The sequence below is a fragment of the Microcoleus sp. PH2017_24_DOB_U_A genome, from assembly GCF_020738205.1.
Classification (GTDB): domain Bacteria; phylum Cyanobacteriota; class Cyanobacteriia; order Cyanobacteriales; family Microcoleaceae; genus Microcoleus.
On record NZ_JAEQCT010000083.1, the window covers coordinates 1 to 47,370 of the forward strand.

Annotated in this window: 48 protein-coding genes and 1 pseudogene; 29 read left to right on the forward strand and 20 right to left on the reverse strand. The window is 44.8% G+C overall.

Features of this window, described 5'->3' with window-relative positions:
* The first annotated feature begins 127 nt into the window (after window positions 1-127).
* Entirely contained in the window at window positions 128-355 is a 228-nt protein-coding gene (locus JGK07_RS22685; RefSeq protein ID WP_293177229.1) for a hypothetical protein, read from the forward strand.
* 109 nt (window positions 356-464) lie between these two features.
* Here the strand turns inward: JGK07_RS22685 and JGK07_RS22690 are convergent, their stop codons facing one another.
* The 6 genes from JGK07_RS22690 to JGK07_RS22715 form a co-directional block, all read right to left on the reverse strand.
* Complete coding sequence (locus JGK07_RS22690; protein ID WP_293177231.1) at window positions 465-1,304, reverse strand: DUF3226 domain-containing protein; 840 nt, start codon at window positions 1,302-1,304, stop codon at window positions 465-467.
* Entirely contained in the window at window positions 1,301-2,440 is a 1,140-nt protein-coding gene (locus tag JGK07_RS22695; RefSeq protein WP_293224817.1) for an ATP/GTP-binding protein, read from the reverse strand. Before JGK07_RS22695 ends, JGK07_RS22690 begins: the two co-directional genes overlap by 4 nt.
* Complete coding sequence (locus JGK07_RS22700) at window positions 2,427-2,675, reverse strand: type II toxin-antitoxin system VapB family antitoxin (protein WP_293177235.1); 249 nt, start codon at window positions 2,673-2,675, stop codon at window positions 2,427-2,429. The genes JGK07_RS22695 and JGK07_RS22700 overlap by 14 nt, the downstream gene beginning before the upstream one ends.
* 282 nt (window positions 2,676-2,957) lie before the next feature.
* A complete protein-coding gene (gene aspS / locus JGK07_RS22705) occupies window positions 2,958-4,745 on the reverse strand; it encodes an aspartate--tRNA ligase (protein ID WP_293212116.1) in 1,788 nt (595 codons plus the stop codon).
* A gap of 73 nt (window positions 4,746-4,818) precedes the next feature.
* A complete protein-coding gene (locus tag JGK07_RS22710; RefSeq protein WP_293177239.1) occupies window positions 4,819-4,992 on the reverse strand; it encodes a hypothetical protein in 174 nt (57 codons plus the stop codon).
* A gap of 941 nt (window positions 4,993-5,933) precedes the next feature.
* Entirely contained in the window at window positions 5,934-7,577 is a 1,644-nt protein-coding gene (locus tag JGK07_RS22715) for a trypsin-like peptidase domain-containing protein (RefSeq protein WP_293224819.1), read from the reverse strand.
* Window positions 7,578-8,023: 446 nt separating this feature from the next.
* On the opposite strand from JGK07_RS22715, the gene JGK07_RS22720 reads away from it, so the two are divergent.
* On the forward strand, window positions 8,024-8,371 hold the full coding sequence (locus tag JGK07_RS22720) for a DUF2442 domain-containing protein (protein WP_293177243.1): 348 nt from the start codon (window positions 8,024-8,026) through the stop codon (window positions 8,369-8,371).
* Between the two features lie 107 nt (window positions 8,372-8,478).
* On the opposite strand, the gene JGK07_RS22725 is transcribed toward JGK07_RS22720, so the two are convergent.
* On the reverse strand, window positions 8,479-9,177 hold the full coding sequence (locus JGK07_RS22725; protein ID WP_293205315.1) for a pirin family protein: 699 nt from the start codon (window positions 9,175-9,177) through the stop codon (window positions 8,479-8,481).
* 138 nt (window positions 9,178-9,315) lie between these two features.
* Here JGK07_RS22725 and JGK07_RS22730 point away from each other — a divergent pair, with 138 nt between their 5' ends.
* Window positions 9,316-9,648, forward strand: a complete 333-nt coding sequence (locus tag JGK07_RS22730) for a helix-turn-helix domain-containing protein (RefSeq protein WP_293177247.1) — start codon at window positions 9,316-9,318, stop codon at window positions 9,646-9,648.
* Between the two features lie 271 nt (window positions 9,649-9,919).
* Complete coding sequence (locus JGK07_RS22735) at window positions 9,920-10,318, forward strand: DUF4112 domain-containing protein (protein WP_293190456.1); 399 nt, start codon at window positions 9,920-9,922, stop codon at window positions 10,316-10,318.
* A gap of 378 nt (window positions 10,319-10,696) precedes the next feature.
* Here the strand turns inward: JGK07_RS22735 and JGK07_RS22740 are convergent, their stop codons facing one another.
* Entirely contained in the window at window positions 10,697-11,722 is a 1,026-nt protein-coding gene (locus JGK07_RS22740; RefSeq protein WP_293224821.1) for a low specificity L-threonine aldolase, read from the reverse strand.
* A gap of 79 nt (window positions 11,723-11,801) precedes the next feature.
* On the opposite strand from JGK07_RS22740, the gene JGK07_RS22745 reads away from it, so the two are divergent.
* The 6 genes from JGK07_RS22745 (at window position 11,802) to ilvA (ending at window position 18,112) form a co-directional block, all read left to right on the forward strand.
* On the forward strand, window positions 11,802-12,014 hold the full coding sequence (locus tag JGK07_RS22745; RefSeq protein WP_293177253.1) for a DUF2997 domain-containing protein: 213 nt from the start codon (window positions 11,802-11,804) through the stop codon (window positions 12,012-12,014).
* Window positions 12,015-12,025: 11 nt separating this feature from the next.
* Window positions 12,026-12,808, forward strand: a complete 783-nt coding sequence (locus JGK07_RS22750; protein ID WP_293177255.1) for an XRE family transcriptional regulator — start codon at window positions 12,026-12,028, stop codon at window positions 12,806-12,808.
* 20 nt (window positions 12,809-12,828) lie between these two features.
* Complete coding sequence (locus JGK07_RS22755) at window positions 12,829-14,625, forward strand: Hsp70 family protein (RefSeq protein ID WP_293177257.1); 1,797 nt, start codon at window positions 12,829-12,831, stop codon at window positions 14,623-14,625.
* 109 nt (window positions 14,626-14,734) lie between these two features.
* Complete coding sequence (locus JGK07_RS22760; protein ID WP_293224823.1) at window positions 14,735-15,598, forward strand: bifunctional class I SAM-dependent methyltransferase/HIT family protein; 864 nt, start codon at window positions 14,735-14,737, stop codon at window positions 15,596-15,598.
* A 173-nt stretch (window positions 15,599-15,771) separates the two neighbouring features.
* Window positions 15,772-16,341, forward strand: coding sequence for a hypothetical protein (locus JGK07_RS22765; protein ID WP_293217370.1), 570 nt, complete (start codon window positions 15,772-15,774; stop codon window positions 16,339-16,341).
* A gap of 223 nt (window positions 16,342-16,564) precedes the next feature.
* A complete protein-coding gene (gene ilvA / locus JGK07_RS22770) occupies window positions 16,565-18,112 on the forward strand; it encodes a threonine ammonia-lyase, biosynthetic (RefSeq protein WP_293212142.1) in 1,548 nt (515 codons plus the stop codon).
* A 100-nt stretch (window positions 18,113-18,212) separates the two neighbouring features.
* Here ilvA and JGK07_RS22775 read toward each other — a convergent pair whose 3' ends face one another.
* Entirely contained in the window at window positions 18,213-19,061 is an 849-nt protein-coding gene (locus JGK07_RS22775) for an Rpn family recombination-promoting nuclease/putative transposase (protein ID WP_293190450.1), read from the reverse strand.
* 211 nt (window positions 19,062-19,272) lie between these two features.
* Here JGK07_RS22775 and JGK07_RS22780 point away from each other — a divergent pair.
* Together JGK07_RS22780 and JGK07_RS22785 are read left to right on the forward strand one after the other, a co-directional pair.
* Window positions 19,273-19,689 (forward strand): annotated as a pseudogene (locus JGK07_RS22780) (XisH family protein).
* Window positions 19,677-20,012, forward strand: coding sequence for a XisI protein (locus tag JGK07_RS22785; RefSeq protein WP_293177271.1), 336 nt, complete (start codon window positions 19,677-19,679; stop codon window positions 20,010-20,012). The pseudogene JGK07_RS22780 and the gene JGK07_RS22785 overlap by 13 nt, the downstream one beginning before the upstream one ends.
* Here the strand turns inward: JGK07_RS22785 and JGK07_RS22790 are convergent.
* A complete protein-coding gene (locus JGK07_RS22790) occupies window positions 20,009-20,221 on the reverse strand; it encodes a hypothetical protein (RefSeq protein ID WP_293190449.1) in 213 nt (70 codons plus the stop codon). The genes JGK07_RS22785 and JGK07_RS22790 overlap by 4 nt on opposite strands.
* Window positions 20,222-20,367: 146 nt before the next feature.
* Between JGK07_RS22790 and JGK07_RS22795 the strand changes: the two genes are divergently transcribed.
* Window positions 20,368-20,667, forward strand: a complete 300-nt coding sequence (locus tag JGK07_RS22795; protein WP_293190448.1) for a hypothetical protein — start codon at window positions 20,368-20,370, stop codon at window positions 20,665-20,667.
* On the forward strand, window positions 20,667-21,113 hold the full coding sequence (locus tag JGK07_RS22800) for a PIN domain-containing protein (RefSeq protein ID WP_293196856.1): 447 nt from the start codon (window positions 20,667-20,669) through the stop codon (window positions 21,111-21,113). The genes JGK07_RS22795 and JGK07_RS22800 overlap by 1 nt, the downstream gene beginning before the upstream one ends.
* 84 nt (window positions 21,114-21,197) lie before the next feature.
* Here JGK07_RS22800 and JGK07_RS22805 read toward each other — a convergent pair whose 3' ends face one another.
* The gene (locus JGK07_RS22805; protein WP_293242054.1) at window positions 21,198-21,587 is read right to left on the reverse strand and encodes a hypothetical protein; all 390 of its coding nucleotides are present in this window, start codon (window positions 21,585-21,587) and stop codon (window positions 21,198-21,200) included.
* Window positions 21,588-21,621: 34 nt separating this feature from the next.
* Complete coding sequence (locus JGK07_RS22810) at window positions 21,622-22,506, reverse strand: hypothetical protein (RefSeq protein WP_293242057.1); 885 nt, start codon at window positions 22,504-22,506, stop codon at window positions 21,622-21,624.
* 283 nt (window positions 22,507-22,789) lie between these two features.
* Here JGK07_RS22810 and JGK07_RS22815 point away from each other — a divergent pair, with 283 nt between their 5' ends.
* The 4 genes from JGK07_RS22815 to JGK07_RS22830 are packed head-to-tail and all read left to right on the forward strand — an operon-like array spanning window position 22,790 to window position 24,094.
* On the forward strand, window positions 22,790-23,308 hold the full coding sequence (locus tag JGK07_RS22815; protein ID WP_366934324.1) for a hypothetical protein: 519 nt from the start codon (window positions 22,790-22,792) through the stop codon (window positions 23,306-23,308).
* A gap of 53 nt (window positions 23,309-23,361) precedes the next feature.
* A complete protein-coding gene (locus JGK07_RS22820; RefSeq protein WP_293242060.1) occupies window positions 23,362-23,517 on the forward strand; it encodes a type II toxin-antitoxin system HicB family antitoxin in 156 nt (51 codons plus the stop codon).
* Between the two features lie 23 nt (window positions 23,518-23,540).
* Window positions 23,541-23,747, forward strand: coding sequence for a hypothetical protein (locus tag JGK07_RS22825; protein ID WP_293242063.1), 207 nt, complete (start codon window positions 23,541-23,543; stop codon window positions 23,745-23,747).
* The gene (locus JGK07_RS22830) at window positions 23,747-24,094 is read left to right on the forward strand and encodes a type II toxin-antitoxin system PemK/MazF family toxin (protein WP_293242066.1); all 348 of its coding nucleotides are present in this window, start codon (window positions 23,747-23,749) and stop codon (window positions 24,092-24,094) included. The genes JGK07_RS22825 and JGK07_RS22830 overlap by 1 nt, the downstream gene beginning before the upstream one ends.
* Window positions 24,095-24,162: 68 nt before the next feature.
* Here JGK07_RS22830 and JGK07_RS22835 read toward each other — a convergent pair whose 3' ends face one another.
* The 5 genes from JGK07_RS22835 to JGK07_RS22855 form a co-directional block, all read right to left on the reverse strand.
* Complete coding sequence (locus tag JGK07_RS22835) at window positions 24,163-24,480, reverse strand: RNA-binding protein (protein ID WP_293242069.1); 318 nt, start codon at window positions 24,478-24,480, stop codon at window positions 24,163-24,165.
* Window positions 24,481-24,563: 83 nt separating this feature from the next.
* The gene (locus JGK07_RS22840) at window positions 24,564-24,887 is read right to left on the reverse strand and encodes a hypothetical protein (protein WP_293242072.1); all 324 of its coding nucleotides are present in this window, start codon (window positions 24,885-24,887) and stop codon (window positions 24,564-24,566) included.
* Entirely contained in the window at window positions 24,862-25,059 is a 198-nt protein-coding gene (locus JGK07_RS22845; protein ID WP_293242075.1) for a hypothetical protein, read from the reverse strand. The genes JGK07_RS22840 and JGK07_RS22845 overlap by 26 nt, the downstream gene beginning before the upstream one ends.
* 294 nt (window positions 25,060-25,353) lie before the next feature.
* Window positions 25,354-26,040, reverse strand: a complete 687-nt coding sequence (locus JGK07_RS22850; RefSeq protein ID WP_293242078.1) for a class I SAM-dependent methyltransferase — start codon at window positions 26,038-26,040, stop codon at window positions 25,354-25,356.
* A 103-nt stretch (window positions 26,041-26,143) separates the two neighbouring features.
* The gene (locus JGK07_RS22855; RefSeq protein WP_293177300.1) at window positions 26,144-26,518 is read right to left on the reverse strand and encodes a DUF1257 domain-containing protein; all 375 of its coding nucleotides are present in this window, start codon (window positions 26,516-26,518) and stop codon (window positions 26,144-26,146) included.
* Window positions 26,519-26,813: 295 nt separating this feature from the next.
* On the opposite strand from JGK07_RS22855, the gene JGK07_RS22860 reads away from it, so the two are divergent.
* The 5 genes from JGK07_RS22860 to JGK07_RS22880 all read left to right on the forward strand — a co-directional run bounded on the left by JGK07_RS22860 (window position 26,814) and on the right by JGK07_RS22880 (window position 32,731).
* Entirely contained in the window at window positions 26,814-27,128 is a 315-nt protein-coding gene (locus JGK07_RS22860; protein ID WP_293291055.1) for a hypothetical protein, read from the forward strand.
* The gene (locus JGK07_RS22865; protein ID WP_293291057.1) at window positions 27,085-27,636 is read left to right on the forward strand and encodes a hypothetical protein; all 552 of its coding nucleotides are present in this window, start codon (window positions 27,085-27,087) and stop codon (window positions 27,634-27,636) included. The genes JGK07_RS22860 and JGK07_RS22865 overlap by 44 nt, the downstream gene beginning before the upstream one ends.
* Before the next feature lie 23 nt (window positions 27,637-27,659).
* Complete coding sequence (locus JGK07_RS22870; RefSeq protein ID WP_293177306.1) at window positions 27,660-27,962, forward strand: hypothetical protein; 303 nt, start codon at window positions 27,660-27,662, stop codon at window positions 27,960-27,962.
* 739 nt (window positions 27,963-28,701) lie between these two features.
* Complete coding sequence (locus JGK07_RS22875) at window positions 28,702-31,080, forward strand: PAS domain S-box protein (RefSeq protein WP_293177309.1); 2,379 nt, start codon at window positions 28,702-28,704, stop codon at window positions 31,078-31,080.
* Window positions 31,070-32,731, forward strand: a complete 1,662-nt coding sequence (locus tag JGK07_RS22880; protein WP_293207806.1) for an EAL domain-containing protein — start codon at window positions 31,070-31,072, stop codon at window positions 32,729-32,731. Before JGK07_RS22875 ends, JGK07_RS22880 begins: the two co-directional genes overlap by 11 nt.
* Before the next feature lie 362 nt (window positions 32,732-33,093).
* On the opposite strand, the gene JGK07_RS22885 is transcribed toward JGK07_RS22880, so the two are convergent.
* Window positions 33,094-34,410, reverse strand: coding sequence for a J domain-containing protein (locus JGK07_RS22885; protein ID WP_293224825.1), 1,317 nt, complete (start codon window positions 34,408-34,410; stop codon window positions 33,094-33,096).
* A 656-nt stretch (window positions 34,411-35,066) separates the two neighbouring features.
* Between JGK07_RS22885 and polA the strand changes: the two genes are divergently transcribed.
* The 5 genes from polA to JGK07_RS22910 all read left to right on the forward strand — a co-directional run bounded on the left by polA (window position 35,067) and on the right by JGK07_RS22910 (window position 43,369).
* On the forward strand, window positions 35,067-38,219 hold the full coding sequence (gene polA / locus JGK07_RS22890; protein WP_293224827.1) for a DNA polymerase I: 3,153 nt from the start codon (window positions 35,067-35,069) through the stop codon (window positions 38,217-38,219).
* A gap of 13 nt (window positions 38,220-38,232) precedes the next feature.
* Complete coding sequence (locus tag JGK07_RS22895) at window positions 38,233-38,805, forward strand: thermonuclease family protein (RefSeq protein ID WP_293190440.1); 573 nt, start codon at window positions 38,233-38,235, stop codon at window positions 38,803-38,805.
* Between the two features lie 1,008 nt (window positions 38,806-39,813).
* Entirely contained in the window at window positions 39,814-40,338 is a 525-nt protein-coding gene (locus tag JGK07_RS22900) for a hypothetical protein (RefSeq protein ID WP_293177321.1), read from the forward strand.
* 684 nt (window positions 40,339-41,022) lie between these two features.
* Window positions 41,023-42,738, forward strand: a complete 1,716-nt coding sequence (locus JGK07_RS22905) for an ATP-binding protein (protein WP_293242081.1) — start codon at window positions 41,023-41,025, stop codon at window positions 42,736-42,738.
* Between the two features lie 367 nt (window positions 42,739-43,105).
* Window positions 43,106-43,369, forward strand: a complete 264-nt coding sequence (locus JGK07_RS22910) for a hypothetical protein (RefSeq protein ID WP_293242084.1) — start codon at window positions 43,106-43,108, stop codon at window positions 43,367-43,369.
* 5 nt (window positions 43,370-43,374) lie between these two features.
* Here the strand turns inward: JGK07_RS22910 and JGK07_RS22915 are convergent, their stop codons facing one another.
* Complete coding sequence (locus tag JGK07_RS22915; protein WP_293242088.1) at window positions 43,375-43,581, reverse strand: type II toxin-antitoxin system prevent-host-death family antitoxin; 207 nt, start codon at window positions 43,579-43,581, stop codon at window positions 43,375-43,377.
* Window positions 43,582-43,918: 337 nt separating this feature from the next.
* Here JGK07_RS22915 and clpB point away from each other — a divergent pair, with 337 nt between their 5' ends.
* Window positions 43,919-46,534 carry an ATP-dependent chaperone ClpB gene (clpB, locus tag JGK07_RS22920; RefSeq protein ID WP_293242091.1) on the forward strand — a complete coding sequence of 872 codons (2,616 nt, stop codon included), beginning with the start codon at window positions 43,919-43,921 and terminating at the stop codon, window positions 46,532-46,534.
* 345 nt (window positions 46,535-46,879) lie between these two features.
* On the opposite strand, the gene JGK07_RS22925 is transcribed toward clpB, so the two are convergent.
* The gene (locus JGK07_RS22925) at window positions 46,880-47,044 is read right to left on the reverse strand and encodes a hypothetical protein (protein WP_293177333.1); all 165 of its coding nucleotides are present in this window, start codon (window positions 47,042-47,044) and stop codon (window positions 46,880-46,882) included.
* Window positions 47,045-47,370 lie beyond the last annotated feature (326 nt).

Here is a 47,370-nt window from a genome sequence, read left to right on the forward strand (position 1 = left end):
GGTGTCATCACCCTCAAAACGTAGTTGTAACTGAGGCTGGCTATCTCTTCACCTTTAGGTACTGGTTGTCCTGTTATGTCCGGTGATTGGTGGATAGCAATTCCACTATTCGTGTAATTCAAACCCTATGATATCACAGCCCAAGTCCGTTCCCGAACTGCTCCGGGAAGAAATTCCTGATGTACCTCAAGGCAAAAAACCGATTCGTTTGTTGTTGTGTGGCGTTCCCAAAGGGGTAGACAGCATTGTTAATCTGCTGCACGTTTTGGGTTTTGCACAAGTTGGAGAGTGGAGTCCGCCTGTACCGTCGCCTCTAGCGGGTGAGGTGATTCGGATTTTAACTCGTTACTGGTAAGAATGATTGTGGAGGTCGATCGCACTTTTCAAAAGTTCCCCAGTAGGGACACAGCATTGCTGTGTCCTTACAGATATTGCGTACAATGTACCAGATTCGATCGTGTTTATCAACTCAACTCCAAAAGTTGCCTCAAAAACTCAATAAAATTTGCCAAAGCAGGAACCTGCTGCTGTGTCTCTTTACTCACCCAATTATTATCAGCAATACTTGTTGTATTAGTCTTCCCCGGTTTGAGAACACTGACAACAGTAGCAACTAAAGCTTTTTCGCGATCGAAATTTTTCCAGTTTAAAGATCTTATCTCTTTTTGAGAAAATTCATCGAGATCGGAAAACTCATCTAGATAAGAATCTAGATAAGAATTAGCTCTTTTCATGTACGCGGGATAAGCTATCTGTCCGCACTCACACAGCAAAGTATCCAACACACCGGGCGAAGCGTTATCTGGCAAAATATAAATTCCTGTACGCGGGCTATTAGAATTGACAACACCCGCTCGATCGGGCAAATCAGGAAAGTAGTTGCGGAATTTATTAGTATATTCTGAAACAATTTTATTGGGATTTGACTTATTATCACAATCGGTAACTATGCCAAATGCCGACAAGTTTGTTTGATACTCAGAATTATTAGATAATATATCATCTAGATTAGTAACAAGGTTGCTTCCTTCACCAGCATAAATTACTACGGAGACAGTATCATTAAACAAAATAGATGGCATATCAAGACGTTTGTACAAATCTCCTTGTTTGGGATAACGGGGAATAAACTTATGCCAAAATTTGTCAAATTTACTTTCCAATTCTTTTGACATATCCAATCTTGTCAACTTATCCAATTTGTTCCACTCTTCTCTAAAATCTTTAAAACCCAAAAGCTTCAGAACCTTCCCTGTAAATGCCTGGTCATGAGGCCCTTCTACTCCAATAATGGCGTATTTCACACGCGCACCTCCTGACCCAAATCCTCCCGCAATCTTTGCAATTTTTCCCGTTCAATTCTAACTGCTTTAGTTTGTGAATCCCGTTTTTCTAAACGATAAAGAACTACATCAGTCTCCGAATCGCTAGCATCCAACATCGCATCAATTGCTTCTAAACTGTGGGTAGTTGCAAATAACTGAACATTCATCTGCTTGCACCACTGCACAATCCAAGCAAAGGAACTGCGAAGTGCTTCAGTATGAATTGCTGTTTCTATTTCGTCAATTAGCAACACTCCACCTCTGACTTTTGCCAATGTTAAAGAAATAAATAGCAAGCGACGTACTCCATCACCAAAAGAGCTTAATGGTGAAAATCCTAATACTTTATGGTTGATATAGATACTTGGACTAAACTCTCCAAGTGATAAAATTTCCAAGTCTACTATTTCCGCATCTACAATCTGAAGTAATTTAATTACCTCGTCTTTCAATCCCCGTAGTATTGCCTGCGATAGAAGATGAGACTCTAATTTTTCCATCCTGTGAGAAACAGGTGTGACCATATTAATTGGCAATCTTGGGTATAAATGATTAGACTGACTTATCAGCCTTTGACGTGGCCATATTTCAAAATTTTCTGATACTTCATTCCCTAAGAAAAGTACGATACCTTCTGGCGGATCGCGAAGTATTGCTTTGAGTTCTATGTTGGCACCACGTATACTCTTATATTCAAGATCTTCATAAGATTCTAGCCAATCTTCAGTGCTATCTTCGATATCTTTTTCTGATTGAAATAGCATTTCTATCTCATTATAGACTGCCCTAGATTCTACAACTTGGAAGCTACCATTCCCAGAAATATAGGTTTCCCCTAGGTAAAGAATGGGTTTAGGTACTTCATTCTTTTGAGGAAATAACCACTTGAAAGCATCTAATGGAATTTTGGGAGAGGCCTTGATTTCTCGGCGCCCTGCTGTTTTCAACCATTCTCCGATATCCAACGGCTGACAATAGGTTGATATCGCCTCTAAAACACTGGTTTTACCTGAGTTATTCCCGCCAACCAAAATGTTGATCTGGCCCAAGCCCTGCAAGGTTAAATCTCGCAGGCCTCGGAACCGATGGATGGTTAAATTGTCAATGTGTTTCATAATTATGACTTACGCATTTCAACGGAGATGCTTCGCTTCGGTTTTCCCGCAAGGCTTTGTAATCGTAGTCGCTCGAAAATTGAATTTGTCCGCTTAAATCCAGTAGGTTTCGCTTTTTACGGGTGCGAATTAATTCTTGCAAAGCAAAGTCAATCAGTTCTTGTTCTGTCTTGAAATTGGTTAAGCGAAAGGCTTCTTTAACCAACTCTTCGTTAAGTTCAACGGGGGTTTTCATGGTTAATCTTTCATCTCATTGTAATGATACTTACCAGCCACGATCGCAATTTGTCGATCCGTAACTTGGGAAACGAATAGTTTTTACCTATTTTTGATTATGATAATTATAACGTTTTTAGTTTAATGACAACGAAGTATTCTCGGAAAAAACCCGATTTCTGACTACCCACAAATCAAAGAAACCGGGTTTTTCGCAGTTTCTGGGAGGTGTGACGAGTATTCTGGAAAAAACCCGGTTTCTCGCCACCCATCCACTATTCATTGAAGGTGTTTTACATACCTATGTCTTCGGTACATAAGTCGATCGCACTTGCAACTCCTTCATCTGCTTCTCATCCACACCAGACGGCGCATTCGCCAAAATACAACGCGCTTGCTGCGTCTTCGGAAACGCAATCACATCCCGAATCGACTCCTCGCCAGCCAACAACATTACCAGGCGATCGACACCATAGGCAATTCCGCCGTGGGGAGGAGTTCCATACTCAAACGCATCCAACAAAAAGCCAAACTTATTGTAAGCTTCCTCAGTCGATAAGCCGATCGCCTCAAACACCCTTTCCTGAACATCCCGCTGGTAAATCCGCAGAGAACCACCACCGACTTCTGTGCCGTTTAACACCAAATCGTAAGCTTGAGCTCTCGCAGTCTTCAGATCGTCAATATCATCGGGATGCGGGGCTGTAAATGGGTGGTGCAATGCTTCCAAACGCTTCTCATCAGCGTTCCATTCAAACATCGGAAACTCTGTCACCCACAGCAAATTCATCTTGTCTTTGTCAATCAATCCCAATTCGTTACCGATGCACAAACGCAATCTATCCAAAGTCTTATTGACAGTTGTGACATCGGCTGCTGCAAATAACAACAAATGACCTGGTTGTGCGCCAGTGCGATCGAGCAACTCCTGTTTTTGAGCTTCTGTTAAATTATCCTTAATTGCGCCGATCGTATCAATTTCGCCATTCTCCCGCACCCGGATATAAGCTAATCCCTTAGCCCCGGCTTCGCTGGCTTCCTTAAACAAATCGCCACCCGGCTTAATTCGCACATTAGAAATCGCATCATTCCCGCCCGGAATTGGCAAAATTTTCACAATTCCGCCCGCAGCAACCGCACCGGAAAACACCTTAAATCCCGAATCTTTCATCAAATCGGAAACATCGACTAATTCCATACCGAAGCGAGTATCTGGTTTATCGCTACCATAACGATCCATCGCTTCGGCGTAAGTCAAACGCGGGAAAGGACGAGGCAATTCCACGCCTTTCACACTTTGGAAAATATTGCAGACTAAACCTTCATTTAATTCGAGGATTTCTTCCACAGACATGAAACTCATTTCCATGTCCAATTGCGTAAATTCCGGCTGTCTGTCAGCGCGCAAATCTTCATCGCGGAAGCAGCGGGCAATTTGATAATATCTGTCTAAACCCGAAACCATCAGCAATTGTTTGAACAATTGTGGCGACTGCGGCAAAGCATACCATTCGCCCAAATTGACGCGACTGGGAACCAAATAATCTCTCGCACCTTCGGGAGTCGATCGCGTTAAAATCGGTGTTTCAACTTCAATAAAACCGCCAACGTCTTCGAGGTGGCGACGCATAGCTTTGATCACCTGGTGACGAAGCTGCAAATTTCGACTCATGCGATCGCGCCGCAAGTCCAAATAGCGATACTTCAAGCGCAAATCTTCCCGCACGCTTTCATTATCCGCCGTCGAAACCTGAAATGGTAACTGTTTGCGAACCGCATTCAACAATTCAATCTCGTCAGCATAAATTTCTACTTCACCCGTAGGCAATTTAGGGTTGAGGGAATCTGCGGGGCGGCTGGTGACTCTACCTGTAATTCTCACCACGTATTCGCCGCGCAAAGCCTCAGCCCCGTGATAGGAATCTGGGGTGCGTTGGGGATCGCTGACAATTTGCACTAAGCCCGATCGATCGCGCAAATCGAGAAAAATCACCCCGCCATGATCGCGGCGGCGATCCACCCATCCGTAGAGGGTGACAGTTTGTCCGATGTGTTCGCTTCGCAGTTCGCCGCAGTAGTAAGTTCTCATGGTTGGGGGTTATGGACTAAAAATAAAGCTTTTTAATTATGCAGTATGCCTGAACATTGTGCTGAATGCAAATTCAAGGGCGATCGCGATCGTGGTTTTGGTGTTGAGTGCAGTAGAGTGCAAGTGTCCGCCCAACCATAGCATTCTTGAAAGCTCTTCTGTTGTATTGGCTGAACCCTGAAAGCTTTAAGCCGTAACGCTTAATCCCAGTCGCACCGAAACTGCGCGCGCGATCGGCTATTGACATTATCCCTGTCCAGTTGACAGTAATATTGAGTTTGATATATTGTAACGGATTCAGGTTTATATGAAGCTATCGTAGCATTAGAGTCAGAAGGATTGCTGTGTTCAGAGCCGTTGAAAGTAAATAAACAAGCCTTATCCAAATATTTACTGCTTCTTTTGATCGGTTTACTGACCACCCATAATTTCTTAAATTCCTTGTGAGTCACGTGGGTAATTCAAAGTATTGTCGTTTTACCAACCTATGTAACGTATTATGAGAAACTTTGATTCCAAGGAAAGTTTCTCGGGAGCATCTCAGTTTGGCATTTATAGTGCTGTCCCCGCTCGCGTATTCTACTCGCGAGCGGGGACAGCACTATAATAAAAAAATGCTTTTTGCCAAACTGAGATGCTCCCAGTTTCTCGCATCTTTTTCTGCCATTTGATAAGATTCATTGGCACTGATTAATAGATCGCATTTTTCCATGCTCGGGCTAAGGAATTAGAATTAAATAACTTACAATCTTTATTGCTCTTGTGGGATGGGCGTCCCGCCCGTCCGTCCTTTCTGGACGGGCGGAAGAGGCCATCCCACAAACTTGTGTAAATTATTTATTTAATTTGCGCTCCTTAATTTCTGATTCTGCTGAAAAGAAAACTTGCCTATTACTGGTCTCACTTTTATAATATTGCCTGCTGTACAGATTTTTCTAGACTTTCAAAACTTTTTAGTTCCATTGCATCTATATTTAGGTGAATAATTTCTGCCACCGCTTTTAAGTGGGATTATATTGATTGCTGGTGTGCTGGTGTGATTTTAATTACCTCATGCTTTTTTTTGATTTTTACTACAAGGTTTTTCATTTGAGACATTTTTGAAGAGATTTGCATTCATTGAGATGCCTCCATTACCTCGCTTGAATAGCCGATTCACTCCCCACTGTGCGGTTAATTAAAAAAATCTTAACTTCTTTTCCAAATCTTAATTTCCCCCAACCAACCCGCACTCACAATAGTCTTAGCATCTGCGCTAATTCCTACAGCAGTAACATAGCCAGAATGTCCGCTCAAATTACCTCTCAATTGACCCGATCGCACATCCCACAGTTTTACACTCTTATCCCAACTCCCAGTAACCAGTATACTCCCATCCCGACTGATTGCCAGCGACCAAACTCCATCGGTATGTCCGCTCAAACGCCGAATTAATTGACCGTTTCCGACATTCCACAAACCAACAGTACCGTTGCTGTTACCGGCGGCCAAAGTTTTGCCATCGGGAGTAAAAGCGAGGGACAAAACAGACAAGTTCTTGCCGCCAATCGTGCGAATTGCTGCACCTGTAGTTAAATTCCACAACCTAATTGAACCATCTTTGCTGCCACTAGCTAAAGTTTGGCGATCGGGACTAATTGCAACAGCATTCACTAATCCAGAATGCCCGGTTAAAGTCCGCAGCAATGCCCCTGTTTTCGCATTCCAAATCTTAATCGTTTTGTCCCAACTGCCGCTCGCGACAAATTGAGCGTCTGGACTGACGGCAACACTCGAAACAGCGCCAGAATGCCCGCTCAAAGTGCGGACAACCGCGCCTGTTTCTAAATTCCAAATTTTTACAGTTTTGTCGTCACTGCCGCTAGCTAACACGTTTCCATCCGCACTCGATGCCAGGGCGTTTACCGCTTCCGCGTGTCCTTGCAGCGTAGTTTTTAATTGCCCGCTGGGGAAGTTCCAAACAGAGATTGTGCCGTTACTATTTCCTGTGGTAAAAGCAGTGGAAGCTAGAGCAAGGGAACTGACAACTTCTGAAGGCCCTTTGAGGGTATTTGTGGCTGCAAAGGCGATCGCACTTCCGGGCTTCTGAGGCGGATTATTGACAGGAGTTTTCGGATTTGCGGCTGTTGGCGATTGGGGAAGGACTGGTAGCGAAATAGTCGATCGCCATTTCATGATATTACTGATTTCTACTCCCGCTGCCACGATTTTATCCGAATTGTCCTCTAACCTGACAATGCCGTTAATTGCGACAACTTTTCCCGCATCGTCAAGCACTGGGCCGCCGCTCATTCCCGCCCTAACTAAGTTGTTGTATACCAAAGTATAGCCATTTAATGGAGTTTGGCGGCCGGTAAATTGACCTTCGGTAGCGATGAAAATCGGTTGTCTCAGGGAACCGCCGGATATTGGCCAGCCAGCCACATAGGCCTTTTTTCCGGGAGTTGCTGGGGAATTAGCTAATTGAGCGAGGGGGTAGCTTTGAGGGCTGCTGATGGGGACGATCGCGATATCCGCACCGGGCATTCGCCGCACCAGGCCGTATGATACAGAGTGAGCTTGACCGTCGGGAGTTACAACCTCGTAATCGCCAGGTTTATCGACTACGTGCCAGTTGGTGAGTATATAGTACGTGCTACCTTGTTTTTCTAAAATTACTCCGGAACCGCCTTTTGTGCCTTGGATCCGTACCGTGATTTGTTTGGCGACGGTTTTAACTGCGTCGGCGGTTAAGGCTAGGGCGATTGGAGGTGAGGTGAGTGGGATGAGGGCGATCGTGCTTAGGGCGATCGAAGCACTCAAAATAGCCGGAATTGTTCTGCTGTAGTTCATGATTGTGTCAATTTAACATACCCACATATCAACAGACGGATTAGTTTTCCGGTTTGTGGCGCGTTGGTGGTTGGGAATGGAAGGGTGTTTGCAAGTAAGGGTTAGTAGGGTGCGTCAGCTAGAGTTTTTAGTGGATAATTGAGAGTTTAAGAACTGACGCACCTTACAGCTAGGGGGTGCGTCAGTTTATGCAATTTCAAACAAGCCTCTCAACTTCGTACTGACGCACCCTACAACTATCAACGGACGGATGGGTTTTCCGCTTTGTAACATATTTTTACACAAAATGAGAATGTAAGGTTAGTAGGGTGCGTCAGTTAGAGTTTTTAGTGGATAATTGAGAGTTTAAGAACTGACGCACCTTACAGCTAGCAGGTGCGTCAGTTTATGCAATTTCAAACAAGCCTCTCAACTTCGTACTGACGCACCCTACAACTTGACTTATAATGGTATATAGAAACTGGAACAAAGAGTTAACAGAGGAAAATCTCCGAGATCGAATAGCCCAAGCCAAGCAAACATGGAAAACCGCTGAGGCTATAAAGCCGCGTGCCGAATCCGTGCATTACAATCAGTCGGAAGATTTAATTGTTATCAAACTCAAAAACGGTGCTATTTTCTGTTTTCCTCCGAGGCTTGCACAAGGCTTAGAAAGTGCTTCACCAGAACAACTTGCTGATCTTTGGCTACCTCCTTCCGGTAGCAGCGTACACTGGGAAAGCTTAGATGTTGATTTTGGCATTCCCGAACTTATCGCAGGTATTTTTGGGACAAAATCTTGGATGGCTAATTAATTTCTTAGTCTCTTAGAGAGGGACTTTGTTTGTGTAGGATCGGTTTGAACCGCCGAGTGGCTCAAATCCCCGATTTTTCTAATAATTCGGGGATTTCGCCTTAAATTTTATGCGAGATCGAACAGCAAAAACTCCGCATCTTCTGCCGCTTCAATAACCAACTCAGCCTCATCACTAACCGCCGCACCGTCACCCTTTTCTAAAGTCAAGCCGTTGAGCAAAACAGCACCGCGAGCAACTTGTATCCAAGCATGGCGATTTGGCTGCAAAACATGAGAAACCCGGGAGTTTTTATCCAAAACTGCTGCATACAAATCGACATCTTGATGCACTTTTACTGCACCATCTCTCGCATCTCGCGCCGCAACTAAGCGCAGTTTCCCGCGCCTTTCTGTTAGGGGAAAATCCCGCTGTTCGTAACTCGGCTCTAAGCCATTGGTATCGGGCAACAGCCAGATTTGCAGCAAATGAACTCGGTCAGTTTGCGAGGGATTGAACTCGCTGTGTTGGATGCCCGTACCTGCACTCATCCGCTGTACTTCACCGGGTTTGATTACTGCGCCGGTACCTAAACTGTCTTTGTGTTCTAACGCTCCTTCCAGTACATAGGTAATGATTTCCATGTCGCTGTGCCCGTGAGTGCCGAAACCTTTGCCGGGGTTAACGACATCCTCATTGATTACCCGCAACGACCGAAAATTCATATAATTGCGATCGTAATAATTGGCAAAAGAAAATGTGTGGTAACTGTCCAGCCAACCATGATTAGCGTGTCCTCTTGCTTCACTTTTTCTGACTGCAATCATTTTCTCAATCCTCCTTCGATTTTAGATTTTAGATTTGGCAATGACTTCGGGTATTGATCGGATGTTTTTACTTTAAACCAAGTCAAGCTATTATGGGAAGTACGCACTTAAAAGTGCGGTAGTTACCAAAAAGATACTATGCAAGCTAAAGCAGGAACTATTGAGCGCGCAAATTGCCCGGTAGAAAGAACTTTAGAGGTGATTGGCGGGCGCTGGAAAGTCTTAATTCTGCGGGAGCTATTTCAAGGAGTGAAGCGTTTTAATGAGCTGCAACGAGCTGTCAACGGCATTACTCAGAAGATGCTGACGCAGCAGTTGCGGGAGATGGAGTCAGATGGGATTGTTCATCGGGAAATTTACCTGCAAGTTCCGCCGAAAGTTGAATATTCGCTCACACCTTTGGGCGAAAGTCTTAAACCGATTATTGATTCGATGCACGAATGGGGAATTAAGCATCTTAACTATAGTTAAGTTTATTGAAGCGTAGCTAATTCCCAATTTGCGATCGTCGCCGACTATATCATAAAATAACCCTTATAAAGTTTGTAGTGAGGACTTCAGTCCTCTCTGATTTGAAGAGGACTGAAGTCCTCACTACGAACCTGTTATAAAGTTCGTAGTGAGGACTTCAGTCCTCTCTGATTTGAAGAGGACTGAAGTCCTCACTACGAACCTGTCAGGGCGATATTTTTTCCGTCTTCCGACTGATGGCAATTTTTCCAGCTAGTCCAACAATAATAATATGAACAAAATAGAGCGTCTTGCCACTCTCAACCGCATCCGCAAACTCAGCCGCCTGATGGATACCGCCATTGGCATCCCCGGTACTAAATTTCGCATTGGTTTAGATCCCATTATCGGTTTAGTTCCCGGTGCTGGGGATATAGTAGATACTGCGTTTTCTGCTTACCTAATTTACTTAGCAACTCAATTCAATCTCCCCCCGAAAACTCTAGGCAAAATGATTTACAATATTAGTTTGGAAGCTGTTATTGGCTCAGTGCCTTTAGTCGGAGATATTTTCGATGCTTTTTATAAGTCAAACATGAGAAATCTGGCGCTTTTGGAAGCGCACCTCGAAGCAGAGGAACCCGAATTAGCAGCAGTTGCAGAACCTATTCATGAATCGATTAAACTCTAGGCGTCTACTTCACCAAAAATCCCAGCCAAAAACCGAAAATCTCAAAAACCTGCCCCACCCAGCGGTAAATTTACATCTACATTTTCTGCATCAAACCGTAGGGGCGGGTTCGCCAAAAATCTCATCCAACAAACAACAATCTCAAAAACCCGCCCCCACCCAACGATAAATCTAAATCTACATTTTTAGTATTTGATACAAATTAACGTTGATGTGGGTTATTGGTTGTGTGGGGGCGGGTTTACCTAAATTTTTTGTGGGTATTAAAGATGTTTGCGAACCCGCCCCTACCGAATTATAAAAATCTGTAAGGGCGTATTCACAGAAAGATTTATCATCACGAAAAGGTTCAATAAACCCGCTCTTACAATTTAAAATTTATACAGAATAGCGTTTAACAGCTTCCACGAAAGCATTAACATCTTCTTCTTTAGTATTAAAAGCTGTTACCAGTCTAATAGTAGAGTTATCCCACCGATAAAACAGAAAACCCTCAGCTAAAACCGCTGCAATTACAGATTCGGGAAGCTGCACAAAAATCTCGTTAGCTTCGACGGGATGGCAAAACTTGACTTTCTCAACTCCGGCCAAACCTTCGGCTAATTTAGCTGCCATCTTATTGGCGTGAGTCGCATTTTTTAGCCACAAATCATCCGTTATATATGCTTCCAACTGCGCCGACAAAAACCGCATCTTTGAGAACAGATGCCCGCTGCGCTTGCGGTAAAATGGGAAAGTCTTTGCTAATTCTTGATCGAAAAATACCACAGCTTCCGCAGCCATCGCGCCGTTTTTTGTCGCTCCAAATGAGAGAATATCCACGCCTGCGCGCCAAGTGATATCCGCAGGAGCACAGCCCAAAATCGCCACAGCGTTAGCAAAGCGAGCTCCATCCATATGTAGGTGCAAATTGTGGTGGCGCACAACTTCCGAAATCTGGGCAATTTCCGCTGGATGGTATACTGTGCCGGCTTCTGTGGCTTGCGTGATGCTGACGGCGGCGGGCTGTACGTGGTGGACTACTCCTGCACCAGCGCGATCGACTATTTCACCTAAAGTCTCTGCCTCTATCTTAGCATGATTTCCTGTTACTGTCACTAACTTTGCACCGCCCGTAAAAAACTCCGGCGCGCCGCATTCATCCAGATTAATATGAGATTGGGCGTGACAGTAAACAGCCCCGTAAGCAGGAGTCATCACCGCCAGGGCCAAAGCATTAGCAGCAGAACCGGTGGCTACAGGAAAAACCGTCACCGATGTCTCGAACAAATCCGAGAATTTAACTTGCAAACGCTGCGTATATTCATCATCTCCGTAAGACATCGCAGCACCGCAATTAGCCGCTGCAATCGCTGCCATAATTTCCGGCGAAACCCCGGTTGCATTGTCGCTACAAAAATTCATTTGAATAATCGGTAAACAGAATCTATAATATAACTCAACAGTCAAAACTCAACCGTCAAGCATTAAACCAAGAGGAACTATGGCAGAGTACCGCCAAATAGAATACCGCATCGGCAAAGACGGCAAAATTACTGAAACCGTCCTCAACGCCACCGGTTCGAGTTGCACCGAAACCACTGCCGGAGTTGAAAAAGCCCTGGGCCAAGTAGAATCTCAAGAGTTGTTGCCAGAATACTATGAAGGCGAAGAAAATTTGACCGCCGAACAAACTCAGACTTTAAAACAAGTTTAGAAAAATTAACAATGTTCTATCTCCTCGGTGCAACAGTTGATATAACAACAGGGCCTGCCTTCGGTATCGCGCTAGCTGTCGGGGGCATTTTTCTAATTTTAGTGTACCTTTATGCTGCATCCGAGGCCGGAGATGCGATCGACTTTAAGTACGATACAATCCTCCGGGAACGCATGAATCAGCTAGATATCGTCGATTGGCAAGACTTAGGCGAAAAAGCAGGCTTAAGTCGCTTCGGGGTGCGCTTAGTGCGACAGGGAGACGTGGGAAAACTCACGCTAGACCAACTGCGGCGGCTGGCAACTGTGCTAAATTTGAATTTCCAGGAATTCGATCGCACTTTAAGCGCACTGCCCGTATCGGCTGCAATCACCACGAATCCCAGCGAAATCGAAGAATTGAAACAGCAGTGTTTCCGGCTGCGCGAAGAATTGCAGCAACAAAAAACTCAACTAACTACCGATTTTCGCCGCGCCACCTTTGAACAGTTGCAAACTTTGTTAACCAACTATCCCAGCGCCCGCAAAATGGCAGAAGCCAAGCCGAATATGCCCGCCAAAAATCTCTCGGCTTTGTTTACGCCCCTAGAAAATCTCTTGTCAAGTTGGGATTTTGAAACAATTGGTTCAGCTTGGGAACAAGTGACTTACAATCCGCAGTTGCACCAGCCGGATGTTGAAGATATAACAGAAGGAGAGTTAGTTTATATTCGGTTTGTCGGCTATCGAGATGGAGAGCAAATTCTTGCTCCAGCTAAAGTTAGTCGCAGCCTTCCACCGGGAATAACAAATTAAATTGAAAATCTAAAATAGACATGACTACAGTTGCAATAGACTTCGGTACCAGCAACACGGTTGTTTGCATTCTCAACCCGGATACGCAAACACCAGAAACTTTGAGATTTGGCGAAATGTCCCGCATTTTTAAGACCAAAAAATCGAACCCAGATGCCCTAGAAATACCTGTAGTTCCGACTTTAGTGTTTGTGAAAAATGCGGGAGAGTTGGTATTGGGAGAAAAAGTGCGATCGCAGCGTTTAGGACAATCCCAGCCCGATCGCTTTTTCAAAGCTTTTAAACGCGACTTGGCTGCCGATTATCAGCCCCCGGCCCGCAATATAGACGGTGAAAGCTACACGCCGGAATCAGTAGCTGAACAATTTATCAGAACTATATGGAAACAATTATATCAGCAAAACATACAACCAGATAAATTAATTTTTACAGTACCAGTCGGAGCATTTGAGCGATATCTTGATTGGTTTCGCGACTTAGCAGAATCTCTCGGAGTTGAGGAAGTTCAGCTAATAGATGAATCCACCGCCGCGGCTCTGGGATATGCCGTACAACGCCCCGGTTCTTTGGTTTTAGTAGTCGATTTTGGCGGCGGTACTTTAGACTTAAGTTTGGTTCGCACTGCTGTTACCCCCCCCTTACCCCCCCTTATAAAGGGGGGGAGAAATTTCGATCCTTCCCTTAGCAAAGGGGAGACAAATCTTGCTCCCCCCCTTAGCAAAGGGGAGACAAATCTTGCTCCCCCCCTTAGCAAGGGGGGGACAAATCTTGCTCCCCCCCTTAGTAAAGGGGAGACAAATCTTGCTCCCCCCCTTAGCAAGGGGGGGACAAATCTTGCTCCCCCCCTTAGCAAGGGGGGGCTGGGGGGGGTGCGCGCCGAAGTTTTGGCAAAATCCGATGCTTATGTCGGCGGTGAAGATATTGACATCTGGATTGTTGAAGATTATTTGCGGCAAATTGGTTCGTCGCGGGCCGAAGTTGGTGGCGTGGGCTGGCAAAATTTATTGGAGATAGCGGAAAAGTTAAAGATTCAAGTTTCTCAAGTTAATGAGGCGAAGGAAAGTTGGTTTGACGATGAGAATTTTATGTCCTATGACTTGGTGCTAAACCGAGATCAGCTTGAAGAAATCCTGGAATCTAGGCAGTTGTTGGAACAGTTGCGGGAAGCTTTAGATGAAGTGTTGAGCATTGCGCTGGGAAAAGGTATCGGTAAAGCAGATATCGAACAGGTTTTGCTGGTAGGAGGAACTTCTATGATTCCGGCTGTATCTAATTTAGTGGTTTCCTATTTTGGGCGACAAAAAGTCAAAACAGATAAGCCTTTTGAAGCTGTAGCCCACGGCGCTTTAGCCTTGACACAATTGGCGAGTGTTGACGATTATTTGCGCCACAGCTATGCAATTCGACTCTGGGAACCTTATGCTAAAGCTTATACTTATTCGCCGATTTTTAGCAAAGAAATGAAGTATCCTTGTGAAAGTTCCGAAGAGTTGACGCTGCAAGTTGCCATTGAAGGTCAAAGGGAAATTAGGTTAGATATTGGAGAAGTTGCGGAGGTGTCGCAAGCGGAGGTTACTTTTAACGAAAAAGGGCAAATGACGAGCAGTTTGCTCAACAAACACAGCGATTTTCGTTCTTTGGAAAGCCACCACCAGCAGGTTTGTGTGGCGCATTTGAATCCGCCGGGAGTTTTGGGGATCGATCGCGTTTCGGTGAGTTTTGAGGTGGATGAGAAGCGGGTGTTGTTGGCTACGGTGAGGGATTTGGTGACTGGTAAGGTTTTGGTGGCCAAAGGGGCGATCGCCAAACTGCAATAATGGTACAATTGTTATTAAGATAAGATTCGGCGATTGAAATCGCTTCTACACAAACAAAGTCCGCTTCCGCGGACTGAAGAATATCGATTTAAATCAAGTTTATGCTGCCATGAAGAAGCAACAAAATAAATTCAGCCACCTCACAGCAATTGAAAGAGTTTACCTGTCATTCCCGGCAAAAATTTTATTAGAGCAAAACTTGCTTCAAGGTAAAGTTTTAGATTTTGGGTGCGGCTTCGGTAGCGATGTTAAATTGTTGCAGCAAAAAGGCTTTGATATTGCAGGTTACGACTCTTATTATTTTCCTGAATTTCCCGAACATAAATTCGACACTATCATTTGCTTTTATGTTTTAAATGTCTTGTTTCCCGAAGAACAAGCGAATGTGCTGATGGAAGTCTCACACCTGTTAAAACCCGGAGGTAAAGCATATTTTGCCGTGAGAAGGGATATCAAAAAAGAAGGTTTTCGAGAACACTACGTCCACAAAAAACCTACCTATCAGTGCATTGTCAAACTTCCTTTTAAGTCGTCTCTCTTAAATGAGTCTTGCGAAATCTACGAATACGTGCATTACAACCATCAAAGAAATTCCACGAATAACTGCATATTCTGCAATCCGTACAAAAACTTAACTTTAGTCACAGAATCAGCGACAGCCTATGCAATATTTGACGGTTATCCCGCTAGCAAAGGTCATGTTTTAATTGTTCCAAAACGTCACACTGCAAATTATTTTGAATTGCCGTTTCGAGAGCAATCGGCTTGCTGGTTTATGGCGAATAAGGTGCAAGAGATGTTAATTAAAGATTTTCATCCTGATGGTTTTAATGTGGGTATCAATATTAATAAAGATGCGGGTCAAAGTCGCAGTCACGCTGCGATTCATGTTATCCCCCGCTACAGGGGCGATGCGGATGGAAATAAAGGCGGTATTAGATATGTGATTCCTCAAGTTAAAAATAAAAATTAGGAATTTGTGAAAGATTTTTTTAACGCAGAGGCGCAGAGAACGCGGAGAGAGAAGAGATGGATTTATAATTTTTGTAAGGATTGTGATATTTGAGCAAAGGGGGAGCCAAATAGAGTTAAAATGTGTTTGCCAAGTCTCAAACTATACATTAGCAGTAATTTGGTGTTCTGTTTATGTCTAAGCGCAAAAAGCAAGAATGGCTCAAGGAAACTCTAGAGCTCAAAGAAGACCACAATTGGAAATCTAAGCCTGGAACTCGCATCTTTGTCGCTGGAAGAGGTGCAGTCCGCTTTGATGTCCCCCAAGATTGGCATTTTGAACCGGATACAAAGTCGTTCCGGTTTACGGATAAGAAACCGCCGGATGATGATTGTTGTTTGGAGGTTTCGTTTAATTTGTTACCTCCTGGTAATTGGGGAGAATTTCCGCTGGTGCCGCTATTACAGAAAATAGTTGAAGATGATACCAGAAATCCGATCGATCCTGGGGATATTATCCAATTGAAGCGACAAACTGCTCGGGTTGTTTGGACTGAATTTAAGTTTATCGACCCTCCAGAGCAGCGGGAAGCTTATTCGAGAATCTGTATCGGATTGGGTTCTAATGTTCAGTGTTTGATTACTTTTGATTACTGGGTTGATGATGCTGAACGTTTGACTCCTGTCTGGGATACGGTGATGGACTCGCTGGTTTTGGGTTTGTTTATTAGTGACCCTCGAACGGGTTTTGCACGTCCAGATTAGGTTTGGGGAGATGGCAATTATCAGGACTAAATCTCATTTATATCATTGCCGAGCGATCGCTCTTTTTTCGGTTTGAGGGCGATCGCACTTTTTGCACGTCAACCTTTTAATTCGCAATCAAATTATTAGTAAACTAAATCTGTTCGCTCGATCGCGCGATCGCCAATTCCACGAAGTCCGATCGCCAATTCCCGCAAAACACTAACACAAATACACTACAATTATCCCACCATCCGGCACCTACAAACCTGCTAACCCCATGCTTTGCGATTACCTCGTACAAATCCTCACCGCCCGCGTCTACGATGTTGCTCAAGAATCCCCCCTAGAAGTAGCCCCCAATCTATCAACGCGGCTCAACAATAAACTGCTGCTGAAACGCGAAGATATGCAGTCTGTCTTTTCCTTCAAACTGCGGGGCGCGTACAACAAAATGGCGCAACTGTCGCCGGATTTGCTAGCACAAGGTGCGATCGCAGCTTCCGCCGGCAATCACGCCCAAGGAGTCGCCCTCGCCGCCCGCCACCTGGGAACTCGCGCGATTATCGTCATGCCCGTAACGACGCCGCAGGTGAAGGTAAATGCGGTGATAGCGCGCGGTGGAGAGGTGATTTTGCATGGGGATACCTACGACGATGCCTACGCTTTTGCGCGCCAATTAGAGGTCGAAAAAGGCATGACTTTTATTCACCCTTTTGACGATCCGCACGTGATTGCGGGACAGGGTACGATCGGCATGGAAATTCTGCGACAACATCAAAAACCGATTCACGCGATTTTTGTAGCAATTGGTGGCGGTGGATTGATTTCGGGAATTGCAGCTTATATCAAGCGATTGCGCCCGGAAATTAAGATTATTGGTGTGGAACCGGTGGATTCCGACGCGATGAATCAATCGCTGAAAGCGGGTAAACGGGTGCGGTTGTCGCAGGTGGGTTTATTTGCTGACGGCGTGGCGGTGCGGGAAGTTGGCGAGGAAACTTTTCGGCTTTGTCAGGAGTATGTGGATGAGATTATTTTGGTGGATACGGATGATATTTGTGCGGCGATTAAGGATGTTTTTGAGGATACGCGATCGATCTTAGAACCTGCTGGCGCTTTGGCGATCGCAGGTGCGAAGGCTTATGTGGAACGGGAACAAGTCGCAGGAGAAACATTAATTGCGGTTGCTTGCGGCGCGAACATGAATTTCGATCGCCTGCGTTTTGTAGCAGAAAGGGCAGAGTTTGGCGAACGTCGGGAAGCGATTTTTGCAGTCACAATTCCCGAACAACCGGGAAGTCTCCGCAGGTTTTGCGAATGTTTGGGTAAGCGCAATCTAACTGAATTTAGCTATCGAATTGCGGATGAAAAAGCAGCGCATATTTTTATCGGCGTCCAAATTCAAAATCGTGCCGATGCGGTAAAAATAGCAGCGAGTTTTGAAGATTGCGGCTTTAAAACTTTGGATTTAACTGATGATGAATTAACGAAATTGCACTTGCGACATATGGTGGGTGGCCGTTCGATGCTGGCGGATCATGAGTTATTTTATCGCTTTGAATTTCCCGAACGTCCGGGTGCGTTGATGAAGTTTGTGGGTTCGATGAGTCCTAATTGGAATATCAGCGTTTTTCACTATCGGAATAACGGCGCAGATTACGGGCGAATTGTGGTGGGAATTCAGGTACCACCAGATGAGATGAAGGAGTGGCAGGCTTTTTTGGATACGCTGGGCTATCAGTATGGGGATGAGAGTCAGAATCCGGCTTATAAGTTGTTTTTGAGGTAGTTTATTATTCGGCGGTTGAAACCGCTTCTACACAAACGAAGTCCGCCTGCGCGGACTAAGAGATTGGACGGGAACAATGTCATGTCTGGTTTTCGACGCATCAAACTTCCGATCGCAAATTCTGCACATCCTGAACGCTGAGTCCGGTTATTTGGGCTATGGTTGCGTCATCTAGGCGATCGAGTAACTGCCGTGCGATCGCGAGTGTTGCTTCTTTTTTAGCTTCTTTTCGAGCTTGTTTTTCAGCATAGATTATAACTCCTTGTTGGTCATAAATAAACATTTCTTGCCGTTCGATAGCGTCCAGCTCGTCAGGATTTAAATTAACTTGATTTGCTATATCAAAGGCTTGATGAATCTCTGGAATGACATCCATTGTTTCTGGGATTTGTGTCAGCGTATTAGCATATTTTATGAAATAAATCCATTTATCCACCAGGGTTTCTAACTGTGACAAATCTTTGGTAAATTTCGGGAGTTCGACAAACACTAGCTTCATGTTATTATCGGTATATCTCAGATTAGTCGTTTCTTCTTTGTAAACAAATCTAGAAATTACCCGATCGCTATTTTCAAACATCTCAAAATCAGTCAGTGTCAGTGCAATCACAGGTTGCAGCATTCCGTAGCCTTGTCCTTTCTGTAATTGAGAAACATAGGTTTTTGCAGCGTTGTATAAAACTCTCTTTCCGAAAAACTCTACATTTAATACCTGCATTTCAATAATGACGAGAGTACCATCGGCAAGTCGGGCTTTCACATCTAAGTAAGTATCTTTTAACCCTGTGATTTTTGGGGGCAAATTGGGATTAATAATTTCTAAGTCTTCTATGGTAGGATTGCCATCGTAAATCATGGCGTTGAGAAAGCTGATGAGTATGCCTTTGTTATCTGAAGAACCGAAGATTTTTTTGAAGGCGTAATCGGTTTTGGGGTTGATGAATGTCATGGTGGGAAACGGGAATCGCGACGGCTGTCTCGATTGTATCATCGGTGCGATGGCTACTTCCTTAGCTTGTGCCTACGAACTTGACGGGTGCGATCGCCCGTAGGAGAAGATAATGAGCTATCCTCACTCTTGAGAGTCAGAAGGGCGATCGGGCTTTTCCAGATAGATGCGATTGGAAGTACAATAAAGTTAAAAGTTACAAAAGGGAACAATGGCAGCACGCGATCGCTTTCATGAAGCCGTTAAGCTTGCCCTTCAGAAGGAAAATTGGGTGATTACCGACGATCCGCTGAGGCTAGAAACCGGTTGAGCAAAGTTTGAGATTGATTTGGGTGCAGAGCGTTTACTCGCAGCACAACGGGCAGGAGAAAAAATCGCCGTTGAAATTAAAACATTTTTGGGTGACTCCCCGATTACGGATTATCATGCGGCATTAGGACAGTTTCTGAATTATCGGCTTGCATTAGAACTTAAGGAACCCGATCGCAAGCTTTATTTAGCAGTTCCTGTTGCGGTGCACGAAGCTTTTTTTCAGCGGGAGTTTTTGCAAATTTCGGTAGAGCGGCATCAAGTTAACCGCATTGTCTACGATCCAGTGAATGAGGTGATTGTACAATGGATAAGCTAGAGCATTATCGTCAGTCGATTCAAGCATTATTGACTGAATATGTGGCAACTCCGATCTCCAATGGTGCGATCGAATCGCAAATAATTTTTGATACGCAGCGGGATCATTATCAAGTGACGAATGTTGGTTGGGATGGACATCGGCGGGTGTATGGATGCGTGCTGCATTTAGATATTAAGGATGGCAAGATTTGGTTGCAGCAGAATACAACGGAGATGCGAGTGGCGCACGAGTTGGTGGCAATGGGTGTGGCAAAGGAGGATATTATCTTGGGATTTCAAGCAACCTATGTGCGCGAGTACACGGGCTTTGGAGTGGCTTAGCGATCGCTAAAAATAATGTCACCAGCAGCGATTTCCTGACGTACTATCTCAGCTAGACTATCCCACTGAGCGTCTGTTGTAGCTTCAAATTGAGCCTTCCACACCTGTTCGTCACTGATATCCTCTTCCGCCATTAGAATGCGGATTAACTCTCGTTTGTCGATCGCAGATAGTTGTCTAATGGTAGGGAGTAATTCTGTTAGTGTCATCGGTTGTTTTCCTACGATGCGTCTATGTTAACGGTAGCAGGTCAACGTAGTAATTGCAACTTCTAGGGGAGTTTGACAAAAAATGCCCAAAAATTGCTATAATAAAGAGTCTTAGAAACTTAACACTAAAGGCTGAGGTTAAAGTCGTGACAATAACTTCACAAGAAACGGATGTAGAGATTCAACAATTCCCTATTGTTCTGGGACAGGGAGGGGAAATTACCATTCCCCAGTTATTACAAGATGCTCTCAAGGTCGATCGGGGAGATATGCTGGTGCTACTCCAAATAGGTAATTTGATTGTGCTTGCTCCCAAACAACCTCAAGTTCCCCAACTAATCGATCGGATTGCAACGATTATGGAAAATGAAAATGTGGGTTTGACTGATTTATTGGCGGGTTTAGAAGCGGAGAGAGAGGCGATTTGGCAGGAGAAACAGTCTTGATGCGTAGGATATTTGCAGACTCCAGCGTGTTAATTGCCGGATGCGGATCGCGAACGGGAGCTAGTCGTGCTGTGCTGACAATGGCTGAAATAGGTCTTTTAAAGTTGGTTATATCTGACCAAGTTTTGAAGGAATGCGATCGGAATATACGCAAAAAAATACCTGCATCTCTGCCAATTTTTACAGAGTTGCTAGCTACTATCAACCCCGAAATTCAACCTGATCCATCCCTCGAAGAATCATCGCGGTGGGCGGCTATTATTGAAGCTAAAGATACCCCGATTTTAGCAGCGGCTGTTCTGGCAAATGTCGATCGCCTGTTGAGCTTAAATACCAAAGATTTTACGTCCGAAGTTGCTGCACAAAGCGGGTTAATGATTCAAACTCCAGCAGAATTTGTTACAGAAATCCGAGAGATTGTAGGAAAAGGTTTGTCGTCAACGTGATTCGAGGGTGATGAGCGACGAATAATAAAGGCGATCGCCCTTTGTTTTTTTGAGTAAGGGCGATCGCACTTCGCACACCACAATCTATTCTGGTTTCATCCAACCTTTAACGATCGCCTTCCCGACATTGACATAAGGATTGTCTAAAAACTCTTCGATCGCAGCTTCACCACCAGCCTGCAATGCACCAACCGCAAGACGCTTGAAACTGGGGGTAGTTTCATCGTTAACGTAAGCAATTTTTTCAGGCTCTGTAGCGGTTGGATTAGTTTGTTCCAACTGCTTGACAAGTTGTTGAATCTGAGCAGCAGCTTCTGCTAGAGTATGTTTCTGTTCTGATCGTTGCACAAAAGTGTTCTTGTCGGATCTGGCATTCTCACCCAGAGCCCTATGCTGGTGATAGACATTTCCCATAACCATTCCACCGTAAACACTTCCACCGACATTACGAATTGAATTATTATTGTCAGTCATAATTTAAACTACTCCTTAATAAAAAAGAGATCTACTATTCATAGAATCTCTCTATACCACTTCTTAATAGAAGCTGATTTGGCTGTTCATTTTCATCCAATGATAGCCAAATAGGTCGGCTTATATTAGCTGCTACATAGTTATTAAATGTTTGACAATGCTCATCTTCGATTCTCAAGGATGCTTTATACTGTAAGCTGGGCTTTTTTGTGTTTTTAGTCCATCCATAAATCCTTAGCTCATAATTACCAGTTTGCACCTCAAAAGAATTATTTCCTTCAGAAATCCAATCAAATCTAATTACTTTATTTATGGAAGAAATGCCTTTTACAGCAATTGGTTGAGCTAAATTATCATTGACAAAATTCCCGACCTCTGTAATTTTGACAAATGTAGTCCACGTCATGTCATAAAATTTTTCAGTATGATTCTGTCTCCCAATAACTAAGCGAATCCGCTGAATAGTTCCGCCCTTTGGACTCCAATTGTAGAAAGTTAGCGGCAGATTGAACCCTACTCCTCTAATTGTTTGAGTATTAGTTGGAATGTCTATAAAAATAGGAAAAAATATGAGATGTCTACCAAAGCATAACTGAATATTTGCTGGTCTGAGATTCGATGTATAAGCCACAACAAGAGATATAACAAGACCAAGCATAGAAACTACTGTTGCGATTGTGGCACTCCAATCAGTTTCTTTTTTTGTTTGCTGCACAGCACTGCTATCATTGAGTGTTAAAACATTCTGTGATGGAGTAAGTGATAAGATGGGCGCTTGTTGTGTCATATAAGTACCAGAACTTGGTTTAATATCTTCTGGAACGGATATCTTATGAGATGTCTGAGCAAAAGATTGAATAGAAGTAATTAATAACAATGAAATAGTACATATTGCTAATAATATTTGATTTTTTCTCATACTTGGATTTCTATGATTGTCATGTAATATTTCAGGCTTTAGGGAATATTAAATAGATGCAAAATCATTGAACGTGAAATTTAACACGCTTAAACAGATAGTCGTAATTTATTCAATTTAGACATCATAAAATAACTCTAAACCCATCGCTCAAAATTTAAAAGCGGAAAAAAGCGGAAAAAGACGGAACTATTGTAAAGATTCTGTAAAGCTTTAAATCGGAAAAAGACGGAAAAATACGGATAAAATCGGCTATAATAACCAATGTCCTCCCACATCCCGGATGATGCGCCTCCAAGAAATACTTCAATTTATAGATGATGCTGTCTACGCCAAGACAGGCAAACATTTAAATGACTTGCAGCGCGGAATTATTGAAGGAACGCTGAAGCGTCAAAAGTATGATGACATTGCAGAAAATTGTGGTTGTTCAGCGGGTCATGCTAAGGATGTAGGTTACGAGCTTTTGCAAATGTTATCTGATGTCTTTGATGAAGAAGTTGATAAAAAAAATCTTAAATCAGTCGTAGAACGGCAAGGTGCTCTAAATATTTCTTTGGGTGCTCGAAGCTTTAATAGCAATAATAATATAATCGGCTGTGTAAACATGGGTTCCGAACAAACAACTCCTACCCCAGATCAAAGTCAGCCGGAAACTCCCGACTTGCAGGAGGAAACCAAAAATCAAACTAAGATTGAAACAATAGATAAATTACGGCAGTTTGGCTTGAGCGACGAGCAAATTGCCGAAGCACTAGATATACCTTTAGAGCAGGTGAAGCAGGTGGACTTGGAGGAGTAAAGTCTGCTACAGTAATAAAGAGGTAAGTTTTGAGAATAAACTAGGAGAATAAATTGACAATCAAAATTATCATCCACGAAGCAGAAGAAGGCGGATTTTGGGCAGAAGTTCCTGCTATTCCTGGCTGTGCAACTGAGGGAGAAACCTTCGAGGAATTGTTGCAAAACCTTTGTGAAGCAATCGAAGGTTGCCTTGTTGAAGTAAAATAAAATATCCTCATATATTTTCAGCTATGAACACAAAACTCATTGAATCCTTGGTACAAATCATCCAGACACTCTCTGAAGAAGAGCAATTGCTAATCAAAGCAAAACTATTTAATAACATCCCCTATCCTTCTACTGCGGAAATAGCCCAGTTAGCCCAAACCGGTGGAGCATTTCAATTCCTGCACGACGAACCTGATATTTACACCCTTGAAGATGGAGAGCCAATTTAGTGAAGCTAAAAAAAGGAGATATTGTTTTAGCTGAATTTCCCTTTACAGATTTGAGTCAGAAAAAGTTACGTCCGGCTTTAGTCCTGTGGGCAAGTTCAACTATAGATGAAATTACTATCTGCTTCATTTCTTCGCAAAATGTCACTAGCCTAAGTTTAGATGAATTTGCTTTAAATGCTTCATATCCCGAATTTTCTAGCACGGGATTAAGAGTATCTTCTAAAGTTAGAGTGACTCGGATTGTCAGCCTTGAACAGAGATTAATAGTGAGACGATTGGGCGAGTTAGGAAGTCAGCAAATGCAGCAATTGAATACAGCTATAATACAAGCATTTCAATTAGTATAGCCTTGTTTACTCTCGCGCGCTTGCCGGAAACGATCGCAAATCCCTGCAATAAAAGTTTCGCCATGATTTCAAACCAGCACCGGACGACTTCTCAGCGGCACAAGAATTTCATGCAAAACACTAGGCTTCGCACTAAGATATACTTCACCACAATTACCCTCGTTATATCCGACAACAATAGCCCCGATCGCACTACCGATTTCAGGATACATCTCTTCACTCATCTCTCCCTCATCCAAAAAGTCTGGAATTTTAATCAAACCTTTGACACCATCTTCACCAATATTAACAAACACTCCAAAGGGAGCATGATATTCAACTTGACCCAGCAAAAACTGCCCCAATCTGTACTTTAATTTAATTTGTTCCCAGCTTTGACTATCCATAATATTTACTGTGGTTTGAGGACTCGTGGAAATTGGTTGAGTATGGCAAACAAGCGTTGAGGTACAATTACCTCAATTCGCTCCTAACCGTCTTTCTCATCATAGCGATATTCCAGCGACTGGAAATACTGCTCATAACTTGACTTATCAATTGAAACCTCCAGTATCCCTTCTTTATAGCTTTGATTATACTCTTCTGCAATACTTCGATCGTTGGGGCCGGCAAAATAGCAATTTCCATCGACATAAGGAGGATTGTAGGGAAAATCGACTGGTTGAAATCCCTCTTTCAGTAATTTCTGACCTTTGCGTTTTTGAGGTGCTTTGTAAATCGTAATGATTTGGGGGGATTGTGACTGACTAGGTTCCATGTAAAATGCTTCAAATCTCCCTACACTTTCCTTCACTAAATGCTTGTTCTGCTTGTCGAATCAAGGGGTCAAATTTGCCTGCTTTCAAATCCTCTTCGATTTGCCGATCCCAAAGAGATTCTTGGAACTCTTCAAGCCATTCAAAAAACTCTGCGAGTTCATTCTGTGGAAGTTGCTTTACTGCTATCTTGAGTTCGGCAATTTTCATGAGTAAGTAATTCTTTTTCGTAATATTTGTTTACGTGTTTGCTCTAATTATATAGCATCGATCGACATCACCGACCTTCGCCATCACATTATACCAAAGGGTGCATCTCACTTTTGAAGAGGGCGAAGCATGACCGCATATAAGTTATTAGTTATAATTTTATATTGACTGCGGTCATGCTTCGCCCCTACAAACATATTTGCTTGCATTGAGATGCACCCATACCAAATCTCCTTCTATTACCTCTCTTCAGTCTCGCGTTTCGCCGACTTGGTTGTTCCTGTAGAAGCGATTTCAATCGTCTGGTGACTGACAAATTAGTAGCATGGAAAGAGGAATCTTCGTCTGTGGATGTATCGGTTCCTGGAATTCGCACACTCTCCAGCCGGATTTCGATACTTGTTGAAACCAGGAACTAACTGTGCGGAAATACCAGGGCATCGGCTCTCGAAAAGCTCCGCCGAAATTGTCGAAAGTCTCGATTTTCCATCCGTCAACATAGGGCTGTTGCTGACACGCTGTGAATGGATGAACTGTCTGGATTAACAAATGTCCGTCTGAGACTGTGGCTTGGCGTAACGATCGCAATAAACCTCCAATTTCCTCACCAAGTAGCGAAAAATTGCAGACAATCCCATCGTAGGATTGACCGAGTACCAGCGGATCGGCAATAATCTCATCGTAGCCGATCGCCCGAAAACAACCGCTGCTTTTCTCACGAGCGCGATCGATCAAACCACGGGAAGCATCAACTCCAACCACCTCTACACCGTGCTTTGCTAAGGCGCGCCCCAGCCAACCTTCACCGCATCCGACATCCAGCACTCGCCGATGCCCGTAGCGCAGCACAGCTTGTAGAATAGCCTCATCCGTTGCTGCGCGGCGACTTTCGATCGAATTTTGCTCGATCGCCCGCGTCCATGCGTCAGCATTAGCTTCCCAACTCTGTTGAATTTGTTGTTCAGGGCGATCGCATTTCATGGTAATTCTATTCTTGGTACTAAGACTTACGAAGAAATCTGATTTTGAATCCGATTCTGCGTAAGTCCTGAGTATATAAAAACGAGTTCAGAAAGAGCGATTCTTAAACCCATCTACCCACAACAACCCTCACCGTTCCATCCGCCAAAGTTTCCTCTTCTTCCACATTAAAACCCTCAGACTCCACCGCCGCCATCAAACTTTTGCGCGCGTATTTCTGACTGATTGAATTAACAAAATCCTGCTGGTTAATGCGAGCGCCCCAAAAATCCGCCACCAATTCATAATCCTCTCCGCTGCGCCGAAAACCCAAATCGTAACCGTTCGACTGCCGAATCACGTACTCGGCATTAGTTTTCTCGCCATGATAACCCCGCACCTGCACATTGCACTCTACTTGATAACCCAACTCTTCCAACACTTGATGCAGCAGTTCGCCGTTTTTGATCTGAACCTTGATCGTTGTGAAGTGTGACATATCACTTTCGGATTTTTGTGTGAAACGCTGATTTGATTATAATAACATAAATAGCAACAGTCAATAAGTTAGGACTTACGCTATTTAACCCGATATTTACGAAATATTGCGGGTTTTGCTTTTTTTGCGCCTGCAATTAAACCCGGTTTCTGGCAGCTTGGTACCCAGCGTCATGCCCTTGCCAAAATTTAAGTTTTAAATCGCTCTACCGATTGTCAACTTTCGTGTCTCGCCAGTTAATTACCAATTCCCCAATTTCCCAATCTAAAATCTAAAATCTAAAATCTAAAATGGTATGATTTCCGACAATTCTAACCAACCCAAAGAATATGATGCCGTCCTCGGCGGCCAAAGTCAAATCCCGATCGCCGCCGCCGTTTTGGGAGGCATCGCCGGAGTCAAGCAGCGCTTGCACAGTCCTAGTGTCGAGCCGCGCATGGCCGCCGTTAAAGATGCTCCTAAATACGGAGACGCCGGTTTGAATTTAGCAATTGCAGCCCTGCTAGATCCCGCACTCGAAGTGCAGCGAGTTGCTTATTCAGTTTTGCGACAACGGACAGAACCTTTTGTCCGCCCGCACTGTGAAAACTGGGACAAATGTAGCGATTAGTCCCGGAGGATCTCGCACGGCGAGTTTGCACGGCAAAATAATTAGAATTTGCGATTTAGAGACAGGAGAAATACTCTATACTGTAGACAAGTATCCCCGCGCTCAAGAAACTTTTGTTCTTTGCCAAGAAACCGAAGTTTTTGTCAGGAGCAGAAATCTTCCGAAACACCGCGCGATCGAAATTTGGCAGGGAGGAGAATTGCTGCATACTTCCCTCGGACACGAAGGGGAAATTACCGCAATTGTCATCAGTCCCGACAGTCGAGTTATCGCCACGGGTTCGGCAGATACTACAATCAAAATTTGGGATTTAGAGAGCGGAAAGTTAATTTGTACTTTTGGCAGTCATTTAACTTGGGGAGCTCATAAAGGAGGAATTGCGAGTTTGGCTTTTAGCCCGATCGCACCAACTCTCGCGCTAGCAGCAGTTCTGATGGTACCATTAAAATCTGGAACCTCGGCAGCCGAGAATGCTCCCAAACAATTAAAGGTTATGCCAATTGTCTAGCTTTCAGTCGAGACGGGCAGACTTTGGCTGCTGGCGGCTGGGACAGAAACATTCAACTGCGCCAGCTATCGCATCCGGATAGTCCAATAACTTTGGCAGGGCATTTTAACTCGATAAATGCGATCGTCTTTAGTCCCGACGGGCGCACTGTTGTCAGTGCTAGCGCCGATGGTAATCTCAAATCATGGAATGCCCGCACCGGCGAACAAATTCACACTCTCGGCGGACATCAAGCTTCTGTTACTTGTCTTACTTTTAGCAGCGATGGCGAAACTATTATCAGCGGCAGTTTAGACAAAACTATCAAATCTTGGGGAATTAATTGAAGGCAGAAGGAATAAGAAATAACGCAGAAGTCAGAAGGAAGGGCAATATCAAATCCGCCCTTCATCGTCCTGTATTCATCTCTCTTATCTCCCTCTGTGTTCTCTGTGTTCTCTGCGGTTAAATAATTCCGATGCAACCGGAAACGATATAACATCTCTGGGAACAGTAAAAACCGTTTGTTACTCTTCCCTGAGCGTCCCGGCACACCAAAGCTGATATACATATAGCGAGTGTCCCGCACACCAAAACACCGTGTAAAAGCAAAACACAGATGTGGCCCTTGGAAAAAGCAAGAGGAAATGACGAAGAGGGAAGGGGCAATCGACAATCGACGGCATGGGGCAAGTGCAATGCGAGAACTTCCTAACCGTCGGGCCCGGTGGTTATATTTCAAAATTCGCGATTTCCGATTCCTAGGTGCGTAAATATACGCAAGCAAATATAATAACTTTATAATTCTAGGTCTTGTGCAAGCCGAGGATTGCGAAACTTCTTTTTGCACTACTACACATACTTAGGGTAAAAGTATCGATTCGGAACCATTATTCAGCTTGTTGTCAATTTCTGAATAGTCGCCACACAACCGGGCAAGCCACGATTTATGAATCCTTGACACTAGCTTGAAATTATCGAATCTTCCTCAGATGAGTATCGCAACGAACTGTAATATTTGATTGAAAAAGTTTATGCTTAAAAGATAGGCAGGGGTTAAATATAACAGTGCTTCCCTGAGTAACCATGTCACACTGCAACCAATCCATCTATGCTTCCAGCAATGCCACAGAAATCTGCGGTACTACTGCCAGTTGGCAGGAAAAAGCCGATCGACTAACGGTAGAATTAGGCAACACGCGCGATCGGCTTCAGGCAGAAATCGATCGCCTGAAACAAGACAACCAAACCCTGCACGCCGCTGTCAGTTGTGCTCCAGTTTTCCTGTGGGCAACCGACAAAGACGGCAGGTTAACCCTTGCAGCAGGCAAAGGATTGGAAAATTTGGGGCTCGAACCGGCTGAGACCCTCGGGCAGTCGATTTTTGCAGTTTACAGCCAGCCAGATATCTTAGAAAATATTGCCCAGGTACTAGCGGGAAACGATCGCACTTGGAATGCCCAACAGGGGCATTTTATTCACGAAATTCGATCGGCACCGCTGCAAGACGCAAACGGCGAAGTTGTCGGGGCTGTCGGTGTTTCTACTGATATTACCGAGCGCGAGCGAGCCATGACAACTCTCTCTCTTTCAAATCAAGAATTAGAAGACAAACTTACTCTGCAAACGGCAGTCTCGAATGCAGCACTGGCCGAAAGCGAAAAAAAGTACCGCAACCTCGTAGAAACCTCCCAAGAGTTGATTTGGTCGATCGACATTCAAGGCATCTTGACTTTTGTCAATTCCGCCGCCAAAAGGATCTACGGTTACGAACCCCTAGAAATGATCGGTCGTCGCTTTGCAGATTTTTTGATTAAAGAAGAAAAAGCCAGACAAATAGAAATATTTGCCCAACTCTTAGCAAGAACCAGCCTTCAGCCACAAACCCCTAATTTGCCTTACGAAATAGTACACATCCGCAAAGACGGTACCGCCGTCCACCTGCGCGTCAACAGCATCGTCAACCAAGCTGAAAACGGCGCTATTTTAGGCCTGTGCGGAACGGCGACAGATATTAGCGATCGCAAGCGATCCGAAGAAGCACTCCAAGAAGCTACAGACCAACTTCGCGCCGTCTTGGATGCCGTGCCCGGACTGATTTCTTGGGTCAGTTCAGATTTGCGGTATATTGGAGTCAACCAGCACTTAGCAACCTCGTTCAAACGGTCTCCTGAAAGTTTTGTCGGGGAAGAAATCAACTTTCTCGACAAAGGCTCAACTTTTGGACAACTGATCCGAAACTTTTTTCACAGTTCATGTCAGCAAACCTCCCAAGAAATAGATATAGAAATTAACGGCTTAGCCTGCAATTATTTAATAGTAGCTCAAAAATATCATCAAGGAACCGCAGCAGTTTCCGTAGGAATAGACATTACCGAGCGCAAGCGCGCCGAAGCTCAAAAAAGCCAATTAATCGTTTCTTTGCAAGAGTCTGAATGCAAATTTCGGAGCCTTTACGAAGCCACCAGCGACGCAGTAATGCTGATCGAAGAAGACAATTTTTTTGACTGCAACCTCGCCACCCTAGCAATTTTTGGTTGCAGCAATCAAGAACAGTTTTACGGCAAGAAACCTAGCGAATTCTCCCCGGAATTTCAGCCTAACGGACAAGACTCGTGCAGTCTAGCAACACAAAAAATATCCGCAGCAATGCAAACAGGTAGCTGTCGCTTTGACTGGGTGCACAAACGGCTAGACGATTCAGAATTTCCCGCAGAAGTGCTGTTAAATGCAATGGAAATTAACGGTAGAAAAATAATTCAAGCAGTAGTGCGGGACATTACAGATCGCAAGCGCGACGAAGATCGCATCAAAGCATCCCTCGCAGAAAAAGAAGTCCTCCTCAAGGAAATTCACCATCGCGTCAAAAACAACCTTCAAGTTATTTCGAGTTTGCTCAAACTTCAGTCCCGCTACATCCAAGACAGTCGCGTTAGTGAAATGTTAAAAGAAAGTCAAAACCGAGTCAGATCGATGGCCATGGTGCACGAACAATTGTATCAATCCAAAGACTTGTCAAACATTGATTTTGCTGAATACATCCAAAATCTTGCCCACAATTTATTCCAAGCTTATGAAATTGATACAGAAGGCGTGAAGTTGCAAACAAATATTGCGCCGTGTTCTATGAATATTGATACGGCAGTTCCTTGCGGGTTAATTATCAACGAGCTTGTGACAAACTCGCTCAAGTATGCTTTTACAGGACAAACTCAAGGTAAAATAAAAATAGATTTTACTTTAGATAATAACCGGGTTTGCGTGCTAGCTGTGAGCGACAGTGGAATTGGTTTCCCTCCAGACTTAGATTATCGAAATGCCCGAACATTGGGTTTGCGACTGGTCGGGTCTTTGGTCAAGCAAATTCGGGGTAAAATAGAACTGTTAGAAACGGCAGGCACGAATTTTAAAATAACATTTTCCAAGCAAAATAGCACTTTAAGGAGACAACTTAATGTCAAATAAAAAAATTCTGATAGTTGAGGACGAAAGCATCATTGCGGAAGACATTTCCGACAGTTTAATATCTAGAGGGTATAGCATAACAGGTATTGTGTATTCCGGAGAAGAAGCGATTGAATCCGCAGCCGAATTCAGACCAGATTTAGTTTTGATGGATGTTAACCTCCAAGGAGAAATCGACGGAATTACAGCAGCAGAAGAAATTCGATCGCGCTTTCAGATTCCGGTAGTTTATTTGACAGCTTATGCGGACGAAAACACTTTACGGCGCGTCAATGCAACGAAACCTTTCGGCTATATTGTGAAACCATTTGAAGAAAAAAACTTGCACACAACTATTCAAATAGCTCTCCACCGACATCAGCATGACTGCTTGACAAACTTGCCAAATCGTTCGCTGTTACGAGAGCAGCTAAATCTGCTATTAGACAAGCAAAAAGAATTGCCCGAAATGATTCCCGTTGTCATTCTTAGTTTAGATAGAATTAACCGAATTAACAGTACCTTGGGGCACGATATCGGCGACTACGTACTTTGCAAAGTTGCTGAGCGGTTGAGCAACTGCACGGAGAAGATTAATATTGTGGCTCGTTTGGAATCTGCCGAATTTGCAATTGTTCTCGAACCAGTTGCCGAAAAACAGGATGCTGCCAAGATTGCTCGAAACATTTTAGATATTGTAGCCCAAGCTATGATTGTCAAAGGCTCGGAACTCTATGTCACGGCAAGTATGGGCATTTCTTTGTCTCCTGGCGACGGCAACGATGGAGAAGAGCTGCTAAAAAATGCTTATACAGCTATGTACAATTCTCAGGAAAAAGGTGGCAACAAGTATCAGTTTTATACGGCAAAAGTTGCGAATAATTATATCAATAAATTTACTCAAGAGACTTGCCTGCGTAATGCTTTAAAACGCTCGGAATTTGAAGTTTACTATGAGCCACAAATAGAAATTAAAACCGGAAAAATTATTGGTGCTGAAGCTTTGGTGCGCTGGAACCATCCAAAAAGGGGCAGAGTTTCCCCTGCGGAATTTATTCCCATGGCTGAAGAGATGGGCTTGATTGCACCGCTGGGCGAATGGGTGTTAGAGACGGCTTGCAGGCAAACTAAAGCTTGGCAAACAGAGGGTTTGCCTCCGCTGCGGGTAGCAGTCAACGTATCAGCCCGCCAGTTCGATCGCAAAAATTTGACCGAGAGAGTCAGCCAGATATTAAGAGAAACTCATCTAGATCCTAAATGTCTGGAATTAGAATTGACGGAAGGTTTAGTTTTGCAAGATGAAGCGGCAGCAGCTCAAGCTTTTACTGTGTGGAGAGATATGGGGATTAGGATAGCAATTGATGATTTTGGCACGGGATATTCTTCTTTGAGCTATCCGAAACGCTTGCCGTTTGATGCGCTCAAAATTGATAAGAGTTTTATTCGCGATATTGCTGACGATCGCCAAAATGCTGCGATTACAATAGCGATTATTCAAATGGCGCACTCCATGAATATGACTGTGATTGCTGAGGGGGTAGAAAATCAGCGGGAACTTTCTTTTTTGTGTGCACACGATTGCGACGAAATTCAAGGTCATTTTTTCAGTCAGGCTTTGCCAAAGGCTGAGTTTGAAGTGCTGCTCAAAAGCGATAAGTGCTGGAATTTTTAGGCATTGGGAATTGGGCATGGGGCATGGGGGATTGTTCAACAGTTGACAGTTGACAGTTGACTGTTGACTGTTGACTGTTTGATAGCGATCTTTACCTTTAAGTCCGAGGATTGGAGTAATGAATAGTCTAATACCATTTTTATAAAATTGTGCAATACGCTTGACCCCCCCTAGCCCCCCCTTGTAAAGGGGGGGACAAGAATACTGTTGCTTTTTTTTAATTGGTATAATTTTAATTTCTCCCGATCGGGGTTGGGGCTTTTAACCAATTCTTTCTGGTAATTTTCCGCAATGACTAATGACTAATGACTAAGAGGGCGGGCACTCAAGGCCGGGCCCCTACCAACTGACAACTTACTAATTTAAAAGATTCGCCCAACCAGCCAATTTCCCAGCCACAACCCGAAACCAGAAGTAGCCACTAACAGGATAAATGTGTAAAGCCCGCCATTGCCGATCGACCTTTCCCCAGCTACCATCCGCGCCACAACTCCTGCAACAATCCCGATCGCAGCCCAAGCCCCATAAACAGCCTGAGAGCCCGCGATAGCCAAGGCTTGGGCGAAATCCCCCGAACCCTGCCCAGTCAAAGCCCCCGCCCACGCACCAATCAAGAGCCCGATCGCACCTCCAAGCCCGACGGGCCCACCAGAATGTACGCCTAGTTCCGCCGCCAGCCCGCACATCAAGCCCACAATCCCCCAACAAACCGCCTCCACTAACACCTTCAGCCAATTACCGGAACCCGTTCCAGCCATCAATCCCACCACTGTCAGCACTCCCGCTGCTGCCAAAACTACAGCCACGGCCCGGGACTGGGCCTCTGAACTGGCGATCGCCCCCAAACCAGCCCCAACTAGCGCCCAAGCAGCCCCTGTTGCGATTCCTCCCGCCTGAAAACCGGCGATCGACCCCCCCACCGTCCCAGCCAAAACTAACGCCGCCAGCCACACTCTAGGCGTTGCCGAACCCTCCGCCAGCAAAATCGCGGCCCACAACCAATCCGCACCCCAGATTAAAGTCAACATCCACATTGGGGCGTCAAATTTCGTCAAAATGTAGCCTGTCACAGCGTAACTCCCAACTGCGATCGCCAACTGCCCCCAAGGGAAGATGGAATATTTTTGAGATAGCCGCGGTTGTGAGTATGGAGTCGGAAATTCTTTTTTCCGGTTCGGGGTAAGGTAGGCATATTTTTGAGATGGCCGCGCTTCCCTCGCCACGGTGGGCCCCGATGGCTTTTTCCCCCCCCACGTTTGGCGATTTTGAGTTGTAAATCGTTTCTTGTTTTTCGGGTTGTTTGGAGTGGAAATTTTGTGGGATGCGGCTTTTTTTTGCCGGCTTTGAGTGCGCTGGGAACCGGGCTTGCGGGCTGATTTTGCCGATCGCCTTCTCAGCGGCTTTTCGGGCGGCTTTTCTGGTGGTGATGGTTGCGGTGGCTGCTGAGATGGTTTGTCGATCGCCGGAGGTGGAGGCTGACTGAGAAATAACACCAACTCGTCGTAAGCTTGATTGATTTCTGTTAATCTTTGTTGGGCTTTTTGTTGCAGGCGATCGTTGTGTGCAAACCGATCGGGATGCCACACAAAGGCTAAATCCCTGTAAGCGCGCTTAATTTCTTCTGGGGAAGTTCCAGGCTCTATTTCGAGGATTTCGTAGCATCGATTAATGTCACCCATAAGCTTCGATCGGCTGGTGTTGTTCAACAGTTGACAGTTGACAGTTGACAGTTTGAGAGCTACCTCAACCGCTTAACTCCGAGGATTGGAGTAATGAATAGTCTGATTTTAATTTCTCCCTCAAAGCGAGAGACTTTCAATTAATTCTTTCTGGTAAATTTGCGATCGTACTTAACTACCAGCCGGGAAGTCTAAGGGTATATTCAGAGGGGGATGAATCTCAATTGCTGCGCGAAGTACCCCCGAATGAATTACCGCGCTTGATGAAAGGCTCGTCGGATGGAGGAACGGAAGCCGACAATTATTCTTGTACACCCCTTGATGAAGAGGAAATACTCTGATACTATATTAGTCAAGTGGGGGTGGAACTACCTCACTATAAAAAGCCTTTGAAAAAAAGGAAAAAGAAGCCTGCGGTCTAACTGTACCCAGTTGACCGCCAGGTTCGTTCACTATCTTCTACCATTCTCAGCCAAGCTGCACATTAAGCCGATCGAGCGATTTGAGATTTGAGATTTTGGATTTGAGATTTTAGATTTGGAAAGTAGTTATGATATAAGGGTTTCGAGCTTTTTTAACGTTGCGTTCGGTTTTAAAAAAGGTATGACAACTGGGTAGAATGGAAAAATAGTTTCGGGCGATCGCCATCTGTGTCAGTGTCGGAAAATCAACCTCCCACCTTCATCCTAGTTGACGGCCACTCCCTGGCCTTTCGTTCCTACTTCGCCTTTGCCAAAAGTCGAGACGGAGGCTTGCGAACTACCACAGGCATTCCCACCAGCGTCTGTTTTGGCTTTCTCAAGTCGCTGCTGGAAGTTATGGCCGCCCACGATCCCCAGTACATGGCGATCGCCTTTGACCTCGCCACGCCCACTTTTCGCCACGAAGCAGACGAAACCTACAAAGCCGGTCGTGCCGAAACCCCCGAAGATTTTATCCCCGATCTCAAAAACCTGCAAGAACTCCTGGGCTATCTCAATTTACCAGCAGTCACTGCTCCGGGCTACGAAGCCGACGATGTTTTGGGAACTTTGGCGAACAAAGCCAGCGCCGCGGGTTATGCGGTTAAAATCCTGACGGGCGATCGAGATTTGTTTCAATTAGTAGAAACCGAGAAACACATCAGCGTATTGTACTTGAGCACGGATGAACTCAGGCGATCGGGCAAAGGCAAATCCCAAGAATACGGCCCGGAAGCAGTCAAAGAAAAACTCGGAATTATACCAGCACAAGTAATAGATTACAAAGCCCTCTGCGGCGACAAATCCGACAACATTCCCGGAGTCAAAGGCATCGGCGACAAAACCGCCCTGCAATTGTTGGAAGCTTACAATTCCCTCGACGGCATCTATGCTGCGATCGACGAGATTAAAGGCGCAACTAAGAAAAAGTTGGAAGAAGGGAAAGAAGCTGCCTATCATTCTCAGCGCATGGCGACAATTATTCAAGAAGTTCCCTTAGAAATCAACTTAGAAGATTGTCAGCTTAAAGGTTTTGACGAAGCAGCATTGATTCCGATGCTGGAAAAGTTAGAATTTAAAACATTTTTAACCAAAGTCAAACAAATTCAAAAGCGTTTTGGCGGCACAGAAGAGCCATTGGCGGACAGTGGAACAGGCATCTTGCCTGTTTCTTTGGGCGGGCAAGATGCCCAACCCACAATCAATTCCTCAGACAGTGGAACAGGCATCTTGCCTGTTGCTTCGGGCGGGCAAGATGCCCACCCCACAATCAATTCCTCAGACAGTGGAACAGGCATCTTGCCTGTTGCTTCGGGCGGGCAAGATGCCCACCCCACAATCAATTCATCTGAAGATGAAGCATTAGCTTTCTACAGTCTTAAAGAAACCCTAGCCGCTCAACAAGCAAACCAACTACCAATTAAACCGCGAATCATTCAAACAACCGAACAGTTAAACGAATTAGTCCAACTCCTACAAACCCACACCGATAAAGCCTCGCCCGTGGCGTGGGATACCGAAACCACCGCCTTAGAACCGCGAGATGCCGAATTAGTCGGAATTGGCTGCTGTTGGGGAACCGGAGAACAAGATTTAGCTTACATTCCCACGGGACACAAAACCGGCACAAACTTGGACAAAGCCACGGTTTTAAATGCTTTGCGTCCGATTTTGGAAAGCGAGAATTATCCCAAGGCGCTGCAAAATGCTAAATTCGATCGCCTAATATTGCGCTGTCAAGGAATCAAACTCGCCGCCGTCGTCTTCGACACCATGCTAGCCAGTTACGTACTCAACCCAGAAACCAGCCACAGTCTCAGCGAATTGTCAAAGAAATACTTAGTCGATTCAGAAGAAAATCACAGTGTCAGCGAACCATTAAGGGAATACTTACGCCATAATCCCAAAAGTTACAATCAATTAGTACCTAAAGGCAAAACAATTGCTGACATCAGCATTCCGAAAGTAGCTGGCTACTGCGGCATGGATGTTCACACTACATTTCAATTAGTAGGTAAACTTAGAGCCGAATTGGATAAAGCGGATAAAAATGCGCCATCTGAAAATTCTCTGCATCGATTGCTGCTGGAAGTAGAACAGCCCCTCGAACCTGTTTTAGCTGAAATGGAATACTGCGGAATTCGCATTGATTCAGCTTATCTCAATACCTTATCCCAAGAGCTAGAAATAAAATTAGCCAAACTCGAAGAAAATACCTATGAGGCTGCGGGAAGAAAGTTTAATTTAGGTTCACCGAAACAACTCAGCGAAATCTTGTTAGAAAAAATCCCCGAACAGTTTCAGAAAAAGTCTCGCAAAACCAAAACGGGATACTCTACAGACGCCGCTGTTTTGGATAAATTGCAAGGAGACCACCCGATTGTAGACGATTTATTAGAACACCGAACATTATCCAAATTAAAATCAACTTACGTCGATGCTTTGCCGCAGTTGGTGCGTGCAGATACCGGGCGAGTGCATACAGATTTCAACCAAGCTGCAACGGGTACGGGCCGACTTTCTTCTTCCAATCCCAATTTACAAAATATTCCGATCCGCACCGAGTTTTCGCGGCAAATTCGCAAGGCTTTCTTACCTGAGTCTGGTTGGCTGATGGTGTCGGCTGACTATTCTCAAATTGAACTGCGAATTTTGGCTCATTTGAGTCAAGAACCTGTGTTAATCGAAGCTTACAACAATAACCGAGATGTGCATACTCTGACGGCTCAACTGCTGTTTGAAAAGGAGGATGTCACGCCGGATGAACGGCGGTTTGGGAAAACGATTAATTTTGGGGTAATTTATGGTATGGGGGCGATCAAGTTTGGTCGTTCGATGGGCAAATCTTCAGCAGACGGTAAAAAGTTTATTGAACGATTCAACCAGCGTTACAGTAAAGTCTTTGAATTCTTGGAAAAAGTAAAAAAAGAGGCGATCGCCCTAGGCTACGTTACCACAATACTCGGCCGCCGCCGCTATCTCAACTTCGACAAAAATGGCAGCCTCCAGCGCTTAAAAGGCAGCAATCCCGAAGACATTCACTCCGAACAACTGGCGCGCTTAAGCAGAGATGACGCCCAATCTTTGCGCGCCGCAGCAAACGCTCCCATTCAAGGCTCAAGTGCTGATATCATTAAACTTGCCATGATTGAGGTAGACAAAATTTTGCAAAACTATCAGGCGCGGCTGCTGCTGCAAGTTCACGATGAATTAATATTTGAAGTACCTCCCGATGAATGGGAAGAATTGCAGCCCAAAATTAGAACGGCGATGGAAAGTGCTCTGCCGCTTAGCGTACCCCTGATAGTTGATATCCACGCGGGGCAAAATTGGATGGAAACTAAATAAAAAAAAGAAAACCATGACACAAAATAAAATCTCCCTTTCGCCTACAATCACCAGCTTGAGCGCAGTTGCTCTGCTTTTCCTACTCTCCGGCTGTCCGCAAAAGCTACCGCCCAACAATTATGCTGTCAAACGAGTCAGCGACGGCGATACTCTTGTCGCCAGCGATGCCGCCGGCAAAGATATTAAAGTGCGTTTTGCCTGCGTAGATGCACCAGAAATTGCTCACACTAACGCCGAAAAAAATAGCAAAAAAGCAGCATATAAAAATCAGTTTAAGTGGGGTAATCTAGCCGAGCAAAGAATGCAGCAACTCGTCAAAGAAGGGGGCGGTCGCGTCGTTTTGACAGTCACTGATACTGACCGCTATGGCCGTAAAGTTAGCGAAGTTCGCTTGCCAAATGGCACATTTGCTCAAGAAGTTTTGCTGCGCGAAGGATTAGCAATGGTTTACACTCCATACTTAAAAAACTGTCCGAGTGCAACTGTTGTGCAACAAGCGGAAGCCGAAGCCAAGAAAAATCGCCGCGGTATTTGGGGAGATTCTAAGTTTGTGCCAGCTTGGGATTTTCGGCACAGCGATAAATGAAGGAAGAAGGAAGAAGGAAGAAGGAAGAAGGAAGAAGGAAGTAAATGTAGGGTGCGTCGCCACGAACAACTCTCGTTGCTATTGAGAGATCTCATAGCGACGCACCCTACCACTTATAACTTCCACAAGTTTGTGGGATGGGCGTCCCGCCCGCCCTTTTTGGACGGGCGGGACGCCCATCCCACAATAATAATAATTAAAATTGTAAATTATTTAATTCGCTATCCTAAGGAAGTAAATATAGGGTGCGTCGCCACGAACAACTCTCGTTGCTATTGAGAGATCTCTGATAGCGACGCACCCTACCACTTATAACGGGGATAAATAACCCGGATTTGGTATTATAGGGTAAATGATGTACTCAATCAAACTTCAAAAGCTTAGCAATACAGGTTTCGGTGTACCCAAATTTTTTGAAAAAGGCGATCGCAAAAAAATCAACCTATGTGTATATTGACATCAGCAAAATTATGTTGTTGGTGTGGTATCTGCGAAGCTTTATCAGACATTTGAGGGGTGCATCTCAATGCAAGCGAATATATCCGTAGGGGCGAAGCATGACCGCAGTCAATATGAGATGATAACTAATAACTTATATGCGGTCATGCTTCGCGAAACTAGGTTTCTAGACACCGATGCGGAGCCTCCTAATTTAGTACAATACAAACAGGACGAGGTTCTGCTCGTAGTGTCCGCAATCTGTGGAGTTTGCGCGATAGCTGACGGCAGATTCATAATCGGCCAGACATGAGTTCGATGGGAGCATCTCACTTTCGCAAAAAGCATTTTTTTTACAGTGCTGTCCTCGAAGAGCGTGCTTTACAAAGCTTTGCTGTGCTCCCGACAGCACTACAAATGCAAAACCCAGATGTACCCAGTTCGATCGCATTTTTAGGCGACTTTTTTTTGGGAAAAGTCAACAAATGTGATAGGCTCCAGATAAATCAATAGACTGCCACGAAAAGCGGTCTATTGCAATCACCCAGAAATTAGTTTGAGGGGACATCAATGAATATCAAACATCTGACTATCTCCGGGATTGCACTGCTGCTGGGTACTGCAATCGTAGGAAATGCTATTGCTCAAGAACTAACCAACGAGCAAAAAACTGTTACTTGTCGCTTGAAAACAGAAGTTGACCAGCGTTCAAGCAACGGTCAAAAATTGGTGTTTTGGCCATTGATAGGCACTGTTCGCAAACAAGTTTCATCTCCTTTTAGAGCAACGCTGCATCCAGATATTGAGTATGTTTTTGTAGCCACTTGCGACGGAAATTGCCAGGATTTAAACCTAACCCTCAAGGATGTCAACACTGGCCAAGAAATCGGTACGAGTCAAAAGACGGGCGAACTGGTATCAATCTCTTTTACTCCGCCATCCCAAGGGGAATATCAAATCACTGCCAAGCCTGGCGAATGTACGAAGGAAGAGGGTTGCAGTTTTGGTATGGGAATCTTCGTTCCTGCCTCTGCTACCGTACCTAATGCTTCAAAACTTCCTGCTGAATTAGCACAATTTCGACTTTGCCAGTAGAAGAATAGCGATAAGTTGGGGATCATCTCATTTTGGCAAAAAGCTTTTTTTGTTGTAGTGCGAGCTTAAGAGCTCGCTTGGTTTTAACAGCAAGCGAGCGGGGACAGCACTACAAACTCCAAACTGAGATGCTCCCATAAGTTGATAAGTTGTGAGTTGCGAGTAGAGTAGAGGCTTGAATCGCCAATCAAATTTATAACTCGCAACTTATCACTCGCTACTTATAGCGGTTCTCCTAAATATGAGTTATGCCAAATTCTGATACGATCGCCCTGAGAGCACACACGGAGAGCGTCTTTACCGGACAGAAGCCTCAGGCAGCCTATAGGAAAGGAACTATCGCTTACCTTTTTCCCCATTACCAATTACCTTTTTCTCAATTACCCTTTACCATAAGCGTGCCAGATCTATCTGAGAAAGGCTATATATAGCAACCGCCCGACGGTGAGGACGTTCCTAATGTCTTAAACCCTGGCTTTTATTGCTTCTTGCTTCTGCCTTCTTGCTTGTGCCATAATTTTTTAACCATAACTCCCCCAAACTGTAAAGCAGGTCGAGGTGTGGAACCCTGCAAAGACCCCATAACTGCCGAAAATTGGCCCTTTGCCAGAACTTTATTTACCCTCAGGCAGGCATCAATTAGAATAATAGATAATGCCCCTCAGGGTGACGAGTATATTGCCCATGTCTTCAACCTTAGCCTCGAACAATCAATCCCAGAACAATTCTCAAATAGGTTTTAAAAGTCTGTTGGGCCGCTTGGGTATCAGGCAAAAAATCGGGTGCGGATACGCCTTGGTCATTGGTATTGCCATTTTGGGCGCCGCCGGGGGACGGGGAGTAGAGTCATATCACAAACAGCAAGTGAGAGAAAAACTCGCGATCGACCGAGATAAAGCCGAAATCCTCACCAATCTGAATAATAGCGCCCAGGAAGTCAGAATTCACCAGCAATCACTGCTGAATCTGACGGGACAACCGCAAATTTTCGATCGCGAACGATCGGACTTTCTGACTCGCGTTGCTCAGATGAGCGGACAGCTAGAACAACTGCAAAGCCAGTCGCCGACTGCAAATTCCACTGTTGTAACAGATTACCAAGAGATTCAAGAGTTCGCGAAAGCCAACGGCAAAACTGTAGAAGCTTACTTCCAACAAGTCCAGAAACTGCTGGGGAATGCCAAGTTATCTGGTTTGAATCCGCAGCAGCGACAGGTATTCCAGCGGAACTTGAATAATTTTGCCACGGGGAACAACGCTTTTAAACTCGAACAGTTTTCGCAGGATTCGGCCAAACTGGCTGGTACCTTTCGAGACAAAGCAGACGAGGCCTTTAGAACCTACGAGAAAGCTGAACAACTCGGAACTCTGATTCTGGTTGGTTCTCTGTTGGTATCGGCGGGTATCGCCACTTTACTGGCAATATACACCAGCAGGGCGATCGCCCGACCGCTACAAGCCACAACCGCGATCGCTCAGCGAGTCTCAGAAGAATCAAACTTTGACTTGCAAGTACCCGTTACAACTTCCGACGAAGTAGGAATGCTGGCAATTTCGATCAACGAACTGATCCAAAGAGTCGCTGAATACACGGAAGACTTGCAAGAAGCAAAAATAGCAGCCGAAGCAGCCAACCGCTCGAAAAGTGCATTTCTCGCCAACATGAGCCACGAACTGCGTACCCCCCTCAACGCCATCATCAACTACAGCGAAATGCTGCAAGAAGATGCTCAAGATTCCGGTTCCGAAGACTTTCTCCCCGACTTAGAAAAAATTCAAACCGCAGGCAAACATTTGCTCGACATGATCAGCGATATCCTCGATATTTCTAAAATAGAAGCAGGTCACGTCACGCTTTATTTAGAACACTTCGATGTGGCGACGATGATTGAAGAAGTGATGACTACGGCTCAACCGCTAGTAGAGAAAAAAGGCAATGCTTTAACGCTGCAAGTAAAAGGTGAACTGGGCATGATGTACGCCGACCAACCGAAAGTCCGGCAAATTCTCCTCAATTTGCTCAGCAATGCTGCCAAATTTACCGAAAAAGGCGTGATTACGATCGAAATCGAAAAAATTAAAAATGAAAAGCCAAAACCTAAGAAAAGAAAGAAAAATAATGATATTAACTCTGGTGCAAACTACAGTTCTCAATTTTTAATTTTTAGAGTCAGCGATACTGGGATTGGAATGACAAACGAGCAATTAGAGCAAATATTTAAACCTTTTACTCAAGCTGATGCTTCGACTACTAAGAAGTACGGCGGTACGGGTTTGGGATTGACAATTAGCCAGCGTTTGTGTCAAATTCTCGGCGGCGAAATTAGCGTCGAAAGCGAGAACGGTAAAGGTTCAACTTTTATTGTCACTCTCCCGGAACGGGTGGTGATGCAGGCATGAAAACAGTTGACAGTTGACAGTTGACAGTTTGCCGTAGGGTGCGTCGCCATCAACAATCCCAAAAAAAATCGACAATCTCGCCCGCGACGCACCGGTGCAAAATTAATCAGCAGTCATTAGTTGTTATACACTGGAAAAATAGGCAAGTCATTAGCCGTAGGGTGCGTCGCCATCAACAATCCCAAAAAAAATCGACAATCTCGCCCGCGACGCACCTTGCAAAATTATACCATTTTTCTAAAATCGTGCAACACTCTTCGACCCCCCCTAGCCCCCCCGCTGTATTGCGGGGGGGACAAGAATACTGTTGCATTCTTTTTTAAAATTGGTATTAATCAGCAGTCATTAGTTGTTATACACTGGAAAAATGGGCAAGTACAGAAACCGGTACAGATTTCGAGAATTTCACCGGATAGAAAAGTTTGCCGATTCAAAATTTCCCGCTGCGAGCACGCACAGCCGAGTAGGAGATTGGGAAGTCGTCCGAGTTCAAACTTACTCGGAAGATTTACCTAGCGGTGACTTTGAGACTATTGTCGTGTGCTATTGCAGGTTCGCACCCGTAAATACTCCCCTCGAACCGATGCCGCAGATTCAAGTTGCCCCCCAGTTGCAGGAAACACAGGTTTAGACGGATTAATTATTGAGTAATCCTAACATTCTTTTCACTTCTGCTAAAGGCAGAGAAGGCTGATTTGCATCTTCTTCTTTTGCTGCTCTCAAATCGATCAAATCTTCTATGTCAGCAATTAATTCTTGCAGTGCTTCAAATTCTTCATAAGGAATTACTGCAAATTCTTTTTTGCCGTTTTTGGTAATAAACTCAGGATGTAATGGAATCATCGATATTTCCTCTCGGCGTTGAACTTTAAACAGTTTTTATATGTTTGATGACTTGAGTCCTCTGATTTTATGCGGACTAAAGTCCTCACTACAAACCTATACTGTTTGATGACTTGAGTCCTTTGATTTTATGCGGACTAAAGTCCTCACTACAAACCTGCGGACTAAAGTCCTCTCTACAAACCAGAAGCTCAAACACAGGGCGGAAATACCTATCTCCACATACGGGAACACCGATCGCCCCGCCGTCCGCAACTGCCTACAATGACAATTGTACGAGCAATTAAGCCATTGCCTTGACAGCAGTCATGTTTTTGAATTCAGGGAATTAAATTTTATGCAACCGAATAATCCTAACCAATTTACAGAAAAAGCCTGGGAAGCCCTCGCCCGCACCCCCGAACTCGTTAAAGCAGCCCAGCAGCAGCAGCTAGAAAGCGAACATTTGATGAAAGCTTTGCTGGAACAAGAATCGGGACTCGCTAGCAGCTTGTTTAACAAGGCTGGAGTTTCTGTGGCAAAATTGCGCGATCGCACTGATGAGTTTATCACCCGCCAGCCGAAAATCTCTGGAAGCGGTGGCAACGTTTATCTCGGCCGTTCCCTCGATACCCTGCTAGACAGGGCTGAAGCTTATCGCAAAGAGTACGGTGATGAATTTATCTCGATCGAGCATTTGATCCTGGGTTACGTTAAGGACGATCGCTTTGGCAAAAATCTACTCCAAGAATTTAGACTAGATGAAGCCAAGCTTAAAGACATCATCGCCCAAGTCCGGGGGAACAACAAAGTGACAGATCAAAATCCAGAAGGCAAATATGAAGCGCTGGAAAAATACGGCCGAGATTTGACAGAAGCCGCCCGTCAAGGCAAACTCGATCCGGTAATCGGACGGGATGACGAAATTCGCCGCACGATTCAAATTTTGAGCCGCCGCACCAAAAACAACCCCGTACTGATTGGGGAACCGGGAGTTGGCAAAACTGCGATCGCCGAAGGACTCGCCCAACGAATTATTACCGGAGATGTGCCGCAATCTCTCAAAGACAGACAATTAATTAGCTTAGATATGGGCGCGTTAATTGCCGGTGCAAAATTCCGGGGAGAATTTGAAGAACGCTTGAAAGCCGTGCTCAAAGAAGTTATGGATAGCAACGGCAAAGTCATCCTATTTATAGATGAAATTCACACCGTTGTCGGCGCCGGCGCCAGCCAAGGATCGATGGATGCTGGCAATTTGCTCAAACCGATGTTGGCGAGGGGCGAATTGCGCTGTATCGGCGCTACAACTCTCGACGAATACCGCAAGTATCTCGAAAAAGATGCGGCCTTAGAACGCCGTTTTCAACAAGTTTATGTCGATCAGCCGACAGTTGAAGATACTATTTCGATTTTGCGGGGTTTGAAGGAACGATACGAAGTTCATCACGGCGTTAAAATTTCCGACAATGCGTTAGTGGCGGCGGCTACTTTGTCAACTCGATATATTAGCGATCGCTTCCTTCCCGACAAAGCCATTGATTTAATGGACGAAGCGGCGGCTAAACTCAAAATGGAGATTACTTCCAAGCCGGAAGAACTAGACGAAATCGATCGCAAGGTTTTGCAGCTAGAAATGGAAAGACTGTCGCTGCAAAAAGAAAGCAATGCTGCATCGATCGACCGTTTAGAAAGACTGGAAAAAGACTTAGCAAATCTCAAGGAACAGCAAAGCGGTTTGAACGCACAATGGCAATCGGAAAAAAGTGTCATCGACAGCATTCAAAAGATTAAAGAACAGATTGATAAGGTTAATATTGAAATTCAACAAGCTGAGTTAAAATACGACCTTAACCGCGCTGCTGAGTTGAAATATAGCAAATTAACCGAGTTGCAAAAAAAACTGGAAGAAGCGGAAGCTAAACTGACAGCAAGTCAAATTACAGGTAAAACTCTGCTGCGGGAAGAAGTCACCGAATCTGATATTGCCGAGATTATTTCTAAGTGGACGGGAATTCCGATTAGCAAGTTAGTTGAATCGGAAATGCAGAAACTTTTGCACTTGGAAGATGAACTGCACAAGCGGGTAATTGGGCAGGATGAAGCGGTGACGGCGGTTGCAGATGCAATTCAACGATCGCGCGCGGGATTGTCCGATCCCAACCGCCCGGTGGCGAGTTTCATCTTCCTCGGCCCCACGGGCGTTGGTAAAACCGAGTTGGCGAAAGCATTAGCATCATACCTGTTTGACACCGAAGAGGCGATCGTCCGCATTGATATGTCGGAATACATGGAGAAACACGCAGTTTCGCGCTTAATTGGTGCGCCTCCGGGATACGTCGGCTACGACGAAGGTGGACAATTAACTGAGGCTGTGCGCCGCCGTCCGTATTCGGTAATTCTATTCGATGAAATCGAGAAAGCGCACCCGGATGTCTTCAATATCATGCTGCAAATTCTGGATGACGGCCGCGTTACGGATGCTCAAGGTCACACGGTTGACTTTAAGAATTCTGTGATTATTATGACATCGAATGTCGGCTCTCAATACATTTTAGATGTGGCGGGAGATGAGGAACAAATGCGGAGTCGGGTGATGGAGGCGATGCGGGCTACTTTCCGCCCGGAATTCTTGAACCGGATTGATGAGATGATTATCTTCCACGGTTTGAGTAAGGCCCAATTGCGGCAGATTGTGCTGTTGCAAGTTAAGCGGTTGGAAAAACGTTTAGCCGATCGCAAAATGTCTCTGAAATTGTCGGAATCTGCGATCGACTTCTTAGCCGAAATCGGTTACGATCCGGTGTACGGTGCGCGCCCATTGAAGCGTGGAATCCAGCGCGAATTGGAAACGCAAATGGCGAAGGGTATTTTGCGGGGAGATTTTGTTGACGGCGATACCATTTTTGTCGATATCGAGAATGAAAGGTTGGCGTTTAAGCGGCTACCGGCGCAGTTGGTGACTGCGAAATAATCTTAGTAGGGTGGGCTGCGGCTCACCTTATTTTTTTTGCCGCAGATGTAGGCTGATAGACGCGGATGGACGCGGATAGGATTGGGCGCGATCGCGCTTAAGTGCGATCGCTTCTAGATTCATCCTTTTTCAACTCTTGACGCTCTCGAACAGATTTAGTCAGCAGGTACGTTGCCAAACTGCTAACGCTTTTTATGGGCGGGCTAGAAGCCCACCCCACAAGAAATAATTTTTATTGTGGAACAGGCCGGAAAGCCTGTTGCGATGTGAGTTTAACCGCCACTAAAGCCATTCGTTGCACTCCTAAACATCTCAAAACAGTCCACCTTACGCTGTGGCGATCGCTTAAGTGCGATCGCTTCTAGATTCTTCCTTTTTCTGCTCTTGGCGATCTCTGACAGCTTTAGCTGCCACATGGGAAAGCAGGTTTGCGAGGGTTCTATCTTCTTCTTCAGCCCATTCGGACAGGGCTTGATGAACGTCTTCTGGCAATGTAACTGTAACTCGCATACGTGAAGGTATTGAAGGCATTGGCTGACATAGATTTACTGCAACTGTCTTCAATTTTACACTCTCACGTCATTATATATAGTTTTGTGTCACTTGATGTTAAAAACATCGAATTATGCTATAAGTGTATATAGGGTTAAGACCCTAAAACGTCAGAAGCCAGCCCCTTACTGTGGAAGGTTCCGGGCTGGCTCTGGCTCCAAAAATATCAATGGAGACGAGTTCTATGTTGACCAAAGAGCGAGACGCAAGCCCCTGGCTTTAGACATGGGGATAAGTCGGTAGCGGTTTCAACCGCCTTCTGTATTTAACAAAGCTTAATAAAG

What these genes read in the sequence shown, in the direction of transcription:
- JGK07_RS22730 (WP_293177247.1), top strand. Translation starts at nt 9,316, where the DNA reads ATGCAAGCTAAAGCAGGAACTATTGAGCGCGCAAATTGCCCGGTAGAA.
- JGK07_RS22835 (WP_293242069.1), bottom strand. Translation starts at nt 24,480, where the DNA reads ATGGATAGTCAAAGCTGGGAACAAATTAAATTAAAGTACAGATTGGGG.
- JGK07_RS22745 (WP_293177253.1), top strand. Translation starts at nt 11,802, where the DNA reads ATGGCAGAGTACCGCCAAATAGAATACCGCATCGGCAAAGACGGCAAA.
- JGK07_RS22825 (WP_293242063.1), top strand. Translation starts at nt 23,541, where the DNA reads ATGAACACAAAACTCATTGAATCCTTGGTACAAATCATCCAGACACTC.
- JGK07_RS22860 (WP_293291055.1), top strand. Translation starts at nt 26,814, where the DNA reads ATGATTTCCGACAATTCTAACCAACCCAAAGAATATGATGCCGTCCTC.
- JGK07_RS22880 (WP_293207806.1), top strand. Translation starts at nt 31,070, where the DNA reads ATGTCAAATAAAAAAATTCTGATAGTTGAGGACGAAAGCATCATTGCG.
- JGK07_RS22815 (WP_366934324.1), top strand. Translation starts at nt 22,790, where the DNA reads ATGATGCGCCTCCAAGAAATACTTCAATTTATAGATGATGCTGTCTAC.
- JGK07_RS22685 (WP_293177229.1), top strand. Translation starts at nt 128, where the DNA reads ATGATATCACAGCCCAAGTCCGTTCCCGAACTGCTCCGGGAAGAAATT.
- JGK07_RS22790 (WP_293190449.1), bottom strand. Translation starts at nt 20,221, where the DNA reads ATGACACTAACAGAATTACTCCCTACCATTAGACAACTATCTGCGATC.
- JGK07_RS22760 (WP_293224823.1), top strand. Translation starts at nt 14,735, where the DNA reads ATGAAGAAGCAACAAAATAAATTCAGCCACCTCACAGCAATTGAAAGA.
- aspS (WP_293212116.1), bottom strand. Translation starts at nt 4,745, where the DNA reads ATGAGAACTTACTACTGCGGCGAACTGCGAAGCGAACACATCGGACAA.
- JGK07_RS22725 (WP_293205315.1), bottom strand. Translation starts at nt 9,177, where the DNA reads ATGATTGCAGTCAGAAAAAGTGAAGCAAGAGGACACGCTAATCATGGT.
- JGK07_RS22715 (WP_293224819.1), bottom strand. Translation starts at nt 7,577, where the DNA reads ATGAACTACAGCAGAACAATTCCGGCTATTTTGAGTGCTTCGATCGCC.
- JGK07_RS22885 (WP_293224825.1), bottom strand. Translation starts at nt 34,410, where the DNA reads ATGGGTGACATTAATCGATGCTACGAAATCCTCGAAATAGAGCCTGGA.
- JGK07_RS22735 (WP_293190456.1), top strand. Translation starts at nt 9,920, where the DNA reads ATGAACAAAATAGAGCGTCTTGCCACTCTCAACCGCATCCGCAAACTC.
- JGK07_RS22910 (WP_293242084.1), top strand. Translation starts at nt 43,106, where the DNA reads ATGGGCAAGTACAGAAACCGGTACAGATTTCGAGAATTTCACCGGATA.
- JGK07_RS22855 (WP_293177300.1), bottom strand. Translation starts at nt 26,518, where the DNA reads ATGTCACACTTCACAACGATCAAGGTTCAGATCAAAAACGGCGAACTG.
- JGK07_RS22785 (WP_293177271.1), top strand. Translation starts at nt 19,677, where the DNA reads ATGGATAAGCTAGAGCATTATCGTCAGTCGATTCAAGCATTATTGACT.
- clpB (WP_293242091.1), top strand. Translation starts at nt 43,919, where the DNA reads ATGCAACCGAATAATCCTAACCAATTTACAGAAAAAGCCTGGGAAGCC.
- JGK07_RS22755 (WP_293177257.1), top strand. Translation starts at nt 12,829, where the DNA reads ATGACTACAGTTGCAATAGACTTCGGTACCAGCAACACGGTTGTTTGC.
- JGK07_RS22805 (WP_293242054.1), bottom strand. Translation starts at nt 21,587, where the DNA reads ATGACTGACAATAATAATTCAATTCGTAATGTCGGTGGAAGTGTTTAC.
- JGK07_RS22750 (WP_293177255.1), top strand. Translation starts at nt 12,026, where the DNA reads ATGTTCTATCTCCTCGGTGCAACAGTTGATATAACAACAGGGCCTGCC.
- JGK07_RS22845 (WP_293242075.1), bottom strand. Translation starts at nt 25,059, where the DNA reads ATGAAAATTGCCGAACTCAAGATAGCAGTAAAGCAACTTCCACAGAAT.
- JGK07_RS22915 (WP_293242088.1), bottom strand. Translation starts at nt 43,581, where the DNA reads ATGATTCCATTACATCCTGAGTTTATTACCAAAAACGGCAAAAAAGAA.
- JGK07_RS22710 (WP_293177239.1), bottom strand. Translation starts at nt 4,992, where the DNA reads ATGTCAATAGCCGATCGCGCGCGCAGTTTCGGTGCGACTGGGATTAAG.
- JGK07_RS22905 (WP_293242081.1), top strand. Translation starts at nt 41,023, where the DNA reads ATGTCTTCAACCTTAGCCTCGAACAATCAATCCCAGAACAATTCTCAA.
- JGK07_RS22800 (WP_293196856.1), top strand. Translation starts at nt 20,667, where the DNA reads ATGCGTAGGATATTTGCAGACTCCAGCGTGTTAATTGCCGGATGCGGA.
- JGK07_RS22895 (WP_293190440.1), top strand. Translation starts at nt 38,233, where the DNA reads ATGACACAAAATAAAATCTCCCTTTCGCCTACAATCACCAGCTTGAGC.
- JGK07_RS22720 (WP_293177243.1), top strand. Translation starts at nt 8,024, where the DNA reads ATGGTATATAGAAACTGGAACAAAGAGTTAACAGAGGAAAATCTCCGA.
- JGK07_RS22700 (WP_293177235.1), bottom strand. Translation starts at nt 2,675, where the DNA reads ATGAAAACCCCCGTTGAACTTAACGAAGAGTTGGTTAAAGAAGCCTTT.
- JGK07_RS22900 (WP_293177321.1), top strand. Translation starts at nt 39,814, where the DNA reads ATGAATATCAAACATCTGACTATCTCCGGGATTGCACTGCTGCTGGGT.
- JGK07_RS22925 (WP_293177333.1), bottom strand. Translation starts at nt 47,044, where the DNA reads ATGCGAGTTACAGTTACATTGCCAGAAGACGTTCATCAAGCCCTGTCC.
- JGK07_RS22810 (WP_293242057.1), bottom strand. Translation starts at nt 22,506, where the DNA reads ATGAGAAAAAATCAAATATTATTAGCAATATGTACTATTTCATTGTTA.
- JGK07_RS22875 (WP_293177309.1), top strand. Translation starts at nt 28,702, where the DNA reads ATGTCACACTGCAACCAATCCATCTATGCTTCCAGCAATGCCACAGAA.
- JGK07_RS22695 (WP_293224817.1), bottom strand. Translation starts at nt 2,440, where the DNA reads ATGAAACACATTGACAATTTAACCATCCATCGGTTCCGAGGCCTGCGA.
- JGK07_RS22765 (WP_293217370.1), top strand. Translation starts at nt 15,772, where the DNA reads ATGTCTAAGCGCAAAAAGCAAGAATGGCTCAAGGAAACTCTAGAGCTC.
- JGK07_RS22850 (WP_293242078.1), bottom strand. Translation starts at nt 26,040, where the DNA reads ATGAAATGCGATCGCCCTGAACAACAAATTCAACAGAGTTGGGAAGCT.
- JGK07_RS22740 (WP_293224821.1), bottom strand. Translation starts at nt 11,722, where the DNA reads ATGAATTTTTGTAGCGACAATGCAACCGGGGTTTCGCCGGAAATTATG.
- JGK07_RS22775 (WP_293190450.1), bottom strand. Translation starts at nt 19,061, where the DNA reads ATGACATTCATCAACCCCAAAACCGATTACGCCTTCAAAAAAATCTTC.